Origin of the sequence: Pokkaliibacter sp. CJK22405 (assembly GCF_046614695.1) — a bacterium.
Taxonomy (GTDB): Bacteria; Pseudomonadota; Gammaproteobacteria; order Pseudomonadales; family Balneatricaceae; genus Pokkaliibacter.
Map to the genome: position 1 here is coordinate 1 of NZ_JBKKHQ010000016.1, position 56,269 is coordinate 56,269.

The window sequence follows — 56,269 nt, forward strand, 5'->3', positions numbered from 1 at the left end:
GCGCCGATGGTAGTGTGGGGTTTCCCCATGTGAGAGTAGGTCATTGCCAGGCATCCAACACCGACACCCTGATCAGAGATGGTCAGGGTGTTTTTTTATGCTTGGAAAAAGGCAAAGGCGCTTGCTGAGAACTTTTCCCTCTCCAGAGCTGTGCAGTCAAAAGTCTTTTATTCCGCACTTTCCATGGTGATTTCACTGACCTGCCAGACCATCTTGCTTAGAGTATCTCTGCTTACCAGTGACGGATTGTTAGCAAGAGGATAAATCACAATTAGTGGCCCAAAATGGCGGACTGACATGTACTGTCCATCACGCTTATAAGCCAGCACTGGATCGTAGTTAATGATGTCTGAGAGTGGAATGAATTGGGAGTAATTGTTCAGAGCCTCAACGGTTACGCCTGAGCCTGAGCCCATATTATTTGTAAGCTCACTGAGTGGAACGCCTTCCCACTGTGAACTCTTATTAGAGTCACCCAAGTTTGGAAAATACGCTTCAATTGTTTTATGTGGCAGTCTTTCTAGATCTTCGAGCGAAAGTGCAATCTCCGGCTTTGCCAGAGGGTGAAGCGTGAGAATGACAGATTGAGTCGATGGGCTTTCATCTGCACCTGCTGGTTGGCATGTGAAAAGTACAGCTGCAGATAGCAGGGATGGTAGAACGCGTGTCAGCATCGCAACCTCTCAACATGATTCTTCGAGTTGAATCATTGACAATCTTAGTTGAGAAATTATGAAAGTGATTCATTTCGCGGCAAAGATGACTTTTGCGCCTTATTGCAGCGTTTCGTATACCTGGGTGATGCTTTAATGAAGTATGTCTGGATTGTAATTTCTGGTGAGCTTATTTGCCGCCCTTACGGGTAATCCAGAGCAGAACCAGCAGGCCAAGAAGCCAGGGCAGAATAGAGGGCGCGATCATAAAGGTCATGAGCACCAAACCCAGCGCCATAAGGCCCATTATCAGTAGTGATGTGCCAATAATAGCAAGACCAATAAACGCCACTCCGAAGATAAAGAAAAAGAGAGTAAAGAGCCCGCCGCCCATTGAGGCTAAAAACTTATCCCAGCCATGTAACTCCTGACCATTCACAATGACGGTTGTTTGTGAATGCAGTCCAAAAATTACCCAGCCAATAATGATCAGTGCAATGATAACCGCTACTGCAGTCCAGCGTGGAGATTGCCTGGAAGGCTCAGAGGACAAGGGCGTAATGCTCCAAAACAGTAAAGTGAACGTACAGGTTAGCACAGGCTGATTCTGAAGCGTCAACTTCATTGGCCTTCGTTCAGGAGTGGTAGAGATGATAAGGAGGTTTGGGTGTTTATGAAGCTGGTAGCCGGTTGTCTTGCTTTGCTTGCAGTCATCGGCGGGCTTGCTGCATGCAGCCCCGTAAAAGTGGTTAATGCCTTAACTCCTGAAGATAGCTACACCCTCTCCCAGGATGTGCCCTACGGAACAGAGTCCAGGCAAACGATGGATATCTACACGCCCGTGAAGCAGAAGCACAGTGCCGTCATCGTATTTGTTCATGGTGGTTCTTGGGCAAGTGGGGACAAGTCGCAGTATCCGTTTGTGGGTGAAGCTTTTGCCTCCCTGGGGTTTGTGACGGTGATTCCGAATTATCGGCTATATCCTGAGGGCCAATTTCCTACCTTTGAAACAGATATCGCCAGCGCTGTAGCCTCGCTACCAGATGCCCTAAAAAATAATACCTGCGCTACTCCCGGCAGAATCATTTTGGTCGGGCATTCCGCGGGAGCCCACACCGTTGGCATGCTGGTGACGAATACAGCCTATCTTGATGACGCAGGCTTTAGTGGAGAGGTGTTGGGCTGGATTGGCATGGCGGGGCCATACGACCTTCCTTTGGAAGATCCCTTGGTGGTGGACAAGTTTCAGCATGTTCAGGGCAACGAGGCCAACCCATTAGCGCTTGCTCACGCTGATATGCCGCCGGCATTACTGCTTCATGGCTTGGACGACAGCACAGTCGGTCCTTTTCATAGTCAGCGGATGGCCAAAAAGCTCAAGGAACTTGGTGATTCGGTGGTTCTTAAGGAGTACAAAGGCACCAACCACACTCGCCTAGTCGGTGGCCTGGCCTATCCGCTACGTTTCCTTAATGATGCCTTCGTGGATTCCAAAGCATTTGTTGACTCTCTGGATGCGACGATCTCCTGCCCTTAGTGCCCGCCTTCTGCCGGACTCACCAGATGCTGAGGCTTGGGAGCTAACCATACGGATAGCGCCGCAAAGATAAAGGTGAAAGAGGTGATCAGCATGACATCGTTGGTGGCGAGCATAACTCCCTGAGAGGAAATGAGATTATCCACCGTGTTTAGTGCTGCCTCGTAATTCATGCCACTTTGCTGTAGCTCATTCAGAATAGCGTTCCCCGGATCTGCCAAACCCACCAGCTCGGCATGCTTGGTGGTAATAGTGTTTTCCCATTCTGTGGTTACAAGTGAGGTGGCGAAAGCGCCTGACAGCGTCCTAAGGAAGTTAAGAAGCCCCGCTGCAGATGCTGTCTCCCTTTCCTCGACACTACTTAAGGCAAGTGTATTCAGTGGCATAAAGAAGAATGGCATGCCCAGCCCCATGATGAACAGCGGTAGGGCGACGTGCCAGTACGTCATGTCTGTCGTACTGAATGCGCGTATGAAAGTGAAGATACCAAGCCAGAGAATACCGAAGAATGCGAGCTTTCGAGGGTCAAGTTTGGTAGAAAGCCCCGCAGCAAAGGGCGCTGCCATCACGGCAAGCACACCCATCCAGGCGGTGGTTTTTCCTGACCAGGTAGCGGTATAGCCCATAAAGGTCTGAAGCCACAGCGGTGTTAATACATTGGCCGCAAAGAAGGCGCCGAAGCCCAGTGCTATCGCCACCACTGAGACGCTGAAGCCTCGATGGCGAAAGACTCGCAAATCGACCACCGGGTGCGCATCTGTCAGCTCCCAGATAAGAAATGCGATAAAACCTATGACTGCGACCACGGCAAGAATGCAGATTTCCGTCGAGGCAAACCAGTCCAGATTTTTCCCCTCATCCAGCATGATCTGCAGTGCGCCAACCCAGACGATCAGTAGTACCAAACCCACAATATCAATAGGCAGGCGCAGGGTTTTGGTCTCGTAACGCTTGACCATGCGCCAGGCCAGATAGCCGCAGGGCAGAGCAATAGGTACGTTGATCAGAAATATAGCGGGCCAGGAAAGCGTGTCACACAGCCAGCCGCCCATAATCGGGCCAAGTATGGGCGCGGTGAGGGTTGTCATGGCCCAGAGGCCCATGGCAGCGCCAGTCTTTTCTTTGGGGAATATACGCAGCAAAAGCGTTTGCGACAGAGGCATCAAGGGGCCACCCGCCAGACCTTGAAGAACACGGGCTGCGATCAGCATGCCCAAGGAGTCCGCCAGTCCACAGAGAGCGGAGCAGATGCCAAACATCACCATGGCTATACAGAAGACTCGAACCGTACCGAAGCGACTGGCAAACCAGCCAGTGAGTGGGACGGTAATTGCCTCGGCAACGGCATAGGATGTAATGACGTAAGTACCCTGGCTGGTGGTGGCGCTGAGACTGCCGGCAATGTGCGGAACCGAAACGTTGGCAATCGTCATATCCAGTACCGCGATGAAGTTCGCAGTCGCTAGTAACAAAGCCGCCATCCAGAGCTGGCCGCCCTCCAATGGCTTGTCGCCAATAGCGTTGACCGTGTTACTCATTGGAAGACGTCACGCTGGTATCGATTGTGACGGTCATTGAGAGGCCGACACGTAACGGATGTTTGGCTAATTCAGCCTCTTTCAGCTCGATGCGCACAGGCAGACGCTGTACCACCTTAATCCAGTTGCCCGTGGCATTCTGGGCAGGAATTGCGGCGAAGGCGCTGCCTGTGCCGCCGGAAAGCCCGGTAACCGTGCCGTGAAAGACCACATCGTCGCCGTAAAGGTCTGAAGTCACTGTCACGGGTTGGCCAACACGGACCTCCGGCAGTTCATCTTCCTTAAAGTTGGCATCCACGAAGATGCGGCTTACCGGAACGATCGACATGAGCGGCGTACCCGCCTGAATACGCTCTCCCACCTGCACATTGCGCTTCGCGACAATGCCATCCATGGGCGCTTTGATTGTGGTACGCTCAAGATCGAGCTTTGCCGCATCGCGTCGTGCTCTGGCCAGTTCGACTTCCGGATGAGTATCGACGCTGGTATTGCGGATCATCACCTCATTGGCCTCACGCTGTCCTTTTGAGGCTGCAACCTGCGCATCAGCCTGTGCTTTCGCGGCTTTAGCGTTGGAGAGTGCGGCCTTGGCGTTGGCAAAGGCATTTTCTGCACGGGTCAGTTCATCTCCGGAAATGGAGCCGGTGCCTTTCAGGCTTTGGCGGCGCCGAAGGTCCGTTCGCGCCCGTTCAAAGTCAGCCTCTGCCGATTCCAACTGAGCTGCTGCCTGCTGCTGACTTGCCGCAGCGGATTGCTCCTGAGCCTTGAGTGTATCGTCATTGGCGTAATAGCCTTCAACCTTGCGGATAGCACTGGCCAGTTGTGCTTCTGCCTGAGTCAGCGCCAGTTTGGCATCGGCATCATCAATTTGAACCAGAACATCTCCCTGATGGACCGTCTGGGTATCGCTGACATTCACCTTTGCTATGGTGCCACCGACTGCGGGAGTCACTTCGGCATTCTCGGCATGGGCGTAGGCGTTGTCGGTGGTGACGACATGCGCTCCGTGCAAATACCACCAAAGCCCATAGCCTCCGGCGGACAGAACCACGGCGCCGAGTAACAGGGTCAGTAATCGCTTGCGGGTTGCCGGGCGAGCTGTCGCATTAATACCTGACTCTTCAGGTGTATTGTTGTCGGTGTTGGAAACGTCATCGGAGGACATAGCAAATCCTATGAATGCAGGGCGGCGAGCGCTTAAATACTAATCGCCACTCTTAAATCAAACTGGTCGGTACAGTCTACTTTAAGTCGATGCAAAGATAATGTGGAAATTTGCAGTACTGACCAGAAAAGAATGTTCCTTTTTACTCTCTTCTGACAAGGACAATGTTGCCCCACTTATGTCTGGCCGGTGTTAAAGACTTTATACGCCCGAAGGTCTGGGCAGCTTCCCGGCAGAAGAGGATGTACCCATGAGAAGTAAGACCCTTGAGCGCCGTGAACATTTTTTGGACATCGCCGAGCAGCTTTTTGATCAGCAAGGCTATGAACAGGTATCAATGGCTCAGATTTCCGCCAGTGCCGGTGGCTCACGGGCAACGCTGTATTCTTACTTCCCAAAGAAGGAAGAGCTGTATCTGGAAGTATTCAGACGCATGGCGAACCGCGCAGTGGCCTCCCTGCGTGAGCAGTATGCGCAGGAAAGTGACGCCAAGGCCGCACTCTCAGCGCTTGGTAAAATGATGCTGACGCTATTGCTCTCTTCAAGATTGCTCACGGCGCGCGCGCTATTGATTGGTTCCCGGCTGGAGAGTCGTTCCAAAGAGGCTGAGGAACCATCGGATAAGCAGCCTTACCAGTATGCCTTCGAAGAAACAGACCACTTCTTTGAACAACTTTGCGATAAGGGTTTGCTGTGCGGCGGCTCGCCTCGGATACTTTCCCGACATTTTCGCGGCATGCTCGACAGTGAAGCCATGATGTACCAGCTTTTCTGTCCCCAGTCTGCGGAGCTGGAAGAGCAGGATTTGATTGTGGAGCGTGTGGTGACTGCCTTTCTTCGTGCTTATGGCAAGCAGCAGGCGCAGATATAGCCGATAAAAAAAGGCAGATCACTGATCTGCCTTTTACTCTGTCCTGATAAAAGTACTTAGCCTTCGTTAAGCACCAGTTCCCCATTACGCACAGGGATGGTGTCACCCTGGGGTTTGTGATCCATAGTGACATGACCGGTGCCATCGCCCAGTTTGTAGGTCACCTTGTAGCCGGTGACGACAGTTTTGCTGTCTTGAACGGTATGGCACTCACGCTCGTTGGTCGTATAGGTATCGCTGTTCTGCATGTTTTGCTGAACCTGGTTACCTGCATAACCCCCGGCGGCAGCACCAGCGATGGTGGCGAGTTTTTTACCGTTACCACCACCGACCTGATTACCCAGCAGACCACCTGCCAGCGCACCGACGACTGTACCGGTGATGCGGTGTTGATCCTGCACGGGTTTTTGATGAGTGACGACCTTGTTTTCACAGACCTCACGTGGGTTATTCTGCGTTTGGGTCAGTTTCTCAACGTTAGTGATCTGAGCGACGGTAGGTTGCTCTGGTTGGCTGAAATATTGGTAGCCGCCGATGGCGCCGCCTGCGGTTACGCCGATAGCACCTACAACAATTCCGACAATCAGTGATTTATTCATTTTCCACACTCCTTTTGCTCTCCGGTTGCCACCCCGAGTACTGCTGATGCAAGTGTTTCCCTTTGCATGGCGCAGTAGAACTACCGGATGACGGTGGAGCCACAAATCCGTTTTCCATACCGATAATTCCTGCTGCGTTGGATCGCTATTCTCAAGGAGGAAAGCTGAAACTTCCTTAACAGTGCGTTTCGGCAACGCAGGATCTGTTTCAACGGGAGCGATAAAAAAGGCGCCACAGAGGGCGCCTGAAAGGGTGTCAAGAAACGTGCTGTAGCGTGGTTGGCTTACGCCAGTTCATCGACCAGTGCGGCCAAGAGATTCATGCCTTCATCAACAATATCCGTTGGTGCGGTCAATGCTGGCAGGAAACGGATAACGTTGGCGCGGATGCCGCAGCTCAGCAAAATCAGGCCTCGTTTGGCCGCCTCGGCAGAAAGTGCTTTGGTCAGCTCGGCATCCGGCTGATTGATATCGCCATTGCGGATAAATTCCACGGCGATCATGGCGCCAAGGTTTCGGATATCGCCGACGCGGTCGGGATGCCTGGCCTTGATCGTATTCAGATGGCCGGTCATTTGTTCACCCAGTGACAGGGCGCGCTCACAGAGTTTCTCCTCCGCGATAACATCCAGTACCGCCAACGCTGCCGCACAAGCCACGGGCGAGCCCGCATAGGTACCGCCCAAACCACCAGGATTTGCGGCATCCATCACTTCTGCCTTGCCGACGACCGCTGACAGTGGGAAGCCACCGGCAATCCCTTTGGCCATCGTCATGAGATCCGGCTCAATACCCGCATATTCGGTGGCAAACATTTTGCCAGTGCGGGCAAATCCGGTCTGGATTTCATCACAGATCAGCATAATGCCGTGTTCATCACAGAGGCTGCGCAGTTTCTGCAGGAAGCTTGCGGGCGCACGGTAGAAACCCCCTTCGCCCTGCACCGGTTCAATAATGATGGCGGCAACGCGTGCAGGCTCAATGTCGGTTTTAAAGCGCATGGCCAGTGCTTTAAAGGACTCTTCTTCACTCACGCCGTGCAGCGCATTCGGGTAGGGAATGCGATAGATGTCATTGGGGAAAGGCCCAAAGCCTGCTTTGTAGGGCAGCACTTTACCGGTCAGGCCCATGGTCATATTCGTGCGACCGTGAAAGCCGCCATCAAAGGCGATAACGCCACTGCGGCCTGTGTAGGCACGGGCAATTTTTACTGCGTTCTCGACGGCTTCGGCGCCAGTGCTGACAAACATCGCCTTCTTGGGTGTGGCGCCCGGAGCAATCCTGACCAGTTTTTCAGCCAGTTCAACGACTTCCTTATAAGGTGTCACGGTCATGCAGGTGTGGGTGACTTTCTCAAGCTGTGCTTTGGCGGCGGCCATGACTTTGGGGTGACAGTGGCCGGTGTTGACCACCGCGATGCCTGCGCCGAAGTCGATATAACGCTTGCCTTCCACGTCCCAGACTTCCGCGTTCAGGGCGCGCTCGACATAAATCGGCGCCATGTTACCCATGCCGCGTGCAATTACGGCGTCTTTGCGTTGCTGCAGTTCTGCATTAGTCATTGTCTTGCTCCAGATATCGCCATCACGCGGATGGCCGGAAAGTCGTGGGCTTATACGCCGCCCATGCACAGGTATTTGATTTCCATGAACTCTTCGAGGCCATGACGTGATCCTTCGCGGCCGAGGCCGGACTCTTTGACGCCACCAAAGGGAGCGACTTCGTTGGAGATGCCGCCTTCGTTGATGCCGACCATGCCGTATTCCAGCGCTTCACCCACACGCCAGGCACGACCGATATCGCGGCTGTAGAAATAGGCCGCAAGGCCAAAGGGCGTATCGTTGGCGATGGCCACGGCCTCTTCTTCAGTGCTGAAGCGAATCAAGGGCGCCACCGGACCAAAAATTTCTTCTCTGCATAAACTCATATCGGCAGTTGCCTGGGTCACAAGCGTTGGTACATAGAAACCCTGTCCGCTGCTGTCGCGCTGACCGCCTCGGATGACTTTTGCCCCGGCTTCGCGAGCCTCATTCACCAGTCGCTCGACTTTTGCCACGGCGCGCTCGTTGATCAGCGGGCCAGTGGTGATGCCTTGCTCGGTTCCATTGCCGACAGTGAGTGCATCCATCGCCTGTGCCAGACGCTCTGCAAAGGTGTCATAAATGCCGTCCTGGACCAGAACGCGGTTGGCGCAAATGCAGGTCTGACCGGCATTGCGGAACTTGGCCAGCATCAGGCCCTTGATAGCGGCATCAATATCCGCGTCATCAAAGACGATAAAGGGCGCGTTACCGCCAAGCTCCAGGCCCAGCTTCTTCACGGTATCAGCACACTGGCGCATCAGCAGCTTGCCGACCGGGGTGGAGCCGGTGAAGGTCAGCTTGCGCACGCGACTGTCGTGGCACATCACATCGCCGATGTCGGCGGCGCGGGTGCTCATGACCAGCTGAAACACCTCTTCGGGAATACCGGCTTCGCGAGCCAGGGTCAGCAAAGCGATGGCGGAGAGCGGAGTTTCCTCGGAAGGCTTGAGCACAATAGTGCAGCCTGCGGCCAGCGCAGGTGCCACCTTGCGGGTGATCATCGCATTAGGGAAGTTCCAGGGGGTAATCGCCGCCACAACGCCGATGCCCTGGCGAACGGTGACCAGACGACGATTGCTCATGGGGGAGGGAATCACTTCGCCATAGGCGCGCTTGGCTTCTTCGGCAAACCATTCAATAAAGGATGCGCCGTACTGGACTTCTCCCAGTGCCTCGGCGACAGGTTTGCCCTGCTCAAGGGTCATCAGCAGGGCCAGATCATCGGCATGTTGCTGGATCAGTGCGAACCATTGCTTGAGTAGCGCTGAGCGTGACTTGGCAGGCATGGCACGCCATGCGGGCAGAGCGGCTTCTGCGCGGTCAATCGCCTCTTCGGTATCGGCAGCGGTCTGATTGGCCAGTCGGGCGATGACTTCCTGGGTCGCCGGGTTCAGAACTTCAAAGGTCCCTTCCGCTGCAGAGGAAGACACCAGCACGCCATCCTGCAGGGTGCAGCAGGAATTCAACAGCGGCAGAAAACGGTCCAGAGCAAAGGGTTGTGCCATGTGGGGCTCCTTGAAAACAGAGGGCGGCTGCGACTGGCTTGCAAGAAACAGGCAATCGTCAGCGTGACGCTATGCAGGCAGTATAGGTGCTGCTATAAAGTTTTATAAATAACCACGAATTAAAATTCACATTGATAGGTATAAAACTATGGCGGTGGCATCGACGGCTGACCGGGTCGGTAAGCTGGCACAGGTGGGGGACTATGAAATCCGCCTGCTCAAGGTCTTTAAAACCGTGGTGGAATGTGGCGGATTTTCAGCGGCGGAGACGGTCTTAAACGTAAGCCGCTCCACCATCAGCGTGCACATGGCCAATCTGGAGCAGCGACTGAAACTGACACTTTGCAGTCGTGGGCGCTCCGGTTTTGGACTCACCGAGGATGGGGTGATCATTTATGATGCAGTACGCCGGTTGTTCTCACAAATGGAGGACTTTCGCTCCACGGTTAATGCCCTTCACGTACAGGTCAGCGGCGAGCTGAACCTGGTGGCCAGTGACACCATCAGTCTGGATGATCGCTGTCCCTTCCCCGAAGTGCTCGGGCAGTTCTGCCAGAGAGCGCCGGATGTCTACCTCAACTTTGAAACGGCACCGATGAATGAAATCGAGCGGCGCATCCTCAATGAAGAAGCTGACGTGGGCTTTATCCCCTATCACCGTGAGCTGGAAGGGCTGGCCTACCAGCCGATCTATGAGGAAACCTGTTACCTCTACTGCAGCCATACCCACCCACTCTTTGCGATGGAGGATAACGAAGAGATTCGGGAGCGGCTGGAGCAGCAGCGCCTGGTGCATGCCGGGATTCAGACAAACCCGGACGTGACGGTTCAGCTGCGGGGTCTGACTAAGGCGGCTTCCGCCTATTACTACGAAACTCGCACGGCCATGGTGTTATCCGGTGCCTATATCGGCTTTTTACCAGAGCAGTATGTTGGTCAGTGGGAGCGCGATGGCCGGCTTAAGCGGTTGTTACCTAATGAGCGAATGTACCGTCTGGGTATCGCAGCGATAACCCGACAGTATGGTCGGCTTAACAAGCCCAGAGATGTGTTTATGGAGCTTCTTGCCAAAGCGGTACTCTCGGGAAACTAACACCGGAACGCTCAGGTTAACTGCAGGTGTACTGGCTGGTGTTGTAGCTCTCTCTATAGGTAATCCCTTGGTCTAAAGAGAAAGCCAGTGAATCTTGCTGGAGAAATGTGATCACACAGGAGCGAGGCACGTCGTGCGTGGCTTGGCCAAAAGTGATCACTTTTTTTGCCCGATGCTGGTGCATTCAGGGTTTGATAGGTTGATAGATCTAAACGTAAAAATAGATCGCTTTATATTTATCCACGTATAAAAGCTGTTGCAGACTCCCGTCCCCAAGGTGTTCAGGGCCAATTCTCCCGAAAACACCTGCCCTAAGCACACCAATAACAAAATCGCCTGCAGACGATATTTCCTAACGACCAACCTTTGGGGACGAACGAGCAATGAAAACTTTGTGGAATGCAGCACGCAAGACCGTGATGGCATCTGTGCTGGCCCTGGCCTCCGGTATTTGCGCCACTCAGGCGATGGCTGAGCAGGTGTATAACTGGCGTTTCAGCAACCTGTACTCCCGTGGTACGGCATACGGTGAAGTCTATGAGAGCTTTGCCAAGAACATCGAAGCCATGTCCAACGGCCGGATCAAAATCCAGATGCTGTACGCTGGCGAAGGCGTGGGTGAGGCGGGTGTACTGGGTGCGGTTAAATCCGGTCTGGTGCAGATGGGCGCAATTTTCCAGCCTTCTCATGCCGGTGAAATTCCGTTCGGTGTCGTTGAGATCGGCCTGCCAGGTACAACTTCAGATGCAACCAAACTCAGCGCACTGTTTCACGAAGATGGCTGGGAGCCACTGTTACAGCAGGCCTACAACCGTCAGGGTGTAGAGTGGGTTGAGACCTACTTCCAGCCTGCGGTGTATGTCATCACCAAGAAGCCCATTAACTCGGTAGCGGACTTTAAAGGTCTGAAAATTCGTGCGCCGGGTGCTTACGGCAAATTCTTCCGTGAACTGGGCGCCTCTCCTGTCGCGCTGTCCTGGAATGAGATTTATACCTCGCTGGCCACCGGCGTCATTGATGGCTCTATCGGTTCCAACCTGATTGATCACCGTGACGGTAACCACGTCGAAGTAGCCAAGTACATGTACCGCCTGCCGGTGGCGGGTGCGCAGGCGATGCCCATTGTGATCAATAAAAAGGTCTGGGACAGCCTGCCTGCGGATCTGCAGGCTATCGTCAAAACCGCCGGTGCCCGTCATGCTCAGGAGCAATTGGATAAATCCACTGTCTGGGTCGACAAGGCGGTGGCCGACATGGAAGCCAAGGGCCTCAAGTGGAGCCCGGAGCCTTCTGAGGCTGACAAAGCCGCATGGCATGCCGCTGCCGAAAAGGTCTGGGAAGAATATGCCCAGGGCGACAAGACCAGTGCTGAACTGGTCAGCATCCTCGAGAAAACCGAGAACAAGTGATCCCTCCCGGGCGCCTGCGTGGCGCCCTTTGCGCAGGGACGCGCCGGGAATTCTGACGGAGGAGCCTTACGGCTATGCTTTATTCAATACTTCGCCTCTGGTGCCTGGGGATAGAAACCCTGGTCAGCTTCTGTGGGCATCTGGTCTCCCTGCTGGTCCCTGTGCTTGCAGTCACGGTGGCCTTCGAAGTGGTCTCCCGCTACCTGTTTAACCATCCCACGATCTGGGCCTATGACGTTTCGCTGTTCCTGTTTGGCTATATCGGCGCGCTCTGCGGTGCCTTTGCCCAGCAGCGCAAGGCGCATATCAATGTCGATATTCTTTATCTTCGTGTATCCCCCGGGATTCAACGTCTTTTTAGCCTGATCAGCTGTGTGCTGGCGGCATTTTTCCTGTTGGTCATGCTCTACATGGCGATCGGCAAGGTAGAGGAAGCGATCGAGTTTGATTACCGCCGCCAGAGTGAATGGGCGCCGTCCATGATTCATTTCTGGGTGATGATTTGTGTCGCTTCAGCGCTTTTCCTGCTGCAGCTTTCGGCTGACTTCCTGCAAAACCTCTGGGGCCTGTTCAGTGACCGCCCACTGCTTAGCCATCCGCAGGACGCCAACCATGATGCAGGAGCGACATCATGATGAGTATTGAACTGCTGACGGGTCTGTTATTTGTCTGCATTCTGGCAAGCTTTGCCCTCGGTGCGCAGGTAGGTCTCGCGCTCGGTGGTATTGCCATGGCGGTAGGATATTTCACCTGGGGCGATGCGGTGTTTAATGTCGTGCCGACCACGCTGGAAGATAACCTTTTCAGCTTTATCCTGCTGTCGATTCCGCTTTACATCTATATGGGGCAGTTGCTCACCCGCTCAGGCATTGGCGAGGCGATGTTCAACGCCAGCCAGATGCTGATAGGTCGGGTCCGCGGCTCGCTCGCGATCAGTGTGATTATCGTCTGTTCCCTGATAGGTGCGATGGTCGGCATTATCGGTGCCGGTATCATGACGTCCGGCAGTATTGCGCTGAAGCCGATGCTGGAGCGCGGCTATGACAAGCGTCTGGCGCTGGGAGTCATCATGGCAGGTGGAGGCTTGGGGATTTTAATTCCGCCGAGCGTGCCGATGATCATGTTCAGTGCCGTGACTCAGAACTCTGTCGGCAGGCTCTTTATTGCGGCCATTGTGCCGGCGCTGATCGCCATTGTGCTCTTTGTCAGTTACATCATTATCTCCTGCAAGCTGAATCCTGAACGTGCGCCGCTGGATCCGGAACCTGAGACGCCGATCACCGGTCGTGAGCGTTTTAAAACGGTACGAGACGGCGGACTGGCGCTGCTGTTAATTGTCGCGGTACTGGGCTCGATCATGGGCGGAATTGCGACGCCAACGGAATCCGGTGCGATCGGTGTGATTGGTGCGCTGGTGCTGGCGGCGATCTACAAGCGCTTCAAACTGACCACCCTGCGTCTTGCCGGTGTTGAAACGGCGCTGCTGGTGGCGGTCGCCATGTGGATCATCATCGGTGCGTCGGTCTTCAGTAACTTCCATCTGCTGATGGGTGTACAAAGTCTGGTCGCACAATTCACTGCGGATCTGGGCTTGCCGCCCTGGGGTGTGATTTTGCTGATGCAGGGCATCATGTTGCTGCTGGGATTCATCATTGATGAGTTCATCATCGTACTGATGTGCGCGCCGATATTTACCCCGATTGCAGTGGGTTTAGGCTATGACCCGATCTGGTTCGGTATCCTGATGATTCTGAATATCGAGATTGCGATTCAAACGCCGCCCTATGGCTTTGCGTTGTTCTATCTGAAGGGAATTGCACCACCGGGTATCACCATGATGGATATTTACCGCTCGATTACGCCTTTTGTGCTGATCAAGCTGCTGGTGCTGATTATCTGTGTGCTGTTCCCGGATCTGGTGTTGTGGCTTCCCAACAAACTGATGGGTCCCGGCTAGTGCGTAAGCTTTAGCCTGTCAGTGATGACAAGTGTGTGAAGACCAAAAGGGACGTCCTCGGACGTCCCTTTTTTTATCTCAGTCACTCAGTAAGCTTCAGGCTCTCAGAGTGCGCGCTGCCCCATGGCGGCCTGAATCTTCTTGTCGGTGTTGTATTGGCTGAGTGCATAGACAGACCAGATTGCCGCTGGAATCCAGCCGATCAGGGTGATCTGTAGTAGCAGACAGATGATGCCCGCAAAAGGACGGCCGATGGTGAAAAACTGCAGCCAGGGAATCAGCAGAGCCAGCAGAAAACGCATAATCATGTTCCTTATGATGAGTAAGAGCGGAAGGCTTTGACGCGTCACAGGACATCATGCTTCTGTGTAGCGCAAGCGGCGCTATCATACGCGAAATGTGCGAATTGGTAATGGAAAATAAGCGAATTGGCCGAGTCCCGGTTGTTTTATTCCACCCCTCAAACTCGACATTTTCCCTACAGCAAGGTAGCTTAGCCGCCCAGTTTTACGGGGTAATGGTTTTGTGGAGGAAGCAATGTCCGATCGAGTCCCTTTGACACCCTATCTGATGAAGTTCGCCACCGCCTATGTGATCGCTTCCATGGTGGTCTGGGTGATTGTGAACCTGCTGCATGTGGGCACCAGTCTCACGGCGTTGGCACTGCTTCTGGCTTCGTATTTTGCGGTCTACCGCTTTGTGAAAGACCAGCAACGTGCGCCCAACCGCTCAGAGAAATGGCGGCTGGTTTTTAGCTCGCTGGCGGCGGTCTGGGTCTTTACGCTGGCCGGTGTCTTTGCCATTTTCCTGACCGAAGGGCAGGCTGGTGGACTCCATCAGAAGCTGGCGGGGCAACCATTAGGCGGTGTACTGATCACCTTTCTGATTATCTCGCTGGTGGCGGTGTTCCTACTGCATCTCTCTTACGGCTGGTTTGCCTCTTCCCTGAGTAAAGTGCTCAACAAGGAAGACTGATTAGCCATCATCGACCCAATAAAAAAGCAGCATGAAGCTGCTTTTTTTGTCTCTGAATGCAGGCGGCGAGCGGCTTAGTGGGCTGCTGGCATCGGCATAAACACCGCCTGAACCACCCGTTGAGAGCCAAGTCGAGTATAGGACCAGCTGGTTGCCCACCAACCCTGCTGCTGTGCCCAGCGATCCAGCGCATCAAAGCTTTGAGTATCAGCAAGGCTGGCCTGAATATCCCAGCGACCATGAGTGCGCTCGTTCAGGGTGAGTGCTGTCATGTGTCTTTGTGCCATTGCCTGCTGCCAGTCACTGTCTGTCAGGTGAGCGGCACTGCTGACCATCAGTGGCGCTGCCGGAGCAGAGACTTCCGGGCGAAGTCCTGCCAACCCTGCCAGTACCAGCACGATCAGAGCACAAAGCCCCAGCGTACGAGTGCTGGCCAGTCGAAAACTGCCAGGGTAAATCCTGTTGTTGAATGTAGGGCTCTTCATGGCAACGGGTGTCCGCTCGATCATCAGTGGCGGCAGTCTGACAGCAGGTCATGACTATTCCATGGCACTCTCACGACATCTCTGTGACACCGCTATCGCGGTAAATTCGGAAAAAAGGCGGATTCTTATACTTTCTTGCGGCAGGGAGGTTGTTTTTGCAGTGCAGCAAAAGCAATAACATCTTCACTTCCGCTTCCTTTGCGCCGGAAAAGCCATATTCAACCTTGGGTTAATAGCCCAAGGTGTCATGGCAAGAGTGCAGTACAAGCGCTATCTACAGGGAGTGATTTTGCAATGCAGCATGTCGCGGCAATGGCATGAGGAGAGAGATCAATGGAACAACGTGCGCTTGGCCAGTCAGGCCTTTCAATCGTCCCTCTGGTGTTTGGTGGCAATGTCTTTGGCTGGACGCTGGATGAGTCGGCGTCATTTCGTATGCTTGATGCAGTGGTGGAGTCCGGGCTCAATGCCATTGATACCGCTGATTGTTATTCCCTGTGGGTCGACGGTAACCAGGGAGGGGAGTCAGAAACGATTATCGGTCACTGGCTCAGGGAAAACCCTGCCAAGCGCGATAAGGTCCAGCTCTTCACCAAAGTGGGCTGGGATCTGGGTAATGGCAAGAAAGGTCTGTCCGCCAAGTGGATTGAGCAGGCGATTGAAGACTCACTGCGTCGACTGAATACGGATTACATCGACCTGTATCAGTCGCACTGCCCGGACGACAATACACCTCATGAGGAAACCCTGCGTGCTTATGAGAAGCTGATCAAAGCCGGTAAGGTGCGCGCCATTGGTGCCTCTAACTACAACGTGTCTCAGCTGCGCTCGGCACTGAAGGTGTCAGATGAACTTGGGCTGCCACGCTATGCGACCTTGCAGCCGGAATATAACCTCTATGATCGCAGCAACTATGATGGCCCATTGCGTGATCTGGCGCGCGAGGAAGGCCTCGGTGTCATTACCTATTTCAGTCTGGCCTCTGGTTTCCTCTCGGGTAAGTATCGCTCGCCGGAGGATCTGGGCAAAAGTGCCCGTGGTGGCAGCATCGGCAAGTATCTGGATGACCGTGGTAAAGCGATTCTCAGTGCTCTGGATCAGGTGGCAGAAGAGCAGAAAGCCACGCCTGCTGAAGTGGCGCTTTCCTGGCTGATTCATCGTCCCGGCGTGACGGCTCCGATTGCCAGTGCCACTAATGACAAGCAGCTGGCCAGTCTGGTGAATGCGGTCAACCTGACGCTGAAAGATGAGCAGATTGCCCTGCTGACTCAGACCAGCGCGACCTGAGTTGACTCAGTATTGGTAATAAAAAAGCCCTGACAGTGTCAGGGCTTTTTTTGTTGCGGCAATGTCAGTGCAGATGCGCGTCAGGCCGCCTTGGGAGCATCGGCGAGCAATGCCACCAGTAAGTCCCAGAAAGCGGCCACAGAGCTGATTTCGACCCGCTCGTTAGGTGAGTGGGCGCCACGGATAATCGGGCCGAAAGAAACCATATCCATCTGCGGATAAATCGCGCCGATGATGCCGCACTCAAGGCCGGCATGAATCACTTTTACCGCCGCCTCATGACCAAACCGGGCAGCATGAACTGCCTGGAAACGCTGCAGCAAGGGGGAGGCCGGGTTGGGCGTCCAGCCGGGGTAACCATTATCCGAGGTGACAGTACAGCCCGCCAGACTAAACAACGCCTTGATGCGGTCGGCCAGCGTGCGGGTTGATGCATCACGCAGGCTGCGCACCAGTAAGCAGGCGCTGAAATTCCCGGACGCCAGATTGACGACGCCAAGATTATTGGAGGTTTCCACCACGCCCGGTACATCGGCGCTCATGCGTTCCACGCCGTGGGGTGCGGCAAAGAGTGCATTCAGTAGTGTGCGGGTATCGTCCTCACTCAAGCCTGCGCTGCCTTCTGCAGGAAGTTGGGTAATGTGAACGTTGGCATCCACACTGCTCAGCTCCTGTTGATACTGCGCCGCCAGGGTCTGGCAGAGATGGCTGAGGCTGGCCAGCGAACTTTCAGGCAGGGCAATGCGTGCGCTGGCTTCACGAGGCAGGGCATTACGCAGGGTGCCGCCGTGAAAGTTGACCAGCGAGAAGCCGGTCTGTTCGCCCAGTGCAATAAGCAGTCTGACCAACAGCTGGTTGGCGTTGCCCAGACCTTTGTGAATGTCCAGACCGGAGTGGCCACCACGCAGGCCTTTGACTTCGACCTGCTGAACTGTCCAGCCTTGAGGGATACTGCTTTCCAGAAAGTTGCGATGCACATTCACATCGGCACCGCCTGCGCAGCCCACATAGACTTCGCCGCGGTCTTCGGAATCAAGGTTTAACAGCAGATCACTCCGCAGCCAGCCTGCTTTCAGCTCCAGTGCGCCGCGCATGCTGGTTTCTTCTTCAATGGTGAAGAGTGCTTCAATGGGGCCGTGAGCAATCTCGGTACTTTCCAGTACGGCCAGCGCCGCCGCGACGCCCATGCCGTTGTCAGCGCCGAGTGTGGTATCGCTGGCATGTACCCAGCCGTCGATAATGCGGGGGCGAATAGGATCGCAGACGAAGTCATGATTCGTGCCTTCGTTTTGCTGGGCCACCATGTCGAGGTGCCCCTGCAGACAGATACTGGCGCGATCTTCCATGCCTGCGGTGGCGGCCTTGCGGATCAACAGGTTACCGGCATCATCGGTTTCGCACGTCAGGCCACGCTCTTCTGCCCAACGAATCAGCTTCTCACGCAGAGCCGCTTCATAGCCAGAAGGGCGAGGCGTGTTGCACAGCATCTGAAAATGCTTCCACAGCAGGGAAGGCGAAAGGTCGTGCAGTATAGTCATGAGAGTCTCTGAACAGAAAAATCACTGGTGAAGGAGAGTTTCTCCAACGAGCTACGCATTGCTGAGCTGCGCAAAGGGTCACTATAGCAGACTTTAGCGGGTTGAAATTAACTGAATTGAGTTCATTTCAGGGGCGAGGCGTTTTTCGCCCCTGAAATTACTCATAAATAACAGCGAGTTATATCAGCCTTGCAGATAGCGCTGGCGCAGATGCTGGTGGAAGAAACGAGCATCCAGAGTGCTGCCGGTGGCGCGCTCCAATAGTTCATCCGTCGGGTAGCGGCTGCCTTGCGACCAGATGTTGCTGTTCAGCCAGCCAAATACCTCGTGAAGACGACCGTTTTCAATCAGGCTGCCCAGGTCTCCCAACTGGGACTGAATGCTGGCAGCCAGTTGTGCGGCAATCAGTGCGCCGAGGGTGTAGCTGGGGAAATAGCCGAACGCCCCGTCAGTCCAGTGAATATCCTGCATGCAGCCATTACGGTAATCACCGACGGTGGAGAGACCAAGGTAAGACTGCATCTTGTCGTTCCATACCTCGGGCAGATCATCCACTTCCAGACGGCCTTCAATCAGGTCACGCTCAATTTCATAACGCAGGATGACATGGCAGGGGTACGTCACTTCGTCGGCATCAACACGAATCAGCCCCGGTTCGACCTGGCGATACAAACGCTGAAGATTGGTTGCATCCATGCCTGCACGTTCGCCAAGGTGCTGATGAATCTTGGGCAGGATGCTGGTGAGGAAGGCCGGATGACGCCCCAGCTGCATTTCAAAGAACAGACTTTGTGATTCATGAACGCCCATGGAGCGCGCTTCTGCCACCGGCTGGCCAAGAAGCGGGCGGGGCAGGTTCTGCTCATAACGGGCGTGGCCGGTCTCGTGAATAATCCCCATCAGGCTCTGGGTAAAGTCGCTGTCGCTATAGCGTGTGGTGATGCGGACATCTTCGGGAACACCGCCGCAGAAAGGATGGGTGGAAATATCCAGACGGCCGCGCTCGAAATCAAACCCCAGTATGCCCATGATTTCTCGCCCCAGCGTTTCCTGCGCAACAGGGGCAAAAGGCCCTTGAGGCTGGATCAGGGTATTTTCCCGCTGGCGGGCCACAACCGTGGTGATCAACTCCGGCAGCCAGGTTTTCATGTCATTGAAGAGGCTATCAATCCGTTCGGTCGTCATCCCCGGCTCATACAGATTCATTAGCGCCTGGTAGGGGCTGCAACCTTGGGCTTCGGCGCGTAATTGCGCTTCCTGCCGGGAGATATTCACCACTTCCCGCAAGTTGGCGGCAAAGCCTTGCCAGTCGTTGGCCGGACGTTGTTGCCGCCAGGCATGCTCGCAACGGGCACCCGCCAGGGTTTTTGCGCGCAGTAGATCCGCAGGAAGGACACTGGCCTGCTGCCACTGGCGATGCATCTCGCGCAGATTGGCGCGAGCGTCTTCATCCAGCGATTCCTGCGCAGCCTCTGCCATCCAGTCCCCGGTTTGCGGGGCAGTCAGGGATTCATGACACAAAGATTCCAGCTCGGCGATCGCGTTGGCTCTTGCTTCCATGCTGCCAACTGGCATCATGCTAGCCTGATCCCAATGGGCCATGGCCAGCAGGTGACGGTAACCGTGTAAACGCTGGAACAGGCTTTGCAGATGGGTATAGGCAGAAGGACGCGACATAACAACTCCAAGGCTGATTTTGGGCTTTCAGGCAGGATACTCCTGCTGGCGTCAAGCTCAAGTCACTGAACGGCTGGCAGGATGCCACCGTTTGCGCACGACAGATCTGCAGCCGCAGGCAGATCACGGGGAAAGCAATGAAAGCACTATTCACTCAGGCCTGGCGATGCGTCGGGCTGATCGCTGTTGTGTTGCTGGCAGGTTGTGCCGGGCAATCCGTCAAGACCGCGCCAAAAGCCGCCTATAGTCATGGAGGCCTGTATGAGCAGGTGCCGCTGTCACCGGATGAGCAAATCTCGCTGATTGCTCTGGCAAAAACCCAGGTCGGCAAGCCCTATATCTGGGGAGCACAAACACCGGAGCGTGGCTTTGACTGCTCCGGCTTGCTGGTCTGGGGCTATGATCGTCTGGGCATGGGCCGCTTCCGCTATAAGGACAGCACCGTCAATGATGTCACCGCAGACTCTCTTTATAAGTACAACTCTTATCCCCTGACCGATCTGGTGCAGCTGCGCCAGGGCGACTTCATTTTCTTCGATCCCAAGAACCAGGGTTATGAAACCCATGTGGCACTGTTCTCCCACATTGATAACCTGGGCCGTATCTGGGTGTGGGATGCCTCATCCTCTGCGGGGCGCACCAGCCAGCGTCCGCTACCCAACTTCTGGAATATGCGCCCGGTCTTTGGTCGTCCGATGAAACTGATTCCCGCCACGGGTGAGCGAGTTGCTGCAGGTTTTCGTGCAGGCCCGGTGATGGTCGTCAACTGATTGACACACGTCCGCCGGGTGTTCAGTGTGAGACCCTTGAGCCATTCATGACAGAGTTTTGACGCAAGGAGTTCTCGACGGTCATGCGGACATCGGCGAGAATGCCGCGACTTTTTGGAATGCGCCTCGCCCGTTTGGCCAGGCAGGTGAAGGCAGCTATGTCGCAGGAAATTGAACACTGGCGCAGTTATGACGAATGGGGTGTGATCCGCGTGGTGGATCAGGGGCCTTACCGCTTTCTGTGCTTCAATGATGAGTTAATGACCGAGCAGTCCTGCATGATTACCCACATGCCGGAATGGATCGAGTTTGATTATGTGCAGGCCATGCTGCTAAGCGCCGCGTTGCACGCCAGTCCCAGGCGTGCGCTGCTGTTTGGCCTGGGTGGCGCGACGCTCGCCAATGCCTTGCGGCGTTTCTTCCCATCGCTGGAAATGGACATTGTTGAGCTTCGGCCTGATGTGCTGACCATTGCCGAGCGCTTCTTTCATTTCAACGCGGATGATCCCTTAACTCATGTGCATATCACTGATGCCCTTGAGTACCTCGGTCGTCCGGATCTTCCTCAGTATGATCTGATTCTCTGCGACATTTACCTTGAAGAAGGGATGGCAACCGCGCAGGGAACGGGGCCTTTCGTCGAGCTCTGTAATCGTCTGTTGGCGCCGAAAGGCATCATCATTTATAACCAGTGGCAGCTGGGTGAAACCGGCCGCCCTACCAATGAAGCGCTTTTTGCGGCGCACTATCCTGACCGTTACTGGTTGCTGCCAGTGGATGAAGGCAATGTGGCGGTTGTCGCTTTTCTCGACGATGTGCTGGACTGGCCGCTACCGAAAGAAGAGATCGATCGCATCAAGCAGCTTGGACGACAGCACCAGATCACGGTGGGTCGTTTGATGAGCCGGCTGTCGCCACCCAAGCGTTAACTCCTTGGTTTCCTGTTTTTCCCTGCTCTGCTGCCGGGCATCAGAAACGCTCCGCAGCAGCCTCGCCATACACTGAAACAGCCCTGCTCTGGGACTGAAACATCTTCCTCCCCATATATGTCTTCATAGGAAAAATATGATGTGGTTTGTGGCCGCATCTGCAGTACCTGACATCAAGGAGGACGATATGGAATTTGGTTACGGCGGTCTTTTCGGACTAATTGTCCTGGCGCTGGATATCATGGCTATCGCCAGTATTTTGAAAAGCTCTTACAGCGGTGTCGGCAAATTCTGCTGGATTCTGGCAGTGCTGATTCTGCCAATTCTCGGCATGCTGCTGTACTTCATCTTTGGCCGTAAAGGCACGGTTTAGTTGATTTACAGCTGATTTTGACGCTGCCCTACGATGGGGCGGTCAGGAGGCGTCGCTGGCAACATGGCCAGTGATGTTATGGACAAGGAAAAACAGGAAGGAAAATGTCATGAAATCACTGACTACTAAAATGGCTGCGGTTGCGCTGACAGCAATGATGGGTTTTGGTCTGGCTGCCTGCGATAACAACGATGGTCCTGCTGAGCAGATGGGCGAGAAAATCGATAATGCGACCACCGATGCAGGTAACGCAATCGAAGATGCCTGCGAAAAAACCAAAGAGAATGTGGGCGCCAGCGACACAGATTGCTAAGCAGTCGCTGGACCAACGAAGAAGCGCTCGATTGAGCGCTTTTTTTATGCCCGGAGAAAATCGGAAAGTCAGTCCGTGAGTGTTTTTCCTGATTGAGCGCTAATGCATGGCATCATGTCTGTCTCAAGGAGGAGTGTGTCATGGAAAGCCGGAGAAAGTGGTGGCGCTGGCAGCGCGGACGTCAGCAAGGTGGTTATGACAAGCTGCTGTTGGCAACGCTTCGATGGCCAGTGCCCTGGGATTGCTATCTGTTGCGATTCCCTGAGGGCAGCGTGATACCGCCTCATCAGGATAAGGTCGTCACGGGAAGACACTTTCGGCTCAATATTGTCCTGCGTAAGGCGAAGCGGGGCGGTGAATTTGTTTGCTCGCAGACCCTCTTTAGTACTTCACGTATCAAGCTTTTTCGTCCGGATAAGGTGATTCATGAAGTCAGTCGGGTTGAGCAAGGGTCGAGATATCTGCTCGGTATTGGCTGGGTTCTCAAGCAATAAAGGCGGTAAATTCCCCAGAACTGTGGTGTGCTCTTTGGCTCCCTTGAGGTAGGATGCGGCGTTTTTGCTATTTGCTTGATGCTCTCAGGGAAGAGAATGATGTTTATTGATGTGGTTGTTCAGGGACTATTTTGTGGTCTGGCGTTGTGGATCAGCGGCAGATTGATTCGGGCGGAGATCGGCTTTCTTGCGGCAGTGATGGCTTCCGCTATCACCACCCTCATTTCTTACTGGCTGCCCATGGGATGGTTGCTCTATGGCCTGGTGCTGTGCATTAGCCTCAAGCTGTTGTCAGATGTACGCATCTGGCCCGATATGGTTTTGCTGGTACTGGTCGGATGGCTGGTGTCCTTTGCACTAAGCGGGCTTTTGGTGGCCGGGCTAGTCGCCTGGATCTGACTGTCGCTTGTTTCTGCAAAGCCTGACAATCGGCTGCTCTGGGCGCACGAGGCGTCACAACATGACGCCTACCCGACGATTAAGTTTCATGATGACGGCCGACGCCACCAGAGAAAGCAACGTGACCGCCAGTGTCAGTGGGGTGGCTTTCAGCGGCGTGAAGTCTTGCAGCAGCATTAGCAGCGCTGGGTGCACAAAGTAGAGCGCGTTGGAATAGCTACCCAGCGAGCGATTATCAGAAAGCCATGCCCGCTGCAAAGCAAAGACAAAGAGGGCAGGGCAGAGAACGGCGAGGGAAAGTAGCAGGTCAAAACCCGCATGGCCGTTACTGATGTCTTCATTCAGGGTGTTTTCCCCCAATAGCAGTAACAGACCCACGACAACCGCCGTTTGCACTGACTCATCGCTCAGGCGACGGTGCAGCTGGCAGCGGCGAATTAACACCCCCATCAGGAAGAACGGCAGGCCAAAGAACAGGCCATTGCGATAGAGCGTGGTATGGTCCGGCATCAGGGTCTGCCAGGACTCATCCAGCCAGTCGTAACTCATGCCGTATTGCAGCGTGGTTCCCACTGCGAGACAGCCAACGGCCATGATGACCATCAGCGTCACTGAGCGCGCACGGCACAGGTAAACCACGAGAGCAGCCACCAGCGTCGCGGGTAAATACCAGAGATGGTAGTAGCCAAAGAAAAGCGTCGAGGCCAGCGTTGCGGAGCTGTCCATGTCGGGCACCCAGAACGCCGAATAGATGAGCATCCATACGGCATAAAGTAAGGCCAGTCGCTTGAACCAGTGAGCGGGTGACTCACGATGTTGCCAGAAAAAGAAGCCGTTAATGATAAAGAAAACCGGTACGGCGATGCGGAACAGTCCCTGAATAAGCAGGTAGGCGCCATCCTGGCTGATGTCGGTCATAAAGCCGGTGTGCAGGCCGATGACCATCAGGGCAAGGGTCAGTTTCAGGGTATCAAGAGCAATATTTCGCTGCATCCTGGCCTCCAGCGAGGTGACCGTCCTGGTCGGGAGTAAGGGTTAACAGCTCTATTCTCTACAGACCGACGGTAATGAGGGTTTCTAACTGGTTGGAGGCTTATCTAAATATTGCAGTGCTGTGTCTTGATGCGAGAGTGGGCCTTTAGCGCCTTATCTGTGTCTAAAGCATTGCTTTTGTGTGTACTTATGTAAAAATTGCCGTTCGTCGGGCTTTCTGCCTGAATCCAACCAGCGATCATGGAAAAGACACACAAGGAGTCAACGATGGAATGGTATTTATCCGGATGGAGACAGTATGCGAATTTTTCCGGACGGGCACGCCGTCAGGAATACTGGATGTTCACTTTGATCAACCTGATTGCCTTTTTCGTCTGTGGTGTCATTGATTCGATCCTGACCATGGGTCTGTTATCGATGGTCTATGGGCTGGCTGTTATCCTGCCAGGACTGGCGATGATTGTCCGCCGTTTGCATGATACCGGGCGTTCGGGCTGGTGGTTCTTGGTATCCTTTATTCCCGCAATCGGCGGCATTATTCTTTTCATCTTTCTGGTGCTGGATAGTCAGCCAGGTGCCAATGAATACGGCGAGAACCCCAAAGGGGTAAAAGCTGTGCTGGCCGATGGCGCAGTGATTTAAGTTTACGTCGAATAAAAAGCCCCGCAATCGCGGGGCTTTTTTATGGGTCAGCATTCCAGGGTAATGTAGCCAGTCATGCCGCTACGCAGCCTTTTTGGCCGTTCAGGCCATGCGAGGCATGCCGGTGATGTAGCCTACCGCAGAACCGAAGCGGTCCTTGAAGTTAGCGCGAACCAGCGGGTCCAGCGTGTCTTTGACCTTGTCATGCAGCGGGCTTTCCCAGTCACCGGGGTGCTGGCAGTTGCTCATGATGTAAGTCCAGCCGTTGATCTCATCCACCGCGTGTAGGCCAGTAGACTCAGCGCCAGACGGCGTGGAGAGAATACGGGTCAGCTCTTTGGTGTCGACGTTGTACGCCCACAGGAAGTTATTCACGTGGTTGCCTGAATCTTCACCGATAAAGAGCGTACGCAGCTTCTCGGAGAACTTGAGGTTATCCGGGTTGGCGATCTTGTCGGCGTGGCCGGTGTTACCCAGGCTATCCGCGGTTTTCAGATCTTCACCGATTAGCGCTGCTGGCGGCTCCATGTGAACAGAGACCCACTCGCTGTCGATGGCATGGCCCTGGCTGTCTTTCTGGCCGCCCGTCAGGACGTGCTCATAGACCGCACCGGCTTTCGGGCCTTGCACCTGAATATCACCTTTACCGTCCGTCATGGTTTTGTAGACGTAGGACATGGCGGAGTAGGCGCGCTTGTCTTTGGCATTCACCGTGGTGCCTTCCATTTTGGTGAAGTCCAGGGTGCCGCCGACCAGTGCGGCATAGCGATGGGTTTCCAGATACGCTGCCTGCTTTTCCATACCGGGCTTGAGTTTCACCCAGTTTGGTTTGCCGCCGAAGCCAATTTCGGTGAAGGAGGCATCGCCCGGATCCTTGGTGTGCACTTCCATGATGTCATCAATGGTGATGCCCGAGTCGATCATCTGTTTGATTTCATCGGAAGTCGCATGGCCAAGCTTGATCCAGCTGATGTCGCCGGCGCCTGGGCCTTCGCTCTTGGTCTGGGTCCATTTCCCGACATACAGGCTGCCTGCGGACAGGTCGCGCGCCTTGTCGGCGATAAACATGAAGAGACCACCGTTAGTGGCATCATCACCCATCAGAACTGTGCGCTCATCCGGCATGACCTGAACCAGCTCATGGGAGATACGCCCCAGGCAATAGTGCTTCTGCACACTGCCGGTACCGTCTTTATTCACCGTCACTTCTGGCAGGTGGCCATAGTGGTAAGGGTTGCCTTTCTTGGCATCGCCGAACAGGTTCTGACTAAAGCCTGCGAACTGTTCGTCATCTTTCTTGGCGGCATCAGGCTCGTACTCTTCACTGGAAAGATGGGTATTCCAGGGTGACAGGCTGGCGCCGCAGGTGATCCAGAGGCCATTCACGCCGCTGGTATCCACATTGTGGTATTTCACCAGCGACAGGGCGCCAGTATCCGGGTTTTGGTCCAGCGTCAGAATCGCAATCGGCGAGGGCAGCTTGCCGTACATATCCGCACCGTCGGCATCGCGGCTGGTGTATTCAAATTGCACCACGGCAAACACGGGATTGCCTTTCACGCCATCGACTTTCGCGCCTTTAACACTGAGCAGGCTGGAGCCGTCAGGGCAGTCCGAGAAGAACTGCTTGCCGTTCACATTCATGATGGGCTTGTTGTGAATGTCGTAGTAACCACCGGCCAGAATAGTGCCGCCTTTGCCATCGGGAACGTTGTCACCGGTGATAAAGAACGGGTGGTAGCCCAGATCAAAGGTCTGTTTCTTGCCGTTCTGGAAGGCCACTTCCATGGCGGATTTCACGCTGACGGTCGCCATTTCTTCAGGCTTGGCCAGCGTGGGCGCGTCCATACCGATAAAACGGATCGAGGTCACTGGTGAGGTGTTGTCTGCCCAGGCGGAGCTGGTGCCCAGCGCTGAACTGATGCCGCCCGCGAGGGGAAGCAGTGGCATGCCTGCCAGGGTTTGCAGAAGACGACGACGGCGCATATCAGTGGCCTGAGTCATGTTGGCGATCCTTATCAAAGCGGTTCAGAGGTTACCCTCGTTCTCTTCGGACCTCTTGCCGAACAGGTCGGTTCGTGAGGTGCGGGCGAAGGATGCCATTAAGGTAGGCAGGCTCTGTGACTATTCGTTGACAGGGTTCTTACAGTCTTGTGTCACTTGCCCGCAGATAAGACTCACCAGTACAGGTCACTAAAAAGAAAAAACGGCGCCATGTGGGCGCCGCTTTTAAACGAAAACCCGCGCAGGGCTTAAGACTGTTTGCGAATTTCCATCAGTCGGCTAAAGGACTCCCGGCGCTTTTGCTGATCAAAAACAGCGGTATTGATCATCAGCTCATCCGCACCGGTTCGGCTCAGGAATAACTCCATCTGCATACGCACCTTGGCAGGGCTGCCCACCACAGAGGCACCAAGGAAGCTAAGTGCCGAATGTTTTTCATGGGCCTCCCACAGGGAGTCCATATCTTCCACAGGAGGTTGCAGCTTGCCCAAATCGTTGCGGAACAGTTTGAGTACGTGCTGCTGCTGGCTGGTAAAGAGGTAGTTGGCTTCTTCATCGGTTTCGGCAACCACAACGTTCATACCGACCATGGCGTAGGGCTTATCGAGCACGTCCGAAGGCGTGAAAGCCTGACGGTAGGTATCCAGTGCCATCATCATGTGGTTTGGCGCAAATTGACCGGCAAAGGCATAAGGCAGGCCCAGCATGCCTGCCAGCTGTGCGGAAAAGTTACTGGAGCCTAACAGCCAGATGGGGATGTTTAACCCCTCGCCCGGAACAGCATGAACGCGTTCAGTGCCGGCAAAATAACCACGTAGCTCCTCTAATAGCTGAGGAAAATCATCGCCACTGGAGCGCAAGTCACGCCGTAATGCCTGCATGGTGCGACCATCACTGCCGGGGGCCCGGCCAAGGCCAAGATCGATGCGCCCCGGGTACAGGCTTTCCAGTGTGCCGAACTGTTCGGCAATCACTAAGGGAGCGTGGTTCGGCAGCATGATGCCGCCGGAACCTATGCGCAGGGTTTTGGTTCCGCCCGCCAGATGACCAATCAGCACTGAGGTGGCAGAACTGGCAATACCTGGCATGTTGTGATGCTCGGCCAGCCATAGACGGTGATAACCCTCCGCCTCGACATGCTGTGCCAGTGCCAGTGAGTTTTGGTAAGCCTCGGCCGCCGTCTGACCTTCCAGAATGGGCGATAAATCCAGTACCGACAGAGGAATGTCGGCCAGTGTACGTTCAGTCATGTGATATCCAGCAGTGGAAATGCAGGCACGCAGCGCGCTTTTGCCGGCACTCCTGAAAAGTGATGGAAGTTAGATGGAGGCGGTTCACTTGGGCTTAAAGGGCAGCAGAAGCAAAGCAGCGTTGCAGGAGGTGGACTTCTGCTGTGTGAAGCGTGTTCAGAGAGGCGGAGAGTTGTGCGCCGAGAGCAACTTCGGCGCAAGAGAGAGGCTGATGGCAGGGCGAAATCAAACCTGATAGTAGCCGCGATACCAGTCGACAAAGGCCTTAACCCCTTGCTGGATATCGGTGGTGGGCTGATAGCCCGTGGCGGCGTGCAGGGTATCGACATCCGCATAGGTGTCTGGCACATCGCCCGGCTGCATCGGCAGAAGGTTCATCCTGGCTTGCATGCCAAGCGCCGTCTCCAGAGCGGCAATGTAGTCCATCAGTGCCACCGGTTTGCGATTGCCGATGTTGTAGACACGCCAGGGCGCGCGGCTGCTGGCGGCATCCGGTGCTTCACCGTCCCACGCCGGATTCCCGGTTGCAACGGTATCCAGTGCGCCGACGACGCCCTGCACAATATCGTCGATGTAGGTAAAGTCGCGGCGATGGTTGCCGAAGTTGTACACATCAATTTCCCGGCCCTGAACAATGGCATCGGTGAATTTGAAGAGCGCCATGTCAGGACGGCCCCAGGGTCCGTAGACCGTAAAGAAACGCAGGCCAGTGGTGGGAATGCCATACAGATGGCTGTAGGTGTGGGCCATCAGCTCATTGGCTTTTTTGGTCGCGGCATACAGTGAAAGTGGGTGATCGACATTGTCCTGCTCAGAGAAGGGCATCTTTTCATTGGCGCCGTAGACCGAGCTGGAGGAGGCGTAGACCAGATGCTGAATCTGGTGATGGCGACAACCTTCAAGGATGTTCATAAAGCCGACAAGGTTGGAGTCGACATAGGCATGGGGGTTATCCAGGGAGTAACGCACACCTGCCTGTGCCGCGAGATGCACCACACGATCAAAACCCTGCTCGGCAAAGAGTGCTTCCATGCCAGCGCGGTCAGCAACATCCAGCTCAATAAAACGAAATTGGCCGGGCTGTGCGGCAATCCAGTCGAGGCGGCCATGCTTCAACGCAGGGTCGTAGTAGTCGTTGAGATTATCAATGCCGATGACGCTCTCGCCACGGGCCATCAACGCCACGCTGACATGGGCACCAATAAAGCCTGCAGCGCCTGTCACCAGAATTGTCATGCCTGTTCCCCACTCCTTGGCCAGTCGTTCGCACACGCTGGCATTGCCCCTGTTGGCGGGCGCAAAGCTTACACTATTTTGCCCGTGGGTTTTACTCTCTATAGGGGCTTTGCTGATGATTGAAAGTGCGTGATGGCTGTTGCCTATGGCCTGAGTTGCGGCGGGTGTCAGCCGCGTCAGTCATGCTAGAATGTCAGGTTTTCACCCGTGCCAAGGCTCGGCTAATACGATGATCAGAGTCAGGCGCTGCCGTACGCAGGGCCTTGTACCGTCGTCATAGTCATGGAGCTTTGCCTGTCCAAGGAAAGTTGTTTGATGGTACGCGCCCTCTACTCGACCCTGCTGACGCTGGCGATGCCCGCGGTTCTTACGCGCATGGCCTGGCGGGGACGTCGACAGAAAGCTTACCGGGAGCATTGGTCGGAACGTTTGGGCCAGGTGCCGGAGCATTTTCCCAAGGGCGCGCTGATTATTCATGCCTGTTCTGTGGGTGAAACCCAGGCGGCTTCTGTGCTGGTGCAATGGATGCAGGCCGAGCGCCCTGAGATTCCCCTGATTCTGACCCATACCACGCCGACGGGTCGTGCCCGCGGTGAAACCCTGATGCCCGGACTACACCGCTGTTATTTGCCCTTCGATTTACCCTGGGTTGTTGCAGGCTGGCTCGATAAGTTACAGCCTTGCGCCGTTGTCTTGATGGAGACAGAGGTCTGGCCCAATCTGATAAATGCCTGCAGTTCACGTAATATTCCTGTGTCACTGGCGAATGCTCGCATGTCTGAGCGTAGCGCTCGTGGCTATGAAAAAGCCCGCTCATTAATGCAGCCGGCCTGGCGCAAACTGCATTGGGTGGGCTGTCAGTATCAGGCAGATGCCGACCGGTTATTGGCTCTCGGGGTTCGCCCTGAAGTCACCGAGGTCGCAGGTAACCTGAAAATGGCCATCGAGCTTGCGCCTGAAGTCGTCGCCAAGGCGCAGGCGTTAAGAAGCGAATGGGCTGCTGAACGGCCGGTGTGGATTGCTGGCAGTACGCATCCTGGCGAGGAGGTGTTGATACTGGATATCCATAAGCAGTTATCCGCGACATTCCCGGAGCTTCTGCTGATTCTGGCGCCACGGCACCCGGAGCGCGCGCAGGAAATTGAGCAACTCATGGCGGAGCGTTCCCTGAGCTACGTCAAGCGCAGTGAGCAGAGAGTCCCGGATGCCTCGACCTCAGTGGTGCTGCTGGATACGCTGGGGGAGCTGGGCATGTTCTATGCGGTTTCTGATTATGCCTTTGTGGGTGGATCACTGGTGCCGCATGGCGGACACAATCCGTTTGAACCAGTTCAGGTCGGATTGCCCACGTGGGTCGGGCCGCATATGTTCAATTTTGAAACCCTGCTGGAAGGCCTGCTGGATTCCTCGTTGGTGGCTCAGGTGGAGAATGCTGAGGCGCTCGAGCAGTCGGTTCATGATGCACTCAAACATCGCCAGCAGTTACTTGCTGCGGGTCAGCAGCACACTGATACAGGGCATGAGGATACCGGCGAAGCCACGAATCATGCTGCTGGTCTTAAATCGTCGGGCCACTGGCTCGCGGCTATCCTGCCTGCAGGTAGCTGATTTGGAACAAAATTTAGGGTAGGCTCAGAAACACTTTCACCTTCTAGGGCTTTTTCCTATAAGGGTTGCTGTTTCCGGAACGATTCAGGCCACAGCAGAGTAACGCGAAGGCATGACCGTTGTGAGTCTTCAGCCTGTTAAACAAGGACTAAAGAGAGATCTGATATGATCGTACGCAAGGCGATTTTCCCTGTAGCCGGGTTGGGAACGCGTTTCCTGCCTGCCACGAAAGCGATTGCCAAGGAAATGCTTCCTGTAGTCGACAAGCCACTGGTGCAGTATGCCGTGGAAGAAGCGGTAGCTGCCGGTGTCACTGACATTATCTTTATCACCAGCTCCTACAAGCGTGCGATCGCTGACCATTTCGACAAGAATGCCGGTCTGGAAGAAGAGCTGGAACAGGCAGGCAAGCACGAGCTGCTGAAGCTGGTGCGTGATGTGATTCCTGAAGGTGTGTCCTTCGCCTTTACCCGTCAGCCAGAGCCTCTGGGTCTGGGGCATGCGGTTCTTTGTGCTCGTCCTCTGGTAGGTTATGAGCCTGTTGCCGTTATTCTGCCTGATGACCTGATCTACTCTCAGGGCAATGGCACCCTGTCTGAAATGCTGTCACTGGCGAACCAGTACCAGCAGTCCGTGGTAGCGGTTGAGCAGGTGCCTCATGAAGAAGTCTACAAATACGGCGTCATCGATCCTGAGCATCTGGAACCAGGTGTCTACAAGATGAAAGGCATCGTTGAGAAGCCCAAGGTCGAGGATGCGCCTTCTGATCTGAGCGTTGTGGGTCGTTATGTCCTGACCCCGCGTATTTTTGATCTTCTGGCTACTCAGGCACCTGGTGCCAACGGTGAGATTCAGCTGACCGACGCTATCGCTCGTCTGATCGAGAAAGAGGGCGTTATGGCGCACCAGTTCAGCGGTAAGCGTTATGACTGTGGCTCCAAGCTGGGTTACCTGCAGGCTAACGTTGAATACGGCCTGCGCCACAAGGATCTGGGACCCAAGTTTCAGAAATACCTGGATGGCATGAAGTCCAAGTAAGAGGTAATGAACAAGCCAGAGCCAGACTCTGGTCGTTCTGCAAGAGACGCCCGAATAGCGATATTCGGGCGTTTTTTGTTCAGTGGTTAACCGGAGGCTGGAGTTGTTACTGGCTCTTGGTAATATGCTCCTCCCCGATACTCCCGGAGCAAACCACTATGCCTTACCTGATGGGTGTCACCCTGTTATGGGCCTTTTCCTTTAGCCTGATCGGCGTCTATCTGGCAGGCCAGGTGGATTCGTATTTCTCGGTACTGACCCGCATCGGTCTGGCCACCCTCGTATTCCTGCCATTTCTGCGCACGCGCAACCTTCATCCGGCACTGGCCGCCAAGCTAATGCTGGTCGGGGCGCTGCAGCTCGGCCTGATGTATATCTTCTATTACAAGTCCTTCCTGCTGCTAAGCGTTCCTGAGGTGCTGATCTTCACGATCTTCACGCCGGTTTATGTCACATTGGTATATGATCTGCTGAATAAGCGTTTTTCCCCGGGATTTCTGCTCGCTGCGATGGGCGCCGTGTTGGGAGCCGCTATTATTCGCTGGGACAGCCTGTCAGAGAATTATGTGCTCGGCTTTTTGGTGGTGCAGGGTGCCAACCTTTGCTTTGCGCTGGGCCAGGTGGGCTACAAGGTCATTATGGAGCGAGAAAAGAAAGATTTGCCGCAGCACACGGTGTTTGCGCTTTTCTATGTCGGCGCACTGATTATTGGCAGTTTGGCTTATCTCATCTGGGGTTCCGACAAACTGCCGTCGACTCCCATCCAATGGGGCGTGCTGGTCTGGCTGGGCGCCGTCGCTTCCGGCGCGGGTTACTTCCTGTGGAATAAAGGCGCCACATTGGTGAACGCAGGTACGCTGGCGGTCATGAATAATGCGCTTATCCCAGCGGGACTTATTGTCAATTTGCTGATCTGGAATCGTGATGCGGATCTACCACGTTTACTGGGCGGCAGTATCGTGATGTTTGTCGCGCTGATGCTGAGTGAGCGCTTTTTCTCGCATCGTCGTTTTGCTTAAAACCAGAAGTGTTACACATTAAAAAAGGCCGCTTAATGCGGCCTTTTTTAGTTCCGGGGCTGAGGTTACTGCAGACCCCGGACTGAATAATTACATCGGCGTTTTGGTGGTTGCTGCATCGTGGTGATGAGTCGCGTGTTTGCCGTAGAGAGGTGCTTCTTTTTCCGAAGTGGTTTCCGGCTTTTTGCGTGGGCGAGGCTGAGTCGTTGGAATCGGAGCCTTCGGGCCACCTTTAAGTAGTTGCCAGGGACGGGTGTCAATACGTGGCTTCTCGCCACTGATTTGTTCACACATCAGTGTGGCGCTACCGCAGGCCAGTGTTAGACCCAGCGCTCCATGGCCGATATTGAGCCAGAGCCCTTTCTTGCGACAAGGGCCGATAATAGGCTTGCCACTTGGTGTCGCCGGACGCATGCCCGCCCATGCCTGGGCTTCATCAACACCTTCAAGGCCGGGGAAGGTTTCCTTCACCTTGGCTTTGAGTGCTTCGATGCGACGCGGGTTGAGAGTGTTTTCACGATCACCCATATCCACCATGGCGGCAATACGCAGTTGATCGGGCTCACCTGGAGCACCCTTGAGGCGTGCATAGACGATCTTGTTATCCTGATCGGTCACGCTGGTGTAAGGCACCTGACACTTGCCACGAATAGGCAGCGTAAGGCTATAACCTTTCAGGCCGTACAGCGGCAGCTCAAGACCCAGCATGCCTGCCAGACGATAGCTGTCCATGCCGGCGGCAAGAACGGTCTCATCGGCATACCATTCACCGGGTTGATTGTCTGTGAGAGTGGAGACCCCTAGCACGCGATTGCCTTGTTGCAGAAAGCCCGTGACTTCGCAGTCATTGACGATTCGACAATTCGGTTGAGCGTGCAGATAGCGGGTGAGCACCTGACAGAAGAGGAATGTGTCGATCACTTCGTCGCCGGGGGTGAGAATGGCCCCAGCCAGCTTCGCTGCCATGTCATTCAGCGAAGGTTCGAGTTCGACACACTCCTCAGCGGTCAGAAGACGCTGGTGGTCACTCAGGTGTCCACTCCAGGCGTGCTGGAGATCATCCTGATGGCGGTAGACCACCAATTTTCCAGAGGACTGCCATCCCGCAGAGGTTAAGGGCAGCAGATGCTGCCACTCATGCAGGACCTCGCGACTTAGGGTCGCCAGAGTCCATAACTCCAAGGTATGGCGGTGATGCGTTTTGGCCCGGCAATGCCGGAGAAAGTTCATGACCCAGCGCCACTGTTGGCGGTCCAGTCTTGGTGTCAGTTTCAGCGGGGAGGCTTTTCTGAACATCCACTGGAAAGCTTTGCTGGGTACTCCCGGGGCTGCGAGGGGGGCAACATAGTGGTAGCTAAGTTGACCTCCGTTGGCGTAACTTGTCCCGCAGCCATTTTCCTTGTTCTTGTCGAGCAGTACGACCTCATAGCCCTGACGGTGCAGAGCAAAGGCGGTGGTGAGGCCGATAATACCGCCTCCAATCACAAGGACTCGGGAAGACATGTTCCTTCTCGCTCAAAAGCATAGATGCATTGTAGGTGGGAAAAACCGATAGATCGAATGAAAAGGTATCGGTATTATATAACCTCAGGTTATGGTCTGGAGGGGTTATGCGTTTACGTCATGTGGAGTTGTTGCAGGCTATCCTGCAGACCGGATCTATCAGCTCAGCCGCGCAGTTACTGAATATTTCCCAGCCTGCGGCGAGTAAGGCACTGAGTCATGCCGAGCATCAATTAGGTTATAAGCTATTCCATCGGGTTAAGGGACGTCTTGTGCCCTCCGAGCAAGCCTTGCGTCTGGCGCCTCATGTGGAGAAGGTCTATCAGGCCTTGTCACAGGTGCAGCGTTTATCGCAGCAGCTCGGACAGCCGATTGAACATCCCTACCGTGTAGTCGCAACACCTTCTCTGACGCATTATCTGATGCCTCGGGTGATGGGAGCCTGGTACGCCAGTGCGATGCCGAGTATGGCGCTTGCCAGCCTGCACAGTTATCAGATGATGGAAGCATTGATGCTGGAAGAAGGCGATGTGGGCCTGACCCTGCACCAGCAAACCCACCCCTTATTGCATTCGCAGGTGGTGACGCAAGGCAAGCTCGGGGTTATTGCCCCGGTCGGGACCTGGAGTGATGCCCAATTGCGACAGCCCATCAGTCTTGCCGATTTACTGCATCAGCCGCTGGTAGGTTATGCCCAGGCCGATCCGATGCATGCTGTGATGCTGCCCTTCTGGGAGCAGGCGGGCGTCTTGCCCAACTACATTGGCGAGGTACAAAACTACCAGTTGGCACGAAGCCTGGTGGAGGAGGGTCAGGCCTGGGCCATTCTGGATGAGTTCACGCTGGCGGGTGGGCAGCAGCGCTTCGAGGTGCGCTGGCTGAAAGAATCCGTTCATGTTGCGCTCTATGCGGTATGTCGTCTGCAGGATAAGGACAGCCAGCTGTTCAGCCGCTTCCGTCAGATTCTGATGAATACCTTTGAGCCCATGCGACTGGCCTAGCCGCCGCAGGGCGACCAGGCATTCGTCTGCGAATAGCGAGTGAGTTGCTACTCTACACGTGCCATGGCGCGCTGAAAGGCGCTGTGACTCTTAATGCGTTTAAGATAGCTCAGCAGGTTGGGGTAGTTATCCAGCGAGCGACGCTTCTCCAGCGTCAGAAGTGGAAAGCTCATCTGAATATCCGCACCACTAAGCTGGTTGCCGGCCAGCCATGAGGTCTTTGCCAGCGTACTTTCAATCAGCTTAAGTTGTGGCTCCAGCCGTGGTTGTACAAAGGCATCGCTCATTCCCTCACCCAGCTTGTGGCCGATGGGGCGAATCAGTGCTGGCACCGGGGATTCCCCCATCTTTTTGCAAAGAATCATCACCAGTAGCAGCGGCATCAGGCTGCCTTCAGCGAAATGCAGCCAGAACCGATACGCTTGCAGACCTTCGGGGGTGGCTGGGCGCAGATTTTGCTCTTCGTCATAGCGATCAATCAGGTATTCGATAATCGCACCGGATTCGGCCAGTACCAGCTCATCGTCCGTCAGGATTGGCGCCTTGCCCAGAGGGTGAATCTTTTTTAGCTCCTCCGGGGCGGCCATGGATGGATCACGGGCATAGCGCTTGATCTCGTAACTGAGATCAAGGCATTCCATGGCCCAGGCGATGCGCTGTGAGCGTGAATTCTCAAGATGGTGAAGGGTTAGCATGAAGCATCCTTGTCAAAGAGGGGTCAGGACCCGGTATCGTCATTTTTCAAAGCAGCTTCCTTGTCTGCCTTCTTCTGTTTAGCTGCCGTCTGGCGCTTGGAATGAAGCTGGCGAGAGGCTGTTTTTTCCTTGCGTAGCCGCTCTGTGTACTCTCCCAGATCTTCAAGAGGAATCGCATATCGGTTGGGGTGAATGTTATGGCCGCAGGCCTCGGCATAGACCTGAGTCACTTCTGCCCCGAAGAAGAAAATGCAGGCTGAGTAATATACCCACATCAGAATCAGCACCATGGCGCCAGCGGCGCCGTAGGTGGAGGTTGTACCTTCCCGGCCCAGATAAAGAGATAGCCCAATCTTGCCAAGGGTAAAGAGTACGGCGGTCACAAATGCGCCAATCCAGACATGCATCCAGCGGATATTGGCATCGGGTAGCACCTTAAAAATCAGTGCAAAGAGAACGGTCGTCACACCAAGGCTGATCAGCACGTTCATGCTCTGCCAGAAAATCCCCGGCAGCGGCATCACCAGTGTGAGCCAGCTGGAAAGGCCGGCGATGATGACGGTGATCAACAGAGAAAAAATCAGCAGCATGCCGATCAGGAAAACCATGATGAGCGAGATGCTGCGATCAAGCAGGGCGCCTCGCACGCCACGGCCGGGTTTGCTGGCTATCCCCCACATCATGTTCATGGCTTCTTTCAACTGGCTGAACACGCCGGTTGCGCTGAAAAACAGCAGCCCGGTGCCGAGCACGGCCATAAAGCCATTGAGTTTGACGTGGTGAGTGCTGGCGATCATGTTCTCTATAAGCTGCGAAGCCTGATCGCCGAGAGTGGTTTCCAGCTGCTCCTTGATGGCGCCGTGGGCAGCATCTTCTCCAAAGATCAGGCCGGCGACAGCAATGGCGATGATCATCAGGGGGGCAAGGGAGAAAATGGAGTAATAGGCAAGAGCCGCGCTGTGACGCATTGCCCGGTCATCAATAAAGGCCATGGCGGAGCGTCGCAAAATTTTCCACAGGCTGTACTGGGGCCGAACAGAAGTCATGGGGCAACAAATCCTTTTGGCGGTAAACATCAGGGCCAGACAAGTAAACACAATCGTCAGGCATTGGACTCCAACTGTGCCACTATGTGTGTAACCTTTGCGGGCACCGGCTTCAAGTCCTGCTTACAGACTGAAGCCAACCGGAGCGCCCTTTCAATTGAGCACAACCTGAACAAGGATGTCGGATGCTGATGGTTTTTGCGATAAATGCACTGGTCGTGGCCACCTGTGTGCTGGTGCATTACGAATGTCTTGAACTAATGAGCCGCTGGATTCCACGCTTGCCGTTGCGCCACCGCTTGCGGATTGTGATTGGTGTGTGGGGAGCGCTTTGTGCTCATGCCATAGAAGTCTGGCTGTTTGCTCTGGCTTATGACTGGATGCTGAAGCGCCCCGGCTGGGGAACGCTGACGGGCAATCTTGATCACAGCCTGTGGGATCTGGCGTATTTTTCTTTCACTGTTTTTAGCACCCTGGGCTTTGGTGATATTCAGCCCGAGGGAAAATTGCGTTATCTCACCGGGCTTGAGTCGCTAACAGGCCTGGTGCTGGTGACCTGGACGGCATCATTCCTGTTTCTGGAGATGGAAAAAGAGTGGCGAAAACGGCGCTAGTTACGCCGTCTTTAAAGGGAAAGAGGAGTCACTAGGCTTGCTTACTCTTGCTGGAGCAGTGTTTGACTCAGGTTTTCCCAGTAGAAACGATAAGCCCAGATGCTCGGGCCGCCCTGATGATGGTGCAGGCAACGCTCCACCCGTTCTCCACCCCAGCGCAGATACGAATTAATGGCTGCCCGGTTGCCTTCGGCCACCCACAGATGAAGCGCATTACAGCTCTGAATATCGCGGCACCAGTGCGCTGCATGCTGAGCCAGCTGCCGGCCAAGGCCGCGGCCTTTCATGTCCGGATGCACATGCAGGTTGTCGATCAGGCAGCCCCATTCCTTCAGATCATCGTTGGTGTGACAAAAGATAAAACCAACCAGTGCATCGTTCAGTTCAGCCACGCAGAGATAGCCTTTCGGGGTCGCCAGGGTTTCCAGCCAGTGCTGGCGGTGCATATGCGGCACCTGCTCAGTCAGAAACTGTGCAGGGAAGATTTCCTGCAGGCTGGTCTGCCAGCTCAGGGTATGCAAGGCGGCGATGGCCTCGACATCCTGTTGTGTGGCAAGTCGGAACTGGATACTTGTCATTATTCTTTCCAGAAGTGTTCGGCCGCTTCCAGCGCGTGCCGTTGCTGATGAAGGCTGGTCAGATGGCCAGCCCAGTAATCGTCCCGTCCAAGCCAGGGAAAGTGGATCGGGAAGGCCGGATCATCCCAGCGTCGTGCCAGCCACGCTGAGTAGTACATCAAACGCAGCGTGCGAAGAGCATCAATAAGGTATAACTCGCGACGATCAAAGTCGGCGAAAGTCTCATAGCCTTCCAGCAGTTCGGCCAGCTGCAGGCGCTGCTGAGGGGCATCGCCGCTTAACAGCATCCACAAATCCTGAATGGCCGGGGCCATCACGCTGTCATCAAAGTCGACGAAGTGCGGTTGCTCATCACGCCATAGTACGTTACCGGGGTGACAGTCACCGTGAACCCTAAGGCGCTTGACCTGTCCTGCGGCGGCAAAGTGCTGTTTGAGCAACACCAGTAACTGCGACGTTACCTGTTGATAGTCATCTTTCAGGTAATCCGGCAACAGAGGGCTTGTGAGCAAAAAGTCGCGGCTGTCTTCACCAAGACGTTCAATGCTCAGCTCCGGGCGGTGTTGATATTGAGTGGCGGCACCGGCCAGATGGATACGGCCCATGGCCATGCCCAACTGATAGAGGTGTTCGGGGTTATCCAGCTCGGGAGGGCGGCCACCCTGACGGGGAAACAGCGCAAAGCGAAACCCCTGACTGTTAAATAGCGTCTGTTCAGGTGCCAGAGTTTCGGCACTTTCTGCCTGATAGCGGCTGACCAGCTCCTCTGCCGATAATGGCGCGACCACAGAAAGTTCCTGTTCGGCCAGTTGGCGGCAGAACTGATGCTCTTCGAGGATGGCCTCATCACTCCAGCGCAGGGGGCGATAAAACTTGGCGATCAGCGGCTGGTGGCCTTCGATCCCGACCTGATACACACGGTTTTCATAGGAGTTCAGAGTAAAGAGACGAGCATCACTGAGCAGACCGGTGCTTTCCACCGCATCCAGCACCACTTCCGGTGTCAGGGCTTCGTAGGGATGGTGCTCACTCATGCTTAACTGCTGCTCCGGATCGTGCGTTGACGCAAACAGAGTGCTGTCTGCATCCTTAAAGATGGAAGCAGGATTGTAGGAGCTGGGCGTTCAGAATGCCAACGCTGGCGAGATAAAGCCCAGGCTAAGCGCGGTTTGCGCTCGAAACACTTTTGCCGCAGACCTGGCCTCGCCATAATGGCGGATCTTATTTCCAGAAACTTTACGGTAAACAGGAGCTGTCATGGCGGAATCGCCGTTTCGAGATGATCTGCTAAATCCGCAGAACCTGATGAAAATCGCTCGTATGCCGATGCCCTTTGGCAAGTATGAGGGTCGTGCGCTGATTGATTTACCGGAAGAGTATTTACTCTGGTTTGAGCGAAAGGGGTGGCCAAAGGGCGAGATCGGTCAGCTACTGCAGTTGTGCCTGGCGATTCGGATTGAAGGTCTGGAGCAGGTCGTAAGACCACTTAAGCAGTCCTGAAATTATTGCGCAGTAACATAGAGAGAGTAGAAGGGGCGCCTGCCACTCCTCTGGCTGGCGCCAATAGGTCAGGCCCGTGACAAGTACCTGACCTCATGGGGACTGAAGGGGATCATCGCCGGATGCCCCCTTGGTCCGACGATCACAGCACTGCGCGCATCAGGATTTAATGAAATTGCGCAGTTCTTTGCTGCTCAGTTGCCCGTCCTGATTGGTATCGAGTTGGTCAAAGTGCTGGGACAGTACCGGGAAACTGTCTTTAGCTTCCTCTTTCGACAGCATGGAATCATGATTGCTGTCCGCTTCTTCCCAGCGCGCTTTCAGGGCGGCGGTATTTTCTTTGACCGCAGTCTGATCCTTAAGTTTCATCGGGGATTTGATTTTCCCCTGAAGCTTATCCTTCTGCACACTGGCCCAGTAGGCGCTACCTTCTTTGGTAGTGACGTAGCCGTCTTTATTGGTATCCATGGAATCAAAGTAAGCGGCCATCTGTGGTGATTGCGCGGCCATCTCTTCTTTGGACAGTTGCTTGTCGCCGTTTTTGTCCGCCTTTTGCAGAGTCTGCGACCATTCCGACTTGCCTTGCTGCATCATCTGATTAATGTCGCTGCTGGAAGTCTGCGCCTGTGCACTGATGCTCAGCGCGGTCAGTAAGCCGCCGCTTAGCAAGGTGGCTACACCCAGATGGCGCTTGCGCAGGTTCCGGGTTTTGGCGGCGTTTGAGGTCGACAGCGTTTTGCGTAAAGTCATTGAGTCACTCCTTTTACTGAACAGGGGCGTCAGGTGTGAATGTGAATCCCGCCGCATTAAACGCCTTTTGGCGTAATGGCTTTGCCGGTAAAGCCCTGACGCTCTGATCTTCCATCAGGCACATCCTGTGATGCGCTGATGGTTATATCCTGCCGTCACTCGGACCCGACTCCCAGCGCCAGAGGGTTTCCTTGCTTGGCGCGATGTTTCAAACCTTGCGCAGACGTTTCCTGGCTTGCCGCAAAGTCTGGTCGTCATGCGCTGTAACCTAATGACCGCGCAGGCGTTGGCGGCAGGCGCTATGATGGCTGTCATTATGTAGAGGGGGATAAAACGCAGATGAGTACTGCAGACCTTAACGCCCAGGCAGGCAATAGCACCCAGCAGGAAAGTACCCAGGATCGCGGCAAACTGCTGATTCTGGATGATGAAGCCGACCTGCGTGCGCTCCTGAGCCGCTACCTTGGCGGACGAGGCTATCGGGTACGTCAGGTGGAAAATGCCAGTCAGCTGGACACTGCACTGAGCCGTGAGAGTTTTGATCTGCTGATTCTGGATGTGATGATGCCTGAGGAGGATGGCTTGTCGATTTGTCGCCGCCTTCGTAATGCCGGTGAAACCATTCCTATCATTATGCTGACGGCCCGCGGCGATGCTATCGACCGTATTGTGGGTCTGGAAATGGGCGCGGATGACTACCTGCCCAAACCCTTTGAACCCCGCGAACTGCTCGCACGTATTGAAGCCCTGCTGCGCCGTCAGCACATGCTCGGTGCCCAGGTACGCAAACAGTATGAGCGCGCTGTGCAATTTGGCCCCTGGCGCTTTGACCCTTTGGCCCGCGAGCTTTGCCGTGATGGTGAGTCCATTCAGGTACACAGCAGTGAGTTTGAACTGCTGCGCGCGCTGGCCGCCAATGCGGATCGTCCTTTAAGCCGAGAGCGTTTGATTGAGATCAGCCGTGGCCGTAACGCAGAAATGACCGAGCGCTCGGTGGATGTGCAGATCATGCGTTTGCGCCGGATTCTCGAGGACAATCCAGCCGAACCCAAATATGTCCAGACCGTCCGCTCCCTGGGCTATGTGTTGGTAACGGGTCAGGGGCATCATGACTGAGGCGGGCCGGCTGAAGCGTTTCTGGCGCTGGGCGATTGGCAGTCTCTTTGCCCGTAATCTCTGGCTGCTGGCAGTGCTGATGTTGTTTGCCCAGTTTGCCAGCCTTGAGATTACCCGTGAGTTTATTCAGAAGCCGATGACCCGCGAGCTGGTCTCTCTGGTGTCGCGACAGCTCACCGCAGTGAAAGCGGCAATGTCCGTGCTGCCGGTCGAGCAGCGGGATGCCTTTGTCGAGGCTTACAACGCGGAGTCAAAGAAGACCGAACCCCGGATTGGTGGTCTCTTTAATGTGCCCATTCTTCAGCACCTGCTGGTTCACAAGGCCTCGCGCAATCTGAAAAGTGCGGATATGGAGATGATCGTTCGGCAGGATGAGCCCGGCTATCTCTGGATTCGCATGCCGCTGGACGGCAAGGTTTACTGGCTGATGGCGACAACGTCCGAGCTGCCGTTGGGCTTTTCCGGCGTTGCCATCGTGATCTGGGGCTCTGCGCTCTTGTTGGCGTTATTGGGTGCCTGGTATTTGCAGCGGTTGCTCAACCGGCCACTGTCACGATTGGTGCAAGGCTCTAAAAGCCTGACACTAAGTCGGGGTATTGAACATTTACCCGAGGAAGGACCGACGGAAATTCTGGAGGTCACCCGCGCCTTTAATCAGATGTCCCGCTCCCTGAGCGAACAGGAAGAGGAACGTACACTGATGCTGGCAGGGGTTTCCCATGACCTGCGCACGCCGCTGACAAAAATGCGGTTGGCGGCGGAAATCATGGAAGATGTTGCCGATGAGGAAATCATCCGCAGCATGCGCCAGAGTTGCAGACAGATGGACAGCATTATCGATCAGTTTATGGATCTGGCCGGCCTTGGGCGGGATGAGTCCTGGGAAGTGCGTGAGTTGAGCGAAGAGGTCATGGCCGTACTGACGCTGACGGACGACAGCGATATTCAGGCAAGCCTTACGCCCAGCGGTAACTTTCGCGTTATGCCGCGAGCCTTTTCCCGGGTGCTGCTCAATCTCATCGAGAATGCCAGACGTTACGGCAAGGGGCCGATTGAGGTCAGTACCGGTCAGAGTGAACAGGGTCTGTGGATTCGTATCGAAGATGCAGGCCCGGGCATTGCTCCTGAGCAGCAGCATGAAGTCCTGAAGCCGTTTGTACGCGGTTCTTCATCGCGTACCGGAACGCCCGGTGCCGGGCTGGGGCTGAGTATTGTGCAAAAGATCATGCAGTTGCACGGCGGCGATACCCGTTTGCAAAACCGGCCAGAGGGCGGTCTGCAGGTCACATTGCTGTTTCCACCGGTGCTTTAACGCGCCGTTATTGTCTTTCTTCTGGTGGCCGTGCTCTTGACTGTAACCTCTTGTTGCATGGTCACTTTTTCTCTTCCAGACCGCCATGCTTCGCGGCTTTCGGTCCCCGCCGGTCAAACCGGTGTCGTATTTATTTAACTCCCGCACTACCTTTGTAGACTTGATTCTTCGATAATTGTGCGCCATGCGATGATTCCGTCTCGAAGTTTCCGCTAGGCTTTAGCTACACTTCCAGAAAAAAGCATCGCAATGTGCTGTCAGGTCGATGAGAAAAATCTGGTCAGGTCTTCACTGGCACGCCTGCGCAGCCACGCACACGATAATGACTACCATGGGATGGGGCGACCGACGGGTCGGTCTACTGAGTCTGCACAATAAGAAGTTGAAAGCACTATGCACAGTCAAAACAGTAAGAAAAAGGATGCCATTGCTCGCGTCGTCGCGTTAATGGAAGAGCGTCTGTCGGAAGGTCATAAGAAGCCATTGCTGGCGCTGACCGACATGTTCCTCTCCGAGACCAGCGCCAAGGAGCTGCAGCGCATCTCCAGCGAAGATCAGTATGGCGCCGTCCTCAGCCTGTGGGATTTCCTGCAGCATCGCCCCGCCGGGCAGCCTATCGTCCGTGCCTATAACCCCAACTATGAAGAACACGCGTGGCAGTCAACTCACACCATCGTTGAGATTGCCACCAATGACATGCCTTTCCTGGTCGCTTCCCTGACCATGGGCTTTAACCGTCTGGACATGGCCATCCACATGACGACTCACCCGATTATTGCGGTGGTGCGTGATGACAAAGGCCAGATCGTTTCCCTGCATGACCGTTATGACGCGCCCGAGAATGCACATCTGGAAGCCATCATGCGCTTCGAGATTGACCGCCAGAGCGAGCCGGAAGTGCTGGAGCGCATTGTCGAGGAAGTGCGTCAGGTCATTTATGACGTGCGAGTGGCCGTGGAAGACTGGCCGTCCATGCGCAGCAAAATGTCGGAAATCATCGAGCGTACCCGCGCAGTGGATCTACCCCTGCGTGATGATGACCTTGAAGAGTCCCTGTCCCTGCTGGACTGGATGGTCGATAACCATTTCACCTTCGTTGGTTACCGCTATTTTGACCTTGAGCGTAAGGACGATGCCCAGTGCGTACTGCATTTGAAGCCTGAGGCTTGCCTTGGAACCTTCCGTGATGTCTCTCATTTCAGTGAAGAACGTCTGCACGTCAAGCTCTCGCCACGTCTGTCTGAGCTGGCGGTAGAGCCGTCACTGCTGATCATCACCAAGTCCACGTCGCGCTCCACCGTCCACCGTCCGGCGCACCTGGATTATGTGGGTATCAAAGCGTTTGATGATCAGGGCAATGTCATCGGTGAGCACCGTTTCTTCGGTCTCTTCACCTCTGATGCCTACTCCATGCGTGTGAATGAGATTCCACTGCTGCGCTTGAAAGAGCGCCGTCTGCTTGAGCATCTCAAGGTGCCGCTGAATACCCACAAGGGTCGTCTGCTGTCCAATATTCTGGACAACTTCCCGCGTGATGAAATGCTGCAGGCCAGCCAGAGCGATCTGGAAGAAACCGTGCGCGGCATTCTGGAACTGGAAGGCCGCAAGCAACTGCGTCTTTTCACCCGTACTGATATTTATGGCCGTTTTGTCACTGCGCAGGTGTACGTTCCCAAGGACCGTTACAACACTGAACTGCGTCTGGTGATGGAGCAGCTGATGCTCAAGGAATTCAAAGGTGTCTCCATTGAGTTCAACGTGCGTCACATGGAAGGCGTTCTGGCGCGCGTCCACTTCACCATCCATACCCGCGATGCCCACGAGCTGAGCTTCGATGTGGAAGATCTGGAAGCAAGGATGGCAGAAGCCATGCTGTCCTGGGAAGACAAGGTTCACGTGGCCCTGCGTGCCAAGGTTGGCGAAGAAAAAGCCAACAAGCAGCACAAGGCCTATCAGAATGCCTTCCCCAGCGCTTACCGTGAAGACTTCACTCCGAACCGTGCGGTTCAGGACGTGCTGCGTCTTGAGTCCCTGACCGAAGCCGCGCCGGTTTCCACCTATCTTTACCGTCCGCTGGAAAGCTTCGGTGATGATCTGCGCTTCAAGGTCTTTGGTCGTGGTCCGATCATGGCTCTCTCTGACGTGTTGCCAGTGATGGAAAACATGGGCGTTCGCGTGATTGCTGCGCGTCCTTATGAGATTTCTCCCTCCGAGCGTGAAGAGCGCTGGATTCTGGACTTCGATATCAGCTCCCGTACAGGTGAGCCACTGGATGCCGATGAGATCCGTGACCTGTTTCAGGACACCTTTACCGCGGCCATTGCCGGTCAGGTGGAGAACGACGGCTTTAACCGTCTGGTGATCAGTGCGGGTCTGGACTGGCGCACCGTGGTCATGCTGCGTGCCGTGGCCAAATACCTGCTGCAGATCCGTGTGCCTTTCTCTCAGGCGTACATGGAAGAAACTCTGCTGCGCAACGCCAATATCACCCACATGCTGGCGGATCTCTTTATCGAGCGTTTTGCGCCGGGTAAAGGCCGTCAGGGTGAAGCGGATCAGCTGGTGGCGCGGATGGAAGAGGCGCTGGAAAGCGTCAGCAATCTCGACGAAGACCGCATTCTGCGTCACTTCCTGTCGGTGGTTCAGGCCATGCTGCGTACCAACTTCTATCAGCCTGATCAGGACGGCAACAACAAGGGCTATGTGTCTTTCAAGCTGAACCCTGAGCTGATTCCTGCGGTACCGCTGCCTCGTCCCAAGTTCGAGATCTTTGTTTACAGCCCCTGGGTTGAAGGTGTGCATCTGCGTGGCGGTAAAGTCGCCCGTGGTGGTCTTCGCTGGTCTGATCGTCGTGAGGATTTCCGTACCGAGATTCTAGGTCTGGTCAAAGCCCAGATGGTCAAGAACGCGGTTATCGTGCCGGTGGGCGCCAAGGGTGGTTTTGTCTGCAAGCAGATGCCCGCCAATGCCAGCCGTGATGAAACGCTGGCCGAAGGTATCCGTTGCTACCAGACCTTTATCCGCGCACTGCTCGACATCACCGATAACCTGGTGAAGGGCGAGATTGTGGCGCCAGCGCACGTTACCCGCTACGACGAGGATGATCCCTATCTGGTGGTGGCCGCCGACAAAGGCACCGCGACTTTCTCGGATATCGCCAACGCCATTTCCAAAGAGTACGGCCACTGGCTGGGTGATGCTTTCGCCTCGGGCGGTAGTCAGGGTTATGACCACAAGAAGATGGGTATCACCGCGCGTGGCGCGTGGGAATCCGTCAAGCGTCTGTTCCGTGAACAGGGCCACGACAGCCAGAGCCAGGATTTCACCGTAGTGGGTGTGGGCGACATGGCCGGTGACGTATTCGGTAACGGCATGCTGCTGTCACGCCATATACGTCTGATCGCTGCCTTTAACCACATGCATATCTTCTTTGATCCAACGCCGGATGCGGCTTCTTCCTTTGAAGAGCGTCAGCGCATGTTTAACCTGCCACGCTCCAGCTGGGCGGATTACAACAAAGAGCTGATCTCAAAAGGTGGCGGTATCTTCGAGCGTAGCGCCAAGTCCATTGCCATCAATGCCGAAATGCGTGCGGCACTGGGGATTGATGATGGGGTTACCCGCATGACGCCCAACGAGCTGATCAGCGCGATTCTGAAAGCGCCGGTGGATCTGCTGTGGAACGGCGGTATCGGTACTTACGTGAAGAGCACCAGCGAAACTCATGCGGATGTGGGCGACAAAGCCAACGATGCGGTTCGTATCGATGGCCGTGAGCTGCGCTGCAAAGTCGTCGGCGAGGGCGGTAACCTCGGCTTCACCCAGAAAGGGCGTATCGAGTTCGCGCAGAACGGTGGTTACATCAACACCGATGCGATCGATAACTCCGGTGGTGTCGACTCCTCTGACCATGAGGTCAACATCAAGATTCTGCTGGGCGCCATTGTGGATGGCGGCGACATGACCGAGAAACAGCGTAATGAGCTGCTGGCGTCCATGACTGATGAAGTCGCGGAACTGGTGCTGCGCCATAACCGTGGTCAGAGCAACATCCTGAGCCTGAGCAAACGTCTTGCCCGCCTGCGTGTCAGTGATCAGCAGCGCCTTATGCATACGCTGGAGCGTGAAGGTCGTCTGAACCGCAAACTGGAATACCTGCCTGAAGATGATGTCATCAGCCAGCTGATCAAGGATGCCAAAGGCCTGACCCGCCCGGAAACGGCGGTACTGCTGTCTTACGCCAAGATCCGTACCTTTGATGAGCTGAGCCATGCTGATATCGCTTCTGATGAGTATCTGGTGCAGTCACTGGCGGAATACTTCCCGACCGCACTGCAGAAGCAGTTCACCCAGCAGATTGGTCAGCATCCGCTGCGCAACGAAATTCTGGCAACGCACCTGACTAACCAGCTGCATAACCAGATGGGTATTACCTTCTGCCATTACCTGCAGGAAGAAACCAACGCCAAGACCATCGACATCCTGCGCTGCTGGATGGCGGTGCGCGAGATTTTTGATACCAACTCTCTGGTAGCGGAAATCAACGGCCTGCCTAATGACTTTAGTGATGAAGTTCTGGCTGACATGCAGTTCAAGCTGAATGATCTGATGGGCAAAGCCACCCTGTGGCTGCTGCGTTCACAGAAAGCGCCTTACGATGTACAGACGCTGATTAACCAGTACGCACCAGGCATTCGCACGCTGGCAGAAAGCCTGCCGACCATGCTGTCTGACGAAGCGCTGACCGCGCATCAGGAAGCGGCTGCCCACTGGTTGGAGAATGGTGTTTCCGGTCCAATGGCGCTGCGTCTGGCTGGTCTGGTCTGGCTGTCTTCGGCACTGGATATCGTTCGTGTTGCCGGTGAAACTGAAGTCTCTGTCAGCGAAGCGGGTAAAGCCTACTTCTCCCTGGATGTGGAACTTGAGCTGCATTGGCTGCGTCGTGCCATCCGTGGTCTTGCGCAGGATGATCTGTGGCAGCGCAAAGCCCGCGCCACCCTGCTGGACGAGCTGGATGGCGTACTGCGCGGTCTGTGTATCAGCCTGATTCAGGGCTCTGGCGAACAGGTGCCTGTGGACTTCCTGCCAGAGTGGCTGGAAGAGCACAAAGAAGGCGTTAATCATTGTGCCGACGTCTTTAAAGGCCTGCAGTCAGCAGACCGACACAATCTGGCGATGTTGTCCGTTGCCGTCGGTGAAGTTCGACAGCTGCTCTAATCCGGCAGTGAACTGACCAGAACCGCCGGCTGTTAATGTCGGCGGTTTTTTTTGCTCTGAAAACGGCCCTGGTCCCAGAGCGTGGCGCTCTGGCCAGGGCTATTGCAGGTAGAAACGCTGAAATCCCTGTCGCGAACCTGCAATCATTTGTTGTCCATTGACGATATAAAGTACAGGGAGTACAAACACGGTTTGCCTTGCACGTATGCAGGGCAAGATAGCAGGGCCACGTCGTGCTCTGCGCAGAACAATAGGTGAGGAAAGGCAATGTCCACTACACAGGTTACACGGTCGACGTTTGATGACGTCATGGTTCCTAACTACAACCCTTCTGCCATCGTGCCCGTTCGCGGTGAAGGGTCACGAGTATGGGATCAGGAAGGCCGAGAATACGTGGATTTTGCTGGCGGTATCGCCGTGACCTCACTGGGCCATTGCCATCCTGCGATGGTGAAGGCACTGACAGAACAGGGTAACAAACTCTGGCATCTGTCTAACGTCATGACTAACGAGCCTGCGCTGCGTCTGGCGGCCAAGCTGGTTGAAGCGACTTTCGCGGACAAGGTGTTCTTCGCCAACTCAGGCGGCGAAGCCAATGAAGCTGCTTTTAAACTGGCGCGTAAGTACGCCTATGACAACTTTGGCCCTGAAAAGAACGAAATTATCGCGTTCACCAACTCCTTCCACGGCCGTACCCTGTTCACCGTCTCGGTCGGTGGCCAGCCTAAGTACCGTGTGGGCTTTGAGCCCGTCCCGGCGGGCATCAACCATGTGCCCTATGGTGATCTGGAAGCGCTGAAAGCGGCAATCTCTGACAAAACCTGCGCGGTGGTCATGGAGCCGATTCAGGGCGAAGGCGGTATTCTGCCTGCGACAGTTGAGTTTGCTAAAGCCGTTCGTGAGCTGTGTGATGCCAACAATGCTCTGCTGGTCTTTGATGAAGTTCAGACTGGTATGGGTCGTACCGGCGCACTCTTTGATTACATGAACCTGGGTGTCACTCCGGACATTCTGTCTTCTGCCAAATCACTGGGCGGTGGTTTCCCCATTGGCGCGATGCTGGCAACTGACAAGGTCGCAGCCAGCCTGAACTTTGGTTCTCACGGCTCAACCTACGGTGGTAACGCGCTGGCTTGCGCGGTAGCAGAAGCAGTTCTCGATGAAATCAACCGTCCTTCCGTACTGGAAGGCGTCAAGCACAAGCACCAGTTGTTCCGTGAAGGTCTGGAAGCCATCAACGCCAAATACCACGTGTTCAAAACCATTCGTGGTAAAGGTCTGCTGATTGGTGCTGAAGTGAGTGAGAAATACGTTGCTGACTTCAAACGCTTCGTCACCGCAGGTGCTGAAGAGGGCGTGATGTTGCTGACTGCCAGCACCAACACCCTGCGTTTTGCACCTTCATTGGTCATCCCGGATGAAGACATCAGCGAAGGTCTGGCACGCTTTGAGAAAGCCGTTGCTAAAGTCGTGGAAGAGCTGGGCAAGTAAGGTCTTCGCTTTTCATCGCACTTTGCGATAAATAAAAACGCCACGCTGTGAAAACAACGTGGCGTTTTTTTATGGTCAATTTTTTACTCAGCTATCGCTAAATGCGTTTCCGCCAGAACTGTCAGCGCCGAAAACTACTCGGGCAGCGCAGAAACTACTCGGGAGCATAAGCCCGCAAAAACATGGCGATGGTTTCCTGCAGGTAAATATCAAAGTCTTCCGGTAATGGCCCTTTGGACAAGCCCAGCTGACGGAGCAGCTTTTCACGGCCGGTGAGCATGCTCATCAAATGGGTAGCGGCCATTTCCGGGCGAGGAATACAGAGGCGCTCGGCCTGATGAAGGCGCGTCAGATAATCGCAAATCTTGGTGTAAATCTGGGCGGGGCCGACCTGATAGAAACGAGCAGAAAGATCGGGCTGATGCTCGGCACTGTTGATGCAGGTGCGCATCACCTGTACGGCGTCATCACTCAGGACCAGTACCGTAAATATTCTGGCAAAGCCCATGAGTGTTTCCGCCATAGGTGCCTTGGGGTCCAGCTCCAGATGGAACAGGCTGGAAGCCTCGCACTTGGCTTCAATCGCTTTGACGTAAAGCTCATCCTTGCTGCCAAAATGGCTGTAGACCGTCTGCTTGGAGACATCAGCATCCCGGGCGATGGTATCCATGCTGGTGGCGAGAAACCCCTGTGAGCAGAACTGGTCGATCGCGACTTCCAGAATGCGCTGGTGTTTCTCTTCGCTGCGTGAGCGCTGGCGGGTTGCCGTCGGGCTTGAGTCAGTCATTACGTTCATCGCTTAAAAGAGAGTCTGGCCATTTTACTGCAATGTAGAGGCCGATGGGCAAGGCAGGCGCTAATCGCTCTCAAAACGACGCGTTGCATGGATTAGACAATCGCCATGAAGACGCGCTTTGCACCGATTTGCGGTGATGGAGACGGAGGAATTCCGGTTTGCCGGTAGAGCTTGGCGCGGCTTCGGGGTATAACAGCAGTTCCCTGTGAATACCCGGCCTGAGGTCGGCGCAAAAGATTCGGAAATCATGAAGCCTGCGTTGAATGCTCCCTCGTTTATTCTCACTGCCACTTGCCCTGCCTGCTCCGGCATTGTGGCGGCGGTATCGTCCTATCTGGCTGAACATGGCTGTTACATCAGTGAACTGGCGCAGTTTGATGATGAGGACAGCGGCAAGTTTTTTATGCGTGCGGTGTTCCGTCAGGATGCGACCTCGACCAAGGGCAGTGATGCCATTCGTGCGGGTTTTGCCGTGGTGGCGGAGTCGTTTGGGATGGATTGGAACTGGGTCAACGCTCAACAGCCCTGCCGCGTACTGATCATGGTCTCGCGTTTTGATCACTGCCTGCGCGACCTTTTGTATCGCCATCAGAAAGGTGAGCTGAACATGGAGATCACGGCGGTGGTGTCCAACCATCTGGATTTGCGTCCGATGGTCGAGCGGGAAGGGATTCGCTACATCTATCTGCCCATTTCCTCGGCTAACAAAGCGCAGCAGGAAAAAGCACTGCTCGACATCGTTGAGGACACCGGCACCGAGCTTGTGGTGCTTGCCCGTTATATGCAGATTCTTTCCGACGACCTGTGTCAGCAGCTGCGCGGCCGGGCCATCAATATCCATCACTCCTTCCTGCCCGGCTTCAAGGGTGCCAAGCCTTACCATCAGGCCTATGAGCGTGGCGTGAAGCTGATTGGTGCCACTGCGCACTACGTCACGGCAGATCTGGACGAAGGTCCGATTATTGAACAGGACGTACAACGGGTGGATCACACCTTCCGCCCTGATGCACTGGTGGCGATTGGTCGTGATACCGAAACGCAGGCATTGGCGCGGGCAGTGAAGGCGCATACTGAGCACCGGGTGTTTCTGGATGGCAATAAGACGGTGATGTTCCGCTAAGGCAATTCATGTCTTGCGACAAGGTGCGTGGCTCAGGCTCTGCGCCTTTTTTCTTTTCAGGTGTCCTCAAAAAGGAATGGGGCTGAATAACTGAATTCGCTCGCCGCTGTGAGGATGATCAAAGGCCAGCATTGCGGCATGCAGCAGCAGTCGGGGCGCAGCGTCAAACGCCGCCGGATGGGCATAAAATTCATCGCCCAGAATAGGGTTACCCAGCGCCATCATATGAACTCGCAACTGATGAGATCGTCCGGTAATCGGGGTCAGGCGAATCTGCGAGTAACCCTCCTGCCGGGACAGCACCTCATAACGGGTTTGCGAGGGTTTGCCATGAACAAAACAGACCTTTTGACGCGGGCGGTTGGGCCAGTCGCAAATAAGTGGCAGATCAATCACCCCGAAAGGCTGTTGTGGCGCGCCGAATACCCGGGCGCGGTATTCCTTCTCCACCCGGCGTTGCTCAAACTGGCGCTTGAGCTTGCGCTCAGTCGCGGTATCCAATGCGATGATAAGCAGGCCGCTGGTGGCCATATCCAGCCGGTGTACCGCCTGAGCATTGTCAAAGTGGCGACGCAGACGGTGAATCACACTGTCATTCAGGGTCTTGCCCGGTACCGATAATAGTCCGCTGGGTTTTTCGACGACAACAAAGCCTTCATCAGCGTAGTGAACGCCGAGGTCCAGAGCATGGGAAAGTTCAGCCAAAGTGCTGGTGACGGGGGAAAGCATCAAGCGAAAATCTGTGTGTAAGTGCCGGCAAGCAAGACTGCCCGCACAGGGGCGGGCAGTCAAGGAAACACGCCTGATGCTGCCTTGGGCAGCGCCGTGCTTTACAAGGTGAAGCGACTGGAGGACTTGTTCAGATTATTCACCTGACTGGCCAGTTGTACGGTCTGAGTTTCCAGCATGGTGCGCAGCTCTTTGGTCTCACCCATATGGCGATTGATATCTTCCATTTTGCCTGCGATGTCATCCGTCGTTGCCGAAATTTCTTCGACAGCCACCACGACCTGATCCATCTCGGCGGTCAGTGAGTCCATGCCCTGGGTAATCGAGCGAATGGCGCTGGCCACCTGACCTGCATGGGATTCCCCTTCTGCGGCCAGACTCAGACCATTCTCCATCAGCTTGCCGATTTCGCCGGTGTGCTGATTGAACTCGTTAATAATGCTGGCAATGTTGGCGGTTGCAGAGACGGTTTTCTGAGCCAGTGAGCGAACCTCATCTGCCACCACCGAGAAGCCACGACCCGCGTCGCCTGCGCGAGCCGCTTCAATGGCCGCGTTCAGGGCCAGCAGGTTAGTCTGGTCGGCCAGGCTGTTGATCACATCAATGATACTGGAGACCTTGTTGCTGGACTGACTCAGCAATTCAACCTGCTGGTGGGTGTGTTGAATCAGTTCCGAGAGCTGGTGCATGGACTCAGCGCTATTGGCAATCACCGAAGCGCCGGACTGGGCTGAGTTGTTGGTGTCCTGGGTGGTCTTGCTGACTTCGGAGGTGCGACGCGCGACTTCGGATACCGTCGCTGAAATCTGATGTGTTGCCGAGGCGGCTTGTTCGGTCTGCATTTCCACCTTCTGGCTGGTGTCGGCCAGAGAGGTCATCGCCTGATCAAGATGTCCGTGCAGTGCGGTCAGTGAACGATTGCCGTTCAGTACTTCCTGAATCAGGGCAGAGATCCCGGTGATCATGCGATTGGCCGCATTGCCGAGCTGGGTAAACTCATCCTTGGGATTGTTGTTGGTTTTCATGCTGACGTTGAGATTACCGGCGGCGACCTGCGTCAGCAGCTCCTGCGTCCGGCGAATTTGCAGCACCAGCACGCCGGAGATGCGCCACAGGGTCAGAATCAAAATCAGCGCGACCACGACGGACACGACGATGAGCAGCCAGGATGCTGAGTTGCGTGCGTGCTGCGCATCGGCAGTGGTCGTGGCAATGATCCCTTCACGCAGGGACTGGTTCTGGGCTTCGATCGTGCTTTCCAGGCCAGAGCCGGTCGCATTAATGGCTTTCTGGAGCTTGAAGACCTGCTGAATGGTGGTGTGCGCCTGAGCAAAGGCCTGAGCATACTCATTCACCACCTTACCAATCTGGGTGTCTTCCCATTGCAGCTCTTTTACGCGTGCCTGCAGGGTGGCAATAGCTTCCTGGGATTGCTTGGCAAAGGTCGGATCAAAGGTGGAGAGATAATCGCGCTGGTTGTTAACCGCCGTTTCAATATCGTCACGGATCAGGCTCAGAGAGATACCCTGCAACGCCTTGCCAGCATCGGCCAGGGCTTTCCACTGGCCGGAGAAGGCATCAAAGCCGAGCGCTGACTTCTGCTTTAGCCATTGCTGGCGCAGGTCGGCATAGGTAGCGACGTTGTCCTTGAGTTGATTGGCGGTTTGTTCCAGCGAATCGTCATGAAGGTTTTCTGCCTGAGTGACCAGGCCGTCAGCGGTTCGCTGCAGCTTCTGCAGTCGTTCGGCGAAGGCGTCAGTCGTTGCAGGCGTCAGGTTGTCACTGGCGGCCTCAATTTGCAGCCAGCGGCTGAGCAATTTCTGGGATGCCGATTCGTACATGCTGGCATCCTGGCGGGACTGGAGGGAGTCACTGATACGGAACATGCCCCAGAAGGCACTGCCAATCAGCAAGGCGAGACCAATGAGGGTAACCCCCATCAATCCCCAGAATTTTTGTTTCCAGGAAAGGGATAACAACACCTGCCATTCTCCTTATTATTTATGAGGCTTAGCCAGTACAGGTATATCCGTGCGAAAGCCCCGTGAGACGGGCGATAGCGGTCGGGTATGACAGCGGCTTTCTGATCGGAAACACATTGTCATACGAAGGCGAGGATCATAAAGATTAGGTGAAATTTCCAGCCACTTGGTTGAGATCTATATGAATCAGTGCGTTGTTGTCATGGCAACAATAGCGCAGAAGTCAATTTACCTCTTGAGGAAGAAAACGACTGATGCTGTCGATCTGTTTTAACAGTTGCTCTCGGGTCGCGGCAGGTTGCGCCATCAAGGGAAGGTTCACCAGCCCCTGAAAACAGAAGCTATCGACCAGCAGGGCAAAGGCATCATTGCTGTGCTGAAGCTGCAGCAGCTGTTGGCGAAAATAACCATCAAACTCCCGGAATAACTCTTCTGCATCCCCAGTCATCTTGTGGCGCTCCCCCATCATCACGCGATACACCGCCAGATGGTGCTCTGCTGTCATCCAGAGTAGCCAGTAATCCACGCGCTGCTGCCAGGTGCAGTCCGATTTCGAGCTGAACTTCATCTGTTTGGCCTGCTGATAGAGAGTATCCAGCGCCGCGCACCAGAGTGCCTGCTTAGTGGGGAAGTTACTGTACACCGTCGGTTTGGATACAGCGGCTTCCTGCACCACCTGATCAATGCTCGTTCCCTGATAGCCCAGAGCGGCAAACAGGGGAATGGCGATATCAATAATATGCTGACGTTTTGACGGCCTTCCGCGGGCCATAAGCAAAATTCCTGCGACAGACGGCTTGACGCCGACAGGGAATGAGGATTAATTTAACTAAACGGTATGGTTAAATTAATCGAGGTTGTTCTCATGATGAGTGATAAGGGTTACTACGGTCAATATGGCGGCAGCTATATCCCCGAGATTCTCTTTAGCAGTCAGCAGCAGATCCAGCAGGCCTTCGACGAGGCGCGTCAGGATCCGGACTTTCTGCAGGCACTCCATCATGAGTGGCAAACCTATTCCGGGCGTCCGACACCTGTCACCCATTGCCAGCGATTGAGTGACAAACTCGGCGGCGCCCAGATTTATCTCAAGCGCGAAGACCTTAACCACAGCGGCGCCCACAAGATGAATAACGTGATCGGCCAGGGCTTATTGGTCAAACGGATGGGTAAGCGCCGGGTGATTGCCGAAACCGGTGCCGGTCAGCATGGCGTGGCGACGGCACTGGTCGCTGCCCGACTGGGGCTGGAGTGTACGGTTTATATGGGCGCGAAAGACGTGGCTCGTCAGTATCCCAATGTATTCTGGATGCGTCAGTTAGGTGCGACTGTCGTCCCCGTGACCACAGGCTCACAGACCCTCAAGGATGCGCTGGATGAGGCCTTGCGTGACTGGTCAGCCAGTTATGAGGATAGCCACTATCTGATTGGCACGGCCTGTGGCTGTGCGCCTTTCCCGGAAATGGTTTCCTTCTTTCAGTCAGTGATTGGTCAGGAAAGCCGCACGCAGATGCCGGTACTGGCAGGTCAGCTCCCGGACAAAGTCTATGCCTGCGTCGGGGGAGGCTCGAATGCCTGCGGTATGTTCCTGCCTTTTGTGGACGACCAGAACGTTGAGCTTGTCGGTGTGGAGGCCGGCGGCAAAAGCCATGCGCCGGGTGAGCATTCGATTCGCCTGTCGGATGGCCTTGGCTCCTTCGGCATTGCCCAGGGCTATGCCACCCAGTTTCTGCAGGATGAGAATGGCCAGCTGTCGGAGACTCACTCCATTGCTGCCGGACTCGACTATGTGGGCGTCTCGCCCATTCTTGCCCATCTGGCAGAGGAGGGCAGGGTGACCATGACCTACGCCCAGGATGATGCGGTGATTGAAGCAGCC

52 protein-coding genes (1 of these 52 cut by a window edge) are annotated in these 56,269 nt (G+C 55.1%); 27 read left to right on the forward strand and 25 right to left on the reverse strand.

Going from position 1 to position 56,269, the window contains the following annotated elements; translation table 11 throughout:
- Positions 1–167: 167 nt before the first annotated feature.
- Together ACKC9G_RS11945 and ACKC9G_RS11950 are read right to left on the reverse strand one after the other, a co-directional pair.
- Positions 168–674: a molybdopterin-dependent oxidoreductase gene (locus tag ACKC9G_RS11945; protein ID WP_411405619.1), complete on the reverse strand. Its 507-nt coding sequence runs from the start codon at positions 672–674 to the stop codon at positions 168–170.
- Positions 675–843: 169 nt separating this feature from the next.
- Complete coding sequence (locus ACKC9G_RS11950; protein WP_411405621.1) at positions 844–1,278, reverse strand: hypothetical protein; 435 nt, start codon at positions 1,276–1,278, stop codon at positions 844–846.
- A gap of 48 nt (positions 1,279–1,326) precedes the next feature.
- On the opposite strand from ACKC9G_RS11950, the gene ACKC9G_RS11955 reads away from it, so the two are divergent.
- Positions 1,327–2,190, forward strand: coding sequence for an alpha/beta hydrolase (locus ACKC9G_RS11955; protein ID WP_411405623.1), 864 nt, complete (start codon positions 1,327–1,329; stop codon positions 2,188–2,190).
- On the opposite strand, the gene ACKC9G_RS11960 is transcribed toward ACKC9G_RS11955, so the two are convergent.
- Positions 2,187–3,728, reverse strand: coding sequence for a DHA2 family efflux MFS transporter permease subunit (locus ACKC9G_RS11960; protein WP_411405625.1), 1,542 nt, complete (start codon positions 3,726–3,728; stop codon positions 2,187–2,189). The genes ACKC9G_RS11955 and ACKC9G_RS11960 overlap by 4 nt on opposite strands.
- Positions 3,721–4,893 carry an efflux RND transporter periplasmic adaptor subunit gene (locus ACKC9G_RS11965; RefSeq protein ID WP_411405627.1) on the reverse strand — a complete coding sequence of 391 codons (1,173 nt, stop codon included), beginning with the start codon at positions 4,891–4,893 and terminating at the stop codon, positions 3,721–3,723. Before ACKC9G_RS11965 ends, ACKC9G_RS11960 begins: the two co-directional genes overlap by 8 nt.
- A 250-nt stretch (positions 4,894–5,143) precedes the next feature.
- Between ACKC9G_RS11965 and ACKC9G_RS11970 the strand changes: the two genes are divergently transcribed.
- Complete coding sequence (locus ACKC9G_RS11970; protein WP_411405629.1) at positions 5,144–5,764, forward strand: TetR/AcrR family transcriptional regulator; 621 nt, start codon at positions 5,144–5,146, stop codon at positions 5,762–5,764.
- 56 nt (positions 5,765–5,820) lie between these two features.
- On the opposite strand, the gene ACKC9G_RS11975 is transcribed toward ACKC9G_RS11970, so the two are convergent.
- The 3 genes from ACKC9G_RS11975 to ACKC9G_RS11985 form a co-directional block, all read right to left on the reverse strand.
- Positions 5,821–6,363 (reverse strand): glycine zipper 2TM domain-containing protein, encoded by a 543-nt coding sequence (locus ACKC9G_RS11975; RefSeq protein WP_411405631.1) that lies wholly within the window; start codon positions 6,361–6,363, stop codon positions 5,821–5,823.
- A 284-nt stretch (positions 6,364–6,647) separates the two neighbouring features.
- On the reverse strand, positions 6,648–7,925 hold the full coding sequence (gabT, locus tag ACKC9G_RS11980) for a 4-aminobutyrate--2-oxoglutarate transaminase (RefSeq protein ID WP_411405633.1): 1,278 nt from the start codon (positions 7,923–7,925) through the stop codon (positions 6,648–6,650).
- A 50-nt stretch (positions 7,926–7,975) separates the two neighbouring features.
- The gene (locus tag ACKC9G_RS11985) at positions 7,976–9,451 is read right to left on the reverse strand and encodes an NAD-dependent succinate-semialdehyde dehydrogenase (RefSeq protein WP_411405635.1); all 1,476 of its coding nucleotides are present in this window, start codon (positions 9,449–9,451) and stop codon (positions 7,976–7,978) included.
- Between the two features lie 148 nt (positions 9,452–9,599).
- Here ACKC9G_RS11985 and ACKC9G_RS11990 point away from each other — a divergent pair, with 148 nt between their 5' ends.
- The 4 genes from ACKC9G_RS11990 to ACKC9G_RS12005 all read left to right on the forward strand — a co-directional run bounded on the left by ACKC9G_RS11990 (position 9,600) and on the right by ACKC9G_RS12005 (position 13,910).
- Positions 9,600–10,544, forward strand: coding sequence for a LysR family transcriptional regulator (locus ACKC9G_RS11990; protein WP_411405637.1), 945 nt, complete (start codon positions 9,600–9,602; stop codon positions 10,542–10,544).
- 383 nt (positions 10,545–10,927) lie between these two features.
- A complete protein-coding gene (locus ACKC9G_RS11995; protein ID WP_411405639.1) occupies positions 10,928–11,953 on the forward strand; it encodes a TRAP transporter substrate-binding protein in 1,026 nt (341 codons plus the stop codon).
- 74 nt (positions 11,954–12,027) lie between these two features.
- The gene (locus tag ACKC9G_RS12000) at positions 12,028–12,588 is read left to right on the forward strand and encodes a TRAP transporter small permease subunit (RefSeq protein ID WP_411405641.1); all 561 of its coding nucleotides are present in this window, start codon (positions 12,028–12,030) and stop codon (positions 12,586–12,588) included.
- Entirely contained in the window at positions 12,585–13,910 is a 1,326-nt protein-coding gene (locus tag ACKC9G_RS12005; RefSeq protein WP_411405643.1) for a TRAP transporter large permease, read from the forward strand. Before ACKC9G_RS12000 ends, ACKC9G_RS12005 begins: the two co-directional genes overlap by 4 nt.
- A gap of 104 nt (positions 13,911–14,014) precedes the next feature.
- Here the strand turns inward: ACKC9G_RS12005 and ACKC9G_RS12010 are convergent, their stop codons facing one another.
- Complete coding sequence (locus ACKC9G_RS12010; RefSeq protein ID WP_411405645.1) at positions 14,015–14,212, reverse strand: YqaE/Pmp3 family membrane protein; 198 nt, start codon at positions 14,210–14,212, stop codon at positions 14,015–14,017.
- 235 nt (positions 14,213–14,447) lie between these two features.
- Here ACKC9G_RS12010 and ACKC9G_RS12015 point away from each other — a divergent pair, with 235 nt between their 5' ends.
- Positions 14,448–14,885, forward strand: coding sequence for an ABZJ_00895 family protein (locus ACKC9G_RS12015; protein WP_411405646.1), 438 nt, complete (start codon positions 14,448–14,450; stop codon positions 14,883–14,885).
- Between the two features lie 74 nt (positions 14,886–14,959).
- Here the strand turns inward: ACKC9G_RS12015 and ACKC9G_RS12020 are convergent, their stop codons facing one another.
- Positions 14,960–15,370, reverse strand: coding sequence for a hypothetical protein (locus tag ACKC9G_RS12020; RefSeq protein ID WP_411405647.1), 411 nt, complete (start codon positions 15,368–15,370; stop codon positions 14,960–14,962).
- Between the two features lie 333 nt (positions 15,371–15,703).
- Between ACKC9G_RS12020 and ACKC9G_RS12025 the strand changes: the two genes are divergently transcribed.
- Positions 15,704–16,657 carry an aldo/keto reductase gene (locus ACKC9G_RS12025; RefSeq protein ID WP_411405649.1) on the forward strand — a complete coding sequence of 318 codons (954 nt, stop codon included), beginning with the start codon at positions 15,704–15,706 and terminating at the stop codon, positions 16,655–16,657.
- Between the two features lie 80 nt (positions 16,658–16,737).
- Here the strand turns inward: ACKC9G_RS12025 and ACKC9G_RS12030 are convergent, their stop codons facing one another.
- Positions 16,738–18,195, reverse strand: a complete 1,458-nt coding sequence (locus ACKC9G_RS12030; protein ID WP_411405651.1) for an aminoacyl-histidine dipeptidase — start codon at positions 18,193–18,195, stop codon at positions 16,738–16,740.
- A 183-nt stretch (positions 18,196–18,378) separates the two neighbouring features.
- Complete coding sequence (locus ACKC9G_RS12035; RefSeq protein ID WP_411405653.1) at positions 18,379–19,872, reverse strand: carboxypeptidase M32; 1,494 nt, start codon at positions 19,870–19,872, stop codon at positions 18,379–18,381.
- A 137-nt stretch (positions 19,873–20,009) separates the two neighbouring features.
- Here ACKC9G_RS12035 and ACKC9G_RS12040 point away from each other — a divergent pair, with 137 nt between their 5' ends.
- The 6 genes from ACKC9G_RS12040 (at position 20,010) to ACKC9G_RS12065 (ending at position 23,150) form a co-directional block, all read left to right on the forward strand.
- Positions 20,010–20,642 (forward strand): C40 family peptidase, encoded by a 633-nt coding sequence (locus ACKC9G_RS12040; protein WP_411405655.1) that lies wholly within the window; start codon positions 20,010–20,012, stop codon positions 20,640–20,642.
- 158 nt (positions 20,643–20,800) lie between these two features.
- Positions 20,801–21,571: a spermidine synthase gene (locus ACKC9G_RS12045; protein WP_411405657.1), complete on the forward strand. Its 771-nt coding sequence runs from the start codon at positions 20,801–20,803 to the stop codon at positions 21,569–21,571.
- 136 nt (positions 21,572–21,707) lie between these two features.
- Positions 21,708–21,944: a PLD nuclease N-terminal domain-containing protein gene (locus ACKC9G_RS12050; protein ID WP_411405659.1), complete on the forward strand. Its 237-nt coding sequence runs from the start codon at positions 21,708–21,710 to the stop codon at positions 21,942–21,944.
- Positions 21,945–22,053: 109 nt separating this feature from the next.
- The gene (locus ACKC9G_RS12055; protein ID WP_411405661.1) at positions 22,054–22,257 is read left to right on the forward strand and encodes a hypothetical protein; all 204 of its coding nucleotides are present in this window, start codon (positions 22,054–22,056) and stop codon (positions 22,255–22,257) included.
- Between the two features lie 140 nt (positions 22,258–22,397).
- On the forward strand, positions 22,398–22,751 hold the full coding sequence (locus ACKC9G_RS12060) for a hypothetical protein (protein ID WP_411405663.1): 354 nt from the start codon (positions 22,398–22,400) through the stop codon (positions 22,749–22,751).
- Positions 22,752–22,847: 96 nt separating this feature from the next.
- Positions 22,848–23,150, forward strand: coding sequence for a hypothetical protein (locus tag ACKC9G_RS12065; protein ID WP_411405665.1), 303 nt, complete (start codon positions 22,848–22,850; stop codon positions 23,148–23,150).
- Positions 23,151–23,204: 54 nt separating this feature from the next.
- Here ACKC9G_RS12065 and ACKC9G_RS12070 read toward each other — a convergent pair whose 3' ends face one another.
- Entirely contained in the window at positions 23,205–24,143 is a 939-nt protein-coding gene (locus tag ACKC9G_RS12070) for an acyltransferase family protein (RefSeq protein ID WP_411405667.1), read from the reverse strand.
- A 267-nt stretch (positions 24,144–24,410) separates the two neighbouring features.
- On the opposite strand from ACKC9G_RS12070, the gene ACKC9G_RS12075 reads away from it, so the two are divergent.
- Positions 24,411–24,785 carry a DUF805 domain-containing protein gene (locus tag ACKC9G_RS12075; protein ID WP_411405669.1) on the forward strand — a complete coding sequence of 125 codons (375 nt, stop codon included), beginning with the start codon at positions 24,411–24,413 and terminating at the stop codon, positions 24,783–24,785.
- 102 nt (positions 24,786–24,887) lie between these two features.
- Here the strand turns inward: ACKC9G_RS12075 and ACKC9G_RS12080 are convergent, their stop codons facing one another.
- The 3 genes from ACKC9G_RS12080 to ACKC9G_RS12090 form a co-directional block, all read right to left on the reverse strand.
- Positions 24,888–26,789 carry a PhoX family protein gene (locus ACKC9G_RS12080; protein ID WP_411405671.1) on the reverse strand — a complete coding sequence of 634 codons (1,902 nt, stop codon included), beginning with the start codon at positions 26,787–26,789 and terminating at the stop codon, positions 24,888–24,890.
- 248 nt (positions 26,790–27,037) lie between these two features.
- A complete protein-coding gene (locus ACKC9G_RS12085; protein ID WP_411405672.1) occupies positions 27,038–28,039 on the reverse strand; it encodes an LLM class flavin-dependent oxidoreductase in 1,002 nt (333 codons plus the stop codon).
- A 225-nt stretch (positions 28,040–28,264) separates the two neighbouring features.
- Entirely contained in the window at positions 28,265–29,275 is a 1,011-nt protein-coding gene (locus ACKC9G_RS12090) for an NAD-dependent epimerase (protein ID WP_411405674.1), read from the reverse strand.
- A 315-nt stretch (positions 29,276–29,590) separates the two neighbouring features.
- Here ACKC9G_RS12090 and waaA point away from each other — a divergent pair, with 315 nt between their 5' ends.
- The 3 genes from waaA to ACKC9G_RS12105 all read left to right on the forward strand — a co-directional run bounded on the left by waaA (position 29,591) and on the right by ACKC9G_RS12105 (position 32,940).
- Positions 29,591–30,883, forward strand: a complete 1,293-nt coding sequence (gene waaA, locus ACKC9G_RS12095; protein WP_411406044.1) for a lipid IV(A) 3-deoxy-D-manno-octulosonic acid transferase — start codon at positions 29,591–29,593, stop codon at positions 30,881–30,883.
- 165 nt (positions 30,884–31,048) lie between these two features.
- Positions 31,049–31,921, forward strand: a complete 873-nt coding sequence (galU, locus tag ACKC9G_RS12100) for a UTP--glucose-1-phosphate uridylyltransferase GalU (protein WP_411405676.1) — start codon at positions 31,049–31,051, stop codon at positions 31,919–31,921.
- Positions 31,922–32,079: 158 nt separating this feature from the next.
- A complete protein-coding gene (locus ACKC9G_RS12105) occupies positions 32,080–32,940 on the forward strand; it encodes a carboxylate/amino acid/amine transporter (RefSeq protein ID WP_411405678.1) in 861 nt (286 codons plus the stop codon).
- A gap of 90 nt (positions 32,941–33,030) precedes the next feature.
- Here the strand turns inward: ACKC9G_RS12105 and ACKC9G_RS12110 are convergent, their stop codons facing one another.
- Positions 33,031–34,443 (reverse strand): D-amino acid dehydrogenase, encoded by a 1,413-nt coding sequence (locus tag ACKC9G_RS12110; RefSeq protein WP_411405680.1) that lies wholly within the window; start codon positions 34,441–34,443, stop codon positions 33,031–33,033.
- A 107-nt stretch (positions 34,444–34,550) separates the two neighbouring features.
- Between ACKC9G_RS12110 and ACKC9G_RS12115 the strand changes: the two genes are divergently transcribed.
- Entirely contained in the window at positions 34,551–35,444 is an 894-nt protein-coding gene (locus tag ACKC9G_RS12115; protein ID WP_411405682.1) for a LysR family transcriptional regulator, read from the forward strand.
- A gap of 47 nt (positions 35,445–35,491) precedes the next feature.
- On the opposite strand, the gene ACKC9G_RS12120 is transcribed toward ACKC9G_RS12115, so the two are convergent.
- Positions 35,492–36,139, reverse strand: a complete 648-nt coding sequence (locus ACKC9G_RS12120) for a glutathione S-transferase family protein (protein WP_411405684.1) — start codon at positions 36,137–36,139, stop codon at positions 35,492–35,494.
- A 23-nt stretch (positions 36,140–36,162) separates the two neighbouring features.
- A complete protein-coding gene (locus ACKC9G_RS12125) occupies positions 36,163–37,185 on the reverse strand; it encodes a YihY/virulence factor BrkB family protein (protein WP_411405686.1) in 1,023 nt (340 codons plus the stop codon).
- A 185-nt stretch (positions 37,186–37,370) separates the two neighbouring features.
- Here ACKC9G_RS12125 and ACKC9G_RS12130 point away from each other — a divergent pair, with 185 nt between their 5' ends.
- A complete protein-coding gene (locus ACKC9G_RS12130) occupies positions 37,371–37,799 on the forward strand; it encodes a potassium channel family protein (RefSeq protein WP_411405688.1) in 429 nt (142 codons plus the stop codon).
- A 41-nt stretch (positions 37,800–37,840) separates the two neighbouring features.
- Here the strand turns inward: ACKC9G_RS12130 and ACKC9G_RS12135 are convergent, their stop codons facing one another.
- Both ACKC9G_RS12135 and ACKC9G_RS12140 read right to left on the reverse strand, forming a co-directional pair.
- Positions 37,841–38,377 (reverse strand): N-acetyltransferase family protein, encoded by a 537-nt coding sequence (locus ACKC9G_RS12135; protein ID WP_411405690.1) that lies wholly within the window; start codon positions 38,375–38,377, stop codon positions 37,841–37,843.
- Complete coding sequence (locus tag ACKC9G_RS12140; RefSeq protein ID WP_411405692.1) at positions 38,377–39,411, reverse strand: serine/threonine protein kinase; 1,035 nt, start codon at positions 39,409–39,411, stop codon at positions 38,377–38,379. Before ACKC9G_RS12140 ends, ACKC9G_RS12135 begins: the two co-directional genes overlap by 1 nt.
- Before the next feature lie 223 nt (positions 39,412–39,634).
- Between ACKC9G_RS12140 and ACKC9G_RS12145 the strand changes: the two genes are divergently transcribed.
- Positions 39,635–39,877, forward strand: coding sequence for a DUF3820 family protein (locus tag ACKC9G_RS12145; protein ID WP_411405694.1), 243 nt, complete (start codon positions 39,635–39,637; stop codon positions 39,875–39,877).
- A gap of 159 nt (positions 39,878–40,036) precedes the next feature.
- Here the strand turns inward: ACKC9G_RS12145 and ACKC9G_RS12150 are convergent, their stop codons facing one another.
- On the reverse strand, positions 40,037–40,627 hold the full coding sequence (locus ACKC9G_RS12150) for a hypothetical protein (protein WP_411405696.1): 591 nt from the start codon (positions 40,625–40,627) through the stop codon (positions 40,037–40,039).
- A 339-nt stretch (positions 40,628–40,966) separates the two neighbouring features.
- On the opposite strand from ACKC9G_RS12150, the gene ACKC9G_RS12155 reads away from it, so the two are divergent.
- The 4 genes from ACKC9G_RS12155 to ACKC9G_RS12170 all read left to right on the forward strand — a co-directional run bounded on the left by ACKC9G_RS12155 (position 40,967) and on the right by ACKC9G_RS12170 (position 49,763).
- Positions 40,967–41,743 carry a response regulator gene (locus ACKC9G_RS12155; protein ID WP_411405698.1) on the forward strand — a complete coding sequence of 259 codons (777 nt, stop codon included), beginning with the start codon at positions 40,967–40,969 and terminating at the stop codon, positions 41,741–41,743.
- A complete protein-coding gene (locus tag ACKC9G_RS12160) occupies positions 41,736–43,055 on the forward strand; it encodes an ATP-binding protein (protein ID WP_411405700.1) in 1,320 nt (439 codons plus the stop codon). The genes ACKC9G_RS12155 and ACKC9G_RS12160 overlap by 8 nt, the downstream gene beginning before the upstream one ends.
- Before the next feature lie 393 nt (positions 43,056–43,448).
- Entirely contained in the window at positions 43,449–48,272 is a 4,824-nt protein-coding gene (locus tag ACKC9G_RS12165) for an NAD-glutamate dehydrogenase (RefSeq protein ID WP_411405702.1), read from the forward strand.
- Between the two features lie 267 nt (positions 48,273–48,539).
- Positions 48,540–49,763, forward strand: a complete 1,224-nt coding sequence (locus ACKC9G_RS12170) for an aspartate aminotransferase family protein (RefSeq protein WP_411405704.1) — start codon at positions 48,540–48,542, stop codon at positions 49,761–49,763.
- A 154-nt stretch (positions 49,764–49,917) separates the two neighbouring features.
- Here the strand turns inward: ACKC9G_RS12170 and ACKC9G_RS12175 are convergent, their stop codons facing one another.
- Positions 49,918–50,550, reverse strand: coding sequence for a TetR/AcrR family transcriptional regulator (locus ACKC9G_RS12175; protein ID WP_411405706.1), 633 nt, complete (start codon positions 50,548–50,550; stop codon positions 49,918–49,920).
- Between the two features lie 256 nt (positions 50,551–50,806).
- Between ACKC9G_RS12175 and purU the strand changes: the two genes are divergently transcribed.
- The gene (gene purU, locus ACKC9G_RS12180) at positions 50,807–51,679 is read left to right on the forward strand and encodes a formyltetrahydrofolate deformylase (protein ID WP_411405708.1); all 873 of its coding nucleotides are present in this window, start codon (positions 50,807–50,809) and stop codon (positions 51,677–51,679) included.
- A gap of 66 nt (positions 51,680–51,745) precedes the next feature.
- Here purU and ACKC9G_RS12185 read toward each other — a convergent pair whose 3' ends face one another.
- From ACKC9G_RS12185 to ACKC9G_RS12195, 3 genes are all read right to left on the reverse strand, one after another.
- Positions 51,746–52,408 carry a pseudouridine synthase gene (locus tag ACKC9G_RS12185; protein ID WP_411405710.1) on the reverse strand — a complete coding sequence of 221 codons (663 nt, stop codon included), beginning with the start codon at positions 52,406–52,408 and terminating at the stop codon, positions 51,746–51,748.
- Between the two features lie 101 nt (positions 52,409–52,509).
- Complete coding sequence (locus tag ACKC9G_RS12190) at positions 52,510–54,390, reverse strand: methyl-accepting chemotaxis protein (protein WP_411405712.1); 1,881 nt, start codon at positions 54,388–54,390, stop codon at positions 52,510–52,512.
- A 223-nt stretch (positions 54,391–54,613) separates the two neighbouring features.
- Positions 54,614–55,162 (reverse strand): TetR/AcrR family transcriptional regulator, encoded by a 549-nt coding sequence (locus tag ACKC9G_RS12195; protein WP_411405714.1) that lies wholly within the window; start codon positions 55,160–55,162, stop codon positions 54,614–54,616.
- 93 nt (positions 55,163–55,255) lie between these two features.
- On the opposite strand from ACKC9G_RS12195, the gene trpB reads away from it, so the two are divergent.
- On the forward strand, positions 55,256–56,269 hold the 5' portion of the coding sequence (gene trpB / locus ACKC9G_RS12200; protein ID WP_411405716.1) for a tryptophan synthase subunit beta. The gene runs 237 nt beyond the window's last position; 1,014 of the gene's 1,251 nt are visible here — the first part of the coding sequence; its start codon is at positions 55,256–55,258; its stop codon lies beyond the right edge, outside the window.

Bases quoted from the DNA above. Each gene is read 5' to 3' on its own strand.
- ACKC9G_RS11945 (WP_411405619.1), bottom strand. From the start codon at position 674: ATGCTGACACGCGTTCTACCATCCCTGCTATCTGCAGCTGTACTTTTC.
- ACKC9G_RS11950 (WP_411405621.1), bottom strand. From the start codon at position 1,278: ATGAAGTTGACGCTTCAGAATCAGCCTGTGCTAACCTGTACGTTCACT.
- ACKC9G_RS11955 (WP_411405623.1), top strand. From the start codon at position 1,327: ATGAAGCTGGTAGCCGGTTGTCTTGCTTTGCTTGCAGTCATCGGCGGG.
- ACKC9G_RS11960 (WP_411405625.1), bottom strand. From the start codon at position 3,728: ATGAGTAACACGGTCAACGCTATTGGCGACAAGCCATTGGAGGGCGGC.
- ACKC9G_RS11965 (WP_411405627.1), bottom strand. From the start codon at position 4,893: ATGTCCTCCGATGACGTTTCCAACACCGACAACAATACACCTGAAGAG.
- ACKC9G_RS11970 (WP_411405629.1), top strand. From the start codon at position 5,144: ATGAGAAGTAAGACCCTTGAGCGCCGTGAACATTTTTTGGACATCGCC.
- ACKC9G_RS11975 (WP_411405631.1), bottom strand. From the start codon at position 6,363: ATGAATAAATCACTGATTGTCGGAATTGTTGTAGGTGCTATCGGCGTA.
- gabT (WP_411405633.1), bottom strand. From the start codon at position 7,925: ATGACTAATGCAGAACTGCAGCAACGCAAAGACGCCGTAATTGCACGC.
- ACKC9G_RS11985 (WP_411405635.1), bottom strand. From the start codon at position 9,451: ATGGCACAACCCTTTGCTCTGGACCGTTTTCTGCCGCTGTTGAATTCC.
- ACKC9G_RS11990 (WP_411405637.1), top strand. From the start codon at position 9,600: ATGGCGGTGGCATCGACGGCTGACCGGGTCGGTAAGCTGGCACAGGTG.
- ACKC9G_RS11995 (WP_411405639.1), top strand. From the start codon at position 10,928: ATGAAAACTTTGTGGAATGCAGCACGCAAGACCGTGATGGCATCTGTG.
- ACKC9G_RS12000 (WP_411405641.1), top strand. From the start codon at position 12,028: ATGCTTTATTCAATACTTCGCCTCTGGTGCCTGGGGATAGAAACCCTG.
- ACKC9G_RS12005 (WP_411405643.1), top strand. From the start codon at position 12,585: ATGATGAGTATTGAACTGCTGACGGGTCTGTTATTTGTCTGCATTCTG.
- ACKC9G_RS12010 (WP_411405645.1), bottom strand. From the start codon at position 14,212: ATGCGTTTTCTGCTGGCTCTGCTGATTCCCTGGCTGCAGTTTTTCACC.
- ACKC9G_RS12015 (WP_411405646.1), top strand. From the start codon at position 14,448: ATGTCCGATCGAGTCCCTTTGACACCCTATCTGATGAAGTTCGCCACC.
- ACKC9G_RS12020 (WP_411405647.1), bottom strand. From the start codon at position 15,370: ATGAAGAGCCCTACATTCAACAACAGGATTTACCCTGGCAGTTTTCGA.
- ACKC9G_RS12025 (WP_411405649.1), top strand. From the start codon at position 15,704: ATGGAACAACGTGCGCTTGGCCAGTCAGGCCTTTCAATCGTCCCTCTG.
- ACKC9G_RS12030 (WP_411405651.1), bottom strand. From the start codon at position 18,195: ATGACTATACTGCACGACCTTTCGCCTTCCCTGCTGTGGAAGCATTTT.
- ACKC9G_RS12035 (WP_411405653.1), bottom strand. From the start codon at position 19,872: ATGTCGCGTCCTTCTGCCTATACCCATCTGCAAAGCCTGTTCCAGCGT.
- ACKC9G_RS12040 (WP_411405655.1), top strand. From the start codon at position 20,010: ATGAAAGCACTATTCACTCAGGCCTGGCGATGCGTCGGGCTGATCGCT.
- ACKC9G_RS12045 (WP_411405657.1), top strand. From the start codon at position 20,801: ATGTCGCAGGAAATTGAACACTGGCGCAGTTATGACGAATGGGGTGTG.
- ACKC9G_RS12050 (WP_411405659.1), top strand. From the start codon at position 21,708: ATGATGTGGTTTGTGGCCGCATCTGCAGTACCTGACATCAAGGAGGAC.
- ACKC9G_RS12055 (WP_411405661.1), top strand. From the start codon at position 22,054: ATGAAATCACTGACTACTAAAATGGCTGCGGTTGCGCTGACAGCAATG.
- ACKC9G_RS12060 (WP_411405663.1), top strand. From the start codon at position 22,398: ATGGAAAGCCGGAGAAAGTGGTGGCGCTGGCAGCGCGGACGTCAGCAA.
- ACKC9G_RS12065 (WP_411405665.1), top strand. From the start codon at position 22,848: ATGATGTTTATTGATGTGGTTGTTCAGGGACTATTTTGTGGTCTGGCG.
- ACKC9G_RS12070 (WP_411405667.1), bottom strand. From the start codon at position 24,143: ATGCAGCGAAATATTGCTCTTGATACCCTGAAACTGACCCTTGCCCTG.
- ACKC9G_RS12075 (WP_411405669.1), top strand. From the start codon at position 24,411: ATGGAATGGTATTTATCCGGATGGAGACAGTATGCGAATTTTTCCGGA.
- ACKC9G_RS12080 (WP_411405671.1), bottom strand. From the start codon at position 26,789: ATGACTCAGGCCACTGATATGCGCCGTCGTCGTCTTCTGCAAACCCTG.
- ACKC9G_RS12085 (WP_411405672.1), bottom strand. From the start codon at position 28,039: ATGACTGAACGTACACTGGCCGACATTCCTCTGTCGGTACTGGATTTA.
- ACKC9G_RS12090 (WP_411405674.1), bottom strand. From the start codon at position 29,275: ATGACAATTCTGGTGACAGGCGCTGCAGGCTTTATTGGTGCCCATGTC.
- waaA (WP_411406044.1), top strand. From the start codon at position 29,591: ATGGTACGCGCCCTCTACTCGACCCTGCTGACGCTGGCGATGCCCGCG.
- galU (WP_411405676.1), top strand. From the start codon at position 31,049: ATGATCGTACGCAAGGCGATTTTCCCTGTAGCCGGGTTGGGAACGCGT.
- ACKC9G_RS12105 (WP_411405678.1), top strand. From the start codon at position 32,080: ATGCCTTACCTGATGGGTGTCACCCTGTTATGGGCCTTTTCCTTTAGC.
- ACKC9G_RS12110 (WP_411405680.1), bottom strand. From the start codon at position 34,443: ATGTCTTCCCGAGTCCTTGTGATTGGAGGCGGTATTATCGGCCTCACC.
- ACKC9G_RS12115 (WP_411405682.1), top strand. From the start codon at position 34,551: ATGCGTTTACGTCATGTGGAGTTGTTGCAGGCTATCCTGCAGACCGGA.
- ACKC9G_RS12120 (WP_411405684.1), bottom strand. From the start codon at position 36,139: ATGCTAACCCTTCACCATCTTGAGAATTCACGCTCACAGCGCATCGCC.
- ACKC9G_RS12125 (WP_411405686.1), bottom strand. From the start codon at position 37,185: ATGACTTCTGTTCGGCCCCAGTACAGCCTGTGGAAAATTTTGCGACGC.
- ACKC9G_RS12130 (WP_411405688.1), top strand. From the start codon at position 37,371: ATGCTGATGGTTTTTGCGATAAATGCACTGGTCGTGGCCACCTGTGTG.
- ACKC9G_RS12135 (WP_411405690.1), bottom strand. From the start codon at position 38,377: ATGACAAGTATCCAGTTCCGACTTGCCACACAACAGGATGTCGAGGCC.
- ACKC9G_RS12140 (WP_411405692.1), bottom strand. From the start codon at position 39,411: ATGAGTGAGCACCATCCCTACGAAGCCCTGACACCGGAAGTGGTGCTG.
- ACKC9G_RS12145 (WP_411405694.1), top strand. From the start codon at position 39,635: ATGGCGGAATCGCCGTTTCGAGATGATCTGCTAAATCCGCAGAACCTG.
- ACKC9G_RS12150 (WP_411405696.1), bottom strand. From the start codon at position 40,627: ATGACTTTACGCAAAACGCTGTCGACCTCAAACGCCGCCAAAACCCGG.
- ACKC9G_RS12155 (WP_411405698.1), top strand. From the start codon at position 40,967: ATGAGTACTGCAGACCTTAACGCCCAGGCAGGCAATAGCACCCAGCAG.
- ACKC9G_RS12160 (WP_411405700.1), top strand. From the start codon at position 41,736: ATGACTGAGGCGGGCCGGCTGAAGCGTTTCTGGCGCTGGGCGATTGGC.
- ACKC9G_RS12165 (WP_411405702.1), top strand. From the start codon at position 43,449: ATGCACAGTCAAAACAGTAAGAAAAAGGATGCCATTGCTCGCGTCGTC.
- ACKC9G_RS12170 (WP_411405704.1), top strand. From the start codon at position 48,540: ATGTCCACTACACAGGTTACACGGTCGACGTTTGATGACGTCATGGTT.
- ACKC9G_RS12175 (WP_411405706.1), bottom strand. From the start codon at position 50,550: ATGACTGACTCAAGCCCGACGGCAACCCGCCAGCGCTCACGCAGCGAA.
- purU (WP_411405708.1), top strand. From the start codon at position 50,807: ATGAAGCCTGCGTTGAATGCTCCCTCGTTTATTCTCACTGCCACTTGC.
- ACKC9G_RS12185 (WP_411405710.1), bottom strand. From the start codon at position 52,408: ATGCTTTCCCCCGTCACCAGCACTTTGGCTGAACTTTCCCATGCTCTG.
- ACKC9G_RS12195 (WP_411405714.1), bottom strand. From the start codon at position 55,162: ATGGCCCGCGGAAGGCCGTCAAAACGTCAGCATATTATTGATATCGCC.